The organism is Sphingobium abikonense NBRC 16140 (assembly GCF_001598335.1).
Classification (GTDB): domain Bacteria; phylum Pseudomonadota; class Alphaproteobacteria; order Sphingomonadales; family Sphingomonadaceae; genus Sphingobium; species Sphingobium abikonense.
In genome coordinates this window covers 219,320-273,944 of sequence record NZ_BCYT01000003.1, presented here as the reverse complement: position 1 = coordinate 273,944, position 54,625 = coordinate 219,320, and the positions used below count along the sequence as shown (strand labels likewise).

The 54,625-nt window shown below is 63.7% G+C and carries 55 protein-coding genes, 2 tRNA genes and 1 pseudogene (2 of these 58 cut by a window edge); 30 read left to right on the top strand and 28 right to left on the bottom strand.

Going from position 1 to position 54,625, the window contains the following annotated elements; all coding sequences use genetic code 11:
* On the bottom strand, nt 1-979 hold the 5' portion of the coding sequence (locus SAB01S_RS05190) for an aspartate carbamoyltransferase catalytic subunit (RefSeq protein WP_062732025.1). 17 nt of this gene lie to the left of the window's left edge; the window shows 979 of its 996 coding nt (coding positions 1-979); its start codon is at nt 977-979; its stop codon lies beyond the left edge, outside the window.
* A 127-nt stretch (nt 980-1,106) separates the two neighbouring features.
* On the opposite strand from SAB01S_RS05190, the gene SAB01S_RS05185 reads away from it, so the two are divergent.
* Nucleotides 1,107-2,453, top strand: a complete 1,347-nt coding sequence (locus tag SAB01S_RS05185; protein WP_062732024.1) for a carboxylesterase/lipase family protein — start codon at nt 1,107-1,109, stop codon at nt 2,451-2,453.
* 1 nt (nt 2,454) lies between these two features.
* On the opposite strand, the gene SAB01S_RS05180 is transcribed toward SAB01S_RS05185, so the two are convergent.
* From SAB01S_RS05180 to SAB01S_RS05165, 4 genes are all read right to left on the bottom strand, one after another.
* Complete coding sequence (locus tag SAB01S_RS05180; RefSeq protein WP_062732023.1) at nt 2,455-5,505, bottom strand: galactose-binding domain-containing protein; 3,051 nt, start codon at nt 5,503-5,505, stop codon at nt 2,455-2,457.
* The gene (locus SAB01S_RS05175) at nt 5,502-6,956 is read right to left on the bottom strand and encodes a glucoamylase family protein (protein ID WP_245646411.1); all 1,455 of its coding nucleotides are present in this window, start codon (nt 6,954-6,956) and stop codon (nt 5,502-5,504) included. Before SAB01S_RS05175 ends, SAB01S_RS05180 begins: the two co-directional genes overlap by 4 nt.
* A gap of 96 nt (nt 6,957-7,052) precedes the next feature.
* On the bottom strand, nt 7,053-10,031 hold the full coding sequence (locus tag SAB01S_RS05170; protein WP_062732021.1) for a TonB-dependent receptor: 2,979 nt from the start codon (nt 10,029-10,031) through the stop codon (nt 7,053-7,055).
* Nucleotides 10,032-10,079: 48 nt separating this feature from the next.
* Nucleotides 10,080-11,090, bottom strand: coding sequence for a LacI family DNA-binding transcriptional regulator (locus SAB01S_RS05165; protein WP_174525619.1), 1,011 nt, complete (start codon nt 11,088-11,090; stop codon nt 10,080-10,082).
* Nucleotides 11,091-11,238: 148 nt separating this feature from the next.
* On the opposite strand from SAB01S_RS05165, the gene bglX reads away from it, so the two are divergent.
* Nucleotides 11,239-13,536 (top strand): beta-glucosidase BglX, encoded by a 2,298-nt coding sequence (gene bglX, locus SAB01S_RS05160; protein WP_062732020.1) that lies wholly within the window; start codon nt 11,239-11,241, stop codon nt 13,534-13,536.
* Here the strand turns inward: bglX and SAB01S_RS05155 are convergent.
* From SAB01S_RS05155 to SAB01S_RS05135, 5 genes are read right to left on the bottom strand one after another with little or no spacing between them, the layout of a single operon-like run.
* The gene (locus tag SAB01S_RS05155) at nt 13,497-14,810 is read right to left on the bottom strand and encodes an MFS transporter (protein ID WP_062732019.1); all 1,314 of its coding nucleotides are present in this window, start codon (nt 14,808-14,810) and stop codon (nt 13,497-13,499) included. The genes bglX and SAB01S_RS05155 overlap by 40 nt on opposite strands.
* 9 nt (nt 14,811-14,819) lie before the next feature.
* Complete coding sequence (locus tag SAB01S_RS05150) at nt 14,820-15,578, bottom strand: TIGR02186 family protein (RefSeq protein ID WP_021227146.1); 759 nt, start codon at nt 15,576-15,578, stop codon at nt 14,820-14,822.
* Complete coding sequence (locus SAB01S_RS05145; protein WP_009822618.1) at nt 15,578-16,492, bottom strand: sulfite exporter TauE/SafE family protein; 915 nt, start codon at nt 16,490-16,492, stop codon at nt 15,578-15,580. Before SAB01S_RS05145 ends, SAB01S_RS05150 begins: the two co-directional genes overlap by 1 nt.
* Before the next feature lie 59 nt (nt 16,493-16,551).
* Complete coding sequence (locus SAB01S_RS18590; protein ID WP_169802547.1) at nt 16,552-17,622, bottom strand: hypothetical protein; 1,071 nt, start codon at nt 17,620-17,622, stop codon at nt 16,552-16,554.
* Complete coding sequence (locus tag SAB01S_RS05135) at nt 17,619-19,031, bottom strand: glycosyl transferase family protein (RefSeq protein ID WP_062732018.1); 1,413 nt, start codon at nt 19,029-19,031, stop codon at nt 17,619-17,621. The genes SAB01S_RS18590 and SAB01S_RS05135 overlap by 4 nt, the downstream gene beginning before the upstream one ends.
* A gap of 78 nt (nt 19,032-19,109) precedes the next feature.
* On the opposite strand from SAB01S_RS05135, the gene nhaA reads away from it, so the two are divergent.
* Both nhaA and SAB01S_RS05125 read left to right on the top strand, forming a co-directional pair.
* The gene (nhaA, locus tag SAB01S_RS05130) at nt 19,110-20,324 is read left to right on the top strand and encodes a Na+/H+ antiporter NhaA (protein WP_062732017.1); all 1,215 of its coding nucleotides are present in this window, start codon (nt 19,110-19,112) and stop codon (nt 20,322-20,324) included.
* A gap of 98 nt (nt 20,325-20,422) precedes the next feature.
* The gene (locus SAB01S_RS05125; RefSeq protein WP_021227456.1) at nt 20,423-20,602 is read left to right on the top strand and encodes a hypothetical protein; all 180 of its coding nucleotides are present in this window, start codon (nt 20,423-20,425) and stop codon (nt 20,600-20,602) included.
* A gap of 26 nt (nt 20,603-20,628) precedes the next feature.
* Here SAB01S_RS05125 and SAB01S_RS05120 read toward each other — a convergent pair whose 3' ends face one another.
* A complete protein-coding gene (locus tag SAB01S_RS05120) occupies nt 20,629-21,027 on the bottom strand; it encodes a low affinity iron permease family protein (protein WP_062732016.1) in 399 nt (132 codons plus the stop codon).
* Between the two features lie 65 nt (nt 21,028-21,092).
* Here SAB01S_RS05120 and SAB01S_RS05115 point away from each other — a divergent pair, with 65 nt between their 5' ends.
* The 4 genes from SAB01S_RS05115 to SAB01S_RS05100 all read left to right on the top strand — a co-directional run bounded on the left by SAB01S_RS05115 (nt 21,093) and on the right by SAB01S_RS05100 (nt 24,540).
* The gene (locus tag SAB01S_RS05115) at nt 21,093-21,419 is read left to right on the top strand and encodes a P-loop NTPase family protein (protein WP_062732015.1); all 327 of its coding nucleotides are present in this window, start codon (nt 21,093-21,095) and stop codon (nt 21,417-21,419) included.
* A gap of 144 nt (nt 21,420-21,563) precedes the next feature.
* Nucleotides 21,564-22,763 (top strand): ADP-forming succinate--CoA ligase subunit beta, encoded by a 1,200-nt coding sequence (sucC, locus tag SAB01S_RS05110; RefSeq protein ID WP_062732118.1) that lies wholly within the window; start codon nt 21,564-21,566, stop codon nt 22,761-22,763.
* 101 nt (nt 22,764-22,864) lie between these two features.
* Nucleotides 22,865-23,614 carry an electron transfer flavoprotein subunit beta/FixA family protein gene (locus tag SAB01S_RS05105; RefSeq protein ID WP_062732014.1) on the top strand — a complete coding sequence of 250 codons (750 nt, stop codon included), beginning with the start codon at nt 22,865-22,867 and terminating at the stop codon, nt 23,612-23,614.
* A complete protein-coding gene (locus SAB01S_RS05100; protein ID WP_062732013.1) occupies nt 23,611-24,540 on the top strand; it encodes an electron transfer flavoprotein subunit alpha/FixB family protein in 930 nt (309 codons plus the stop codon). Before SAB01S_RS05105 ends, SAB01S_RS05100 begins: the two co-directional genes overlap by 4 nt.
* 75 nt (nt 24,541-24,615) lie before the next feature.
* Here SAB01S_RS05100 and SAB01S_RS05095 read toward each other — a convergent pair whose 3' ends face one another.
* Nucleotides 24,616-24,972 carry a glycine zipper 2TM domain-containing protein gene (locus SAB01S_RS05095; RefSeq protein ID WP_062732012.1) on the bottom strand — a complete coding sequence of 119 codons (357 nt, stop codon included), beginning with the start codon at nt 24,970-24,972 and terminating at the stop codon, nt 24,616-24,618.
* Between the two features lie 215 nt (nt 24,973-25,187).
* Complete coding sequence (locus tag SAB01S_RS05090; RefSeq protein WP_062732011.1) at nt 25,188-25,403, bottom strand: hypothetical protein; 216 nt, start codon at nt 25,401-25,403, stop codon at nt 25,188-25,190.
* A gap of 132 nt (nt 25,404-25,535) precedes the next feature.
* On the opposite strand from SAB01S_RS05090, the gene SAB01S_RS05085 reads away from it, so the two are divergent.
* Complete coding sequence (locus tag SAB01S_RS05085; RefSeq protein ID WP_062732010.1) at nt 25,536-26,138, top strand: hypothetical protein; 603 nt, start codon at nt 25,536-25,538, stop codon at nt 26,136-26,138.
* A 113-nt stretch (nt 26,139-26,251) separates the two neighbouring features.
* Here the strand turns inward: SAB01S_RS05085 and SAB01S_RS05080 are convergent, their stop codons facing one another.
* The gene (locus SAB01S_RS05080) at nt 26,252-27,304 is read right to left on the bottom strand and encodes a ribonucleotide-diphosphate reductase subunit beta (protein WP_021227466.1); all 1,053 of its coding nucleotides are present in this window, start codon (nt 27,302-27,304) and stop codon (nt 26,252-26,254) included.
* Between the two features lie 103 nt (nt 27,305-27,407).
* Between SAB01S_RS05080 and SAB01S_RS05075 the strand changes: the two genes are divergently transcribed.
* On the top strand, nt 27,408-27,671 hold the full coding sequence (locus SAB01S_RS05075; protein ID WP_062732117.1) for a DUF2171 domain-containing protein: 264 nt from the start codon (nt 27,408-27,410) through the stop codon (nt 27,669-27,671).
* A 46-nt stretch (nt 27,672-27,717) separates the two neighbouring features.
* Here SAB01S_RS05075 and SAB01S_RS05070 read toward each other — a convergent pair whose 3' ends face one another.
* Nucleotides 27,718-29,649, bottom strand: a complete 1,932-nt coding sequence (locus tag SAB01S_RS05070; RefSeq protein WP_439646658.1) for a ribonucleoside-diphosphate reductase subunit alpha — start codon at nt 29,647-29,649, stop codon at nt 27,718-27,720.
* A 518-nt stretch (nt 29,650-30,167) separates the two neighbouring features.
* Here SAB01S_RS05070 and SAB01S_RS05065 point away from each other — a divergent pair.
* From SAB01S_RS05065 to SAB01S_RS05055, 3 genes are all read left to right on the top strand, one after another.
* A complete protein-coding gene (locus tag SAB01S_RS05065) occupies nt 30,168-30,527 on the top strand; it encodes a DUF4440 domain-containing protein (RefSeq protein ID WP_062732009.1) in 360 nt (119 codons plus the stop codon).
* Between the two features lie 80 nt (nt 30,528-30,607).
* Nucleotides 30,608-32,128: a fumarate hydratase gene (locus SAB01S_RS05060; RefSeq protein ID WP_062732008.1), complete on the top strand. Its 1,521-nt coding sequence runs from the start codon at nt 30,608-30,610 to the stop codon at nt 32,126-32,128.
* 118 nt (nt 32,129-32,246) lie between these two features.
* Nucleotides 32,247-32,498: a hypothetical protein gene (locus SAB01S_RS05055; protein WP_062732007.1), complete on the top strand. Its 252-nt coding sequence runs from the start codon at nt 32,247-32,249 to the stop codon at nt 32,496-32,498.
* Nucleotides 32,499-32,505: 7 nt separating this feature from the next.
* Here SAB01S_RS05055 and SAB01S_RS05050 read toward each other — a convergent pair whose 3' ends face one another.
* The gene (locus SAB01S_RS05050; protein ID WP_062732006.1) at nt 32,506-35,124 is read right to left on the bottom strand and encodes an EAL domain-containing protein; all 2,619 of its coding nucleotides are present in this window, start codon (nt 35,122-35,124) and stop codon (nt 32,506-32,508) included.
* Between the two features lie 85 nt (nt 35,125-35,209).
* Nucleotides 35,210-36,322: a DNA polymerase III subunit beta gene (gene dnaN, locus SAB01S_RS05045; RefSeq protein ID WP_021227474.1), complete on the bottom strand. Its 1,113-nt coding sequence runs from the start codon at nt 36,320-36,322 to the stop codon at nt 35,210-35,212.
* Between the two features lie 170 nt (nt 36,323-36,492).
* Here dnaN and SAB01S_RS05040 point away from each other — a divergent pair, with 170 nt between their 5' ends.
* Entirely contained in the window at nt 36,493-36,993 is a 501-nt protein-coding gene (locus SAB01S_RS05040) for a hypothetical protein (protein ID WP_062732005.1), read from the top strand.
* A gap of 49 nt (nt 36,994-37,042) precedes the next feature.
* The gene (rlmN, locus tag SAB01S_RS05035) at nt 37,043-38,305 is read left to right on the top strand and encodes a dual-specificity RNA methyltransferase RlmN (protein WP_062732115.1); all 1,263 of its coding nucleotides are present in this window, start codon (nt 37,043-37,045) and stop codon (nt 38,303-38,305) included.
* A 127-nt stretch (nt 38,306-38,432) separates the two neighbouring features.
* On the opposite strand, the gene SAB01S_RS05030 is transcribed toward rlmN, so the two are convergent.
* Nucleotides 38,433-38,942 (bottom strand): outer membrane protein, encoded by a 510-nt coding sequence (locus tag SAB01S_RS05030; RefSeq protein WP_062732004.1) that lies wholly within the window; start codon nt 38,940-38,942, stop codon nt 38,433-38,435.
* A gap of 303 nt (nt 38,943-39,245) precedes the next feature.
* Between SAB01S_RS05030 and SAB01S_RS05025 the strand changes: the two genes are divergently transcribed.
* From SAB01S_RS05025 to SAB01S_RS04995, 7 genes are all read left to right on the top strand, one after another.
* Complete coding sequence (locus SAB01S_RS05025; protein ID WP_174525618.1) at nt 39,246-39,974, top strand: cytochrome b/b6 domain-containing protein; 729 nt, start codon at nt 39,246-39,248, stop codon at nt 39,972-39,974.
* Entirely contained in the window at nt 39,971-40,717 is a 747-nt protein-coding gene (locus SAB01S_RS05020; RefSeq protein ID WP_062732003.1) for a molybdopterin-binding protein, read from the top strand. Before SAB01S_RS05025 ends, SAB01S_RS05020 begins: the two co-directional genes overlap by 4 nt.
* A 31-nt stretch (nt 40,718-40,748) precedes the next feature.
* Nucleotides 40,749-41,990, top strand: coding sequence for an SAM-dependent methyltransferase (locus tag SAB01S_RS05015; RefSeq protein ID WP_062732002.1), 1,242 nt, complete (start codon nt 40,749-40,751; stop codon nt 41,988-41,990).
* 99 nt (nt 41,991-42,089) lie between these two features.
* Nucleotides 42,090-42,398, top strand: coding sequence for a hypothetical protein (locus SAB01S_RS05010; protein WP_062732001.1), 309 nt, complete (start codon nt 42,090-42,092; stop codon nt 42,396-42,398).
* Between the two features lie 64 nt (nt 42,399-42,462).
* The gene (locus tag SAB01S_RS05005; protein ID WP_062732113.1) at nt 42,463-42,885 is read left to right on the top strand and encodes a DUF350 domain-containing protein; all 423 of its coding nucleotides are present in this window, start codon (nt 42,463-42,465) and stop codon (nt 42,883-42,885) included.
* A 6-nt stretch (nt 42,886-42,891) separates the two neighbouring features.
* Nucleotides 42,892-43,731: a S1 family peptidase gene (locus tag SAB01S_RS05000; RefSeq protein WP_062732000.1), complete on the top strand. Its 840-nt coding sequence runs from the start codon at nt 42,892-42,894 to the stop codon at nt 43,729-43,731.
* Between the two features lie 53 nt (nt 43,732-43,784).
* Nucleotides 43,785-44,063 (top strand): DUF3297 family protein, encoded by a 279-nt coding sequence (locus SAB01S_RS04995; RefSeq protein WP_062731999.1) that lies wholly within the window; start codon nt 43,785-43,787, stop codon nt 44,061-44,063.
* Nucleotides 44,064-44,100: 37 nt separating this feature from the next.
* Here the strand turns inward: SAB01S_RS04995 and SAB01S_RS04990 are convergent, their stop codons facing one another.
* The 4 genes from SAB01S_RS04990 to SAB01S_RS04975 all read right to left on the bottom strand — a co-directional run bounded on the left by SAB01S_RS04990 (nt 44,101) and on the right by SAB01S_RS04975 (nt 47,169).
* A complete protein-coding gene (locus tag SAB01S_RS04990; RefSeq protein ID WP_062731998.1) occupies nt 44,101-44,817 on the bottom strand; it encodes a CHAP domain-containing protein in 717 nt (238 codons plus the stop codon).
* Nucleotides 44,818-44,894: 77 nt separating this feature from the next.
* Nucleotides 44,895-45,425, bottom strand: coding sequence for a CHAP domain-containing protein (locus tag SAB01S_RS04985; RefSeq protein ID WP_062731997.1), 531 nt, complete (start codon nt 45,423-45,425; stop codon nt 44,895-44,897).
* A 109-nt stretch (nt 45,426-45,534) separates the two neighbouring features.
* Nucleotides 45,535-46,608, bottom strand: coding sequence for a DNA replication/repair protein RecF (gene recF / locus SAB01S_RS04980; RefSeq protein ID WP_062731996.1), 1,074 nt, complete (start codon nt 46,606-46,608; stop codon nt 45,535-45,537).
* Nucleotides 46,609-46,653: 45 nt separating this feature from the next.
* A complete protein-coding gene (locus tag SAB01S_RS04975) occupies nt 46,654-47,169 on the bottom strand; it encodes a hypothetical protein (protein WP_062731995.1) in 516 nt (171 codons plus the stop codon).
* Nucleotides 47,170-47,327: 158 nt separating this feature from the next.
* Here SAB01S_RS04975 and SAB01S_RS04970 point away from each other — a divergent pair.
* A pseudogene (locus SAB01S_RS04970) lies at nt 47,328-47,450 on the top strand (VOC family protein); the annotation flags it as partial.
* Nucleotides 47,451-47,480: 30 nt separating this feature from the next.
* Nucleotides 47,481-48,014, top strand: a complete 534-nt coding sequence (locus SAB01S_RS04965) for a peroxiredoxin (protein WP_062731994.1) — start codon at nt 47,481-47,483, stop codon at nt 48,012-48,014.
* A gap of 15 nt (nt 48,015-48,029) precedes the next feature.
* Here the strand turns inward: SAB01S_RS04965 and SAB01S_RS04960 are convergent, their stop codons facing one another.
* The gene (locus SAB01S_RS04960; RefSeq protein WP_062732112.1) at nt 48,030-48,791 is read right to left on the bottom strand and encodes a ZIP family metal transporter; all 762 of its coding nucleotides are present in this window, start codon (nt 48,789-48,791) and stop codon (nt 48,030-48,032) included.
* 83 nt (nt 48,792-48,874) lie between these two features.
* The gene (locus tag SAB01S_RS04955; RefSeq protein ID WP_062731993.1) at nt 48,875-49,261 is read right to left on the bottom strand and encodes a gamma-glutamylcyclotransferase family protein; all 387 of its coding nucleotides are present in this window, start codon (nt 49,259-49,261) and stop codon (nt 48,875-48,877) included.
* A gap of 347 nt (nt 49,262-49,608) precedes the next feature.
* Between SAB01S_RS04955 and SAB01S_RS04950 the strand changes: the two genes are divergently transcribed.
* The gene (locus tag SAB01S_RS04950; RefSeq protein ID WP_062732111.1) at nt 49,609-49,794 is read left to right on the top strand and encodes a PspC domain-containing protein; all 186 of its coding nucleotides are present in this window, start codon (nt 49,609-49,611) and stop codon (nt 49,792-49,794) included.
* Between the two features lie 123 nt (nt 49,795-49,917).
* Here the strand turns inward: SAB01S_RS04950 and SAB01S_RS04945 are convergent.
* Nucleotides 49,918-49,993 (bottom strand) — tRNA-Lys (locus SAB01S_RS04945).
* Between the two features lie 62 nt (nt 49,994-50,055).
* Nucleotides 50,056-50,142 (bottom strand) — tRNA-Tyr (locus tag SAB01S_RS04940).
* A gap of 103 nt (nt 50,143-50,245) precedes the next feature.
* Between SAB01S_RS04940 and rlmB the strand changes: the two genes are divergently transcribed.
* Both rlmB and SAB01S_RS04930 read left to right on the top strand, forming a co-directional pair.
* On the top strand, nt 50,246-50,995 hold the full coding sequence (gene rlmB / locus SAB01S_RS04935; protein WP_062731992.1) for a 23S rRNA (guanosine(2251)-2'-O)-methyltransferase RlmB: 750 nt from the start codon (nt 50,246-50,248) through the stop codon (nt 50,993-50,995).
* 11 nt (nt 50,996-51,006) lie between these two features.
* Nucleotides 51,007-51,738, top strand: coding sequence for a hypothetical protein (locus SAB01S_RS04930; protein WP_062731991.1), 732 nt, complete (start codon nt 51,007-51,009; stop codon nt 51,736-51,738).
* Nucleotides 51,739-51,745: 7 nt separating this feature from the next.
* Here the strand turns inward: SAB01S_RS04930 and SAB01S_RS04925 are convergent, their stop codons facing one another.
* A complete protein-coding gene (locus SAB01S_RS04925) occupies nt 51,746-52,063 on the bottom strand; it encodes a 2Fe-2S iron-sulfur cluster-binding protein (RefSeq protein WP_062731990.1) in 318 nt (105 codons plus the stop codon).
* 77 nt (nt 52,064-52,140) lie between these two features.
* On the opposite strand from SAB01S_RS04925, the gene SAB01S_RS04920 reads away from it, so the two are divergent.
* The 3 genes from SAB01S_RS04920 (at nt 52,141) to SAB01S_RS04910 (ending at nt 53,513) form a co-directional block, all read left to right on the top strand.
* On the top strand, nt 52,141-52,758 hold the full coding sequence (locus SAB01S_RS04920; protein WP_062732110.1) for a DNA-3-methyladenine glycosylase family protein: 618 nt from the start codon (nt 52,141-52,143) through the stop codon (nt 52,756-52,758).
* Between the two features lie 4 nt (nt 52,759-52,762).
* Nucleotides 52,763-52,981 (top strand): hypothetical protein, encoded by a 219-nt coding sequence (locus tag SAB01S_RS04915; RefSeq protein ID WP_062731989.1) that lies wholly within the window; start codon nt 52,763-52,765, stop codon nt 52,979-52,981.
* 97 nt (nt 52,982-53,078) lie between these two features.
* Nucleotides 53,079-53,513, top strand: coding sequence for a response regulator (locus SAB01S_RS04910; RefSeq protein ID WP_062731988.1), 435 nt, complete (start codon nt 53,079-53,081; stop codon nt 53,511-53,513).
* Here the strand turns inward: SAB01S_RS04910 and SAB01S_RS04905 are convergent.
* Nucleotides 53,461-54,625: the 3' portion of a PAS domain-containing protein gene (locus tag SAB01S_RS04905; RefSeq protein WP_062731987.1), read on the bottom strand. Its footprint extends 362 nt past the window's final position; the window shows 1,165 of its 1,527 coding nt (coding positions 363-1,527); its start codon lies beyond the right edge, outside the window; the stop codon is at nt 53,461-53,463. The two genes, SAB01S_RS04910 and SAB01S_RS04905, sit on opposite strands and share 53 nt — an antisense overlap.

The following is a 54,625-nucleotide window of genomic DNA, read 5'->3' as shown; positions in this document are numbered from 1 at the left end:
CACCACGCGCGCTGCGGGTCAGCACGTCGAGGCAGGCCATGCGGACAGCGACACCCATGGCGACCTGTTCGGTGATGGCCGACCGTTGCGGGTGATCGGCAACGCTACTGGTGATTTCCACGCCCCGGTTCATCGGGCCGGGGTGCATGACCAGCGCATCGGGCTTGGCGATCGCCAGCCGTTCGGGCGTCAGGCCATAAAGCGCATGATATTCGCGGGCCGAAGGAATGAAGGCACCGTCCATCCGTTCATTCTGAAGCCGCAGCATCATCACCACGTCCGCGCCATCCAGCCCTTCGTCCATGCGGCTATAGGGGGTGGCGCCCAGCATCTCCACCTCCGGCGGCAGCAATGTGGGCGGCGCGATGGCGCGGACCTGCGCCCCCAGCGCCGCCAAGCAGAGCATGTTGGAGCGGGCGACGCGGCTGTGCAGCACATCGCCGCAGATCGCGACCACGAGGCCTTCAAACCCGCCCTTGCGCCGGCGGATGGTGAGCGCGTCCAGCAGGGCCTGGGTGGGATGCTGGTGCCAGCCGTCCCCGGCATTGAGAACGGGACAATCGACCTTGTCCGCGATCAGGGCGACCGCGCCCGAACTGGCATGGCGGATGACGATGACGTCGGCGGCCATGGCGTTGAGCGTCATTGCCGTGTCGATCAGCGTTTCGCCCTTCTTCACGCTGGAGGTCGCGGCGTGCATGTTGACGACATCCGCGCCCAGCCGCTTGCCCGCGATTTCGAACGACAGCAGGGTGCGGGTGCTGTTTTCGAAAAAGGCGTTGATCTGCGTCATGCCGGCCAGCCGGTCGTCATGTTTGCGCGCCTGGCCCTTGTTCGCCTGCGCCCAATATTCCGCTTCGTCCAGCAGGAAGCGGATTTCCCAGGGTTTGAGGTCCGCGATCGACAGAAGATGCCGATGCGGGAACAGCGCGCGACCGGTAAGGTCGGACGAGACGGACGCGGCGGGCATGGGAGGCATGAGCGCCCCTTTAGGCGAGCGCCGGGATCAGGGCAAGAGAGGCAGCCCGACCTACGACCGCTGCGCCATTGGCAACGCTGTCCGGGGCGGGCATAGTGTGCCGCAGGGGAGCAGGACAGGACGATATATGACGCGGACCAAAGGATTTTTTGCCGCCATGCTGGGCTTGGCGATGGTGATGCCAGCCCATGCGGGCGCCGCTGCTCCGGTAGCGACGACCGAATATGGCAAGGTGCAGGGCAGTGTCGCGGACGGTGTCGAAAGCTGGAAGGGCATCCCCTTTGCCGCGCCGCCGGTCGATGCGCTGCGCTGGCAGCCGCCCAAGCCCGCCGCGCGCTGGAGCGGGGTGCGCGAAACGACGGCCTATCGCAATGACTGCATGCAGGAACCCTTCCCCAGCGATGCGGCGCCGCTCGGCACCACGCCGTCGGAAGATTGCCTGTACCTCAATATCTGGAAGCCGGCCGACGCCAAGGGAAAGCTGCCGGTCATGGTGTGGATCTATGGCGGCGGTTTCGTGAATGGCGGATCGTCGCCGCCCACCTATAGCGGTGCGCCCATCGCCAGCCAAGGCGTGATGGTGGTGAGCTTCAACTACAGGCTGGGGCGCTTTGGCACGTTCCGCCACCCGGCGCTGGGCAAGGATCAGGGCGTCAATTACGGCCTGCTGGACCAGATCGCGGCGCTCAAATGGGTACAGCGGAACATCGCGGGCTTTGGCGGCGACCCGGATCAGGTAACGATCGTTGGCGAAAGTGCGGGCGGCCGGTCAGTCCATGCGCTGATGACGACGCCGCTGGCCAAGGGGCTGTTCGACCGGGCCGTCATCATGTCCGGCGGGAATGGCAAGCCGGGCGCACTATCGACACCTGCCGATGCGGAATGGCTGGCGGTGGCGTTCGGGGAAAGCCAGGGGATTGCGCCCGATGCGCCGGACGCCGCGGCCAGGCTGCGCGCCCTGCCCGCCCGCGCGGTGGTGGGCGACCTCAACCTGGCGAAGATGGAGAATTTCTTCAGTCCGGTGACCGACGGCCGCAGCGCGGTCGATGTCATCGCCGCGCATGAAAGCGGCCAAGCGCCAGCAATCCCGGTCATGATCGGTGCGACGAGCGCGGACATTGGCGGGCCGGACGGGCCGATGGTCGCCGGCGCGCGCGACCTGGCGGCGCTGTTCGCCGGGCGCGGCATGCCAACCTACGCCTACCGCTTTTCCTATGTGGCGACATCGGTGGGCGGCACCAACGCCTATCACGCGACCGACATCCCGTTTTTCTTCGATACGCAGGCCATCAAATATGGCGCGGCCACCACGCCGCGCGACAATCGCATGGGCGGCATCATGAGCGGCTATCTGGCCAATTTCGTGAAGAGCGGCGATCCCAATGGCGCGGGCCTGCCGCAATGGCCGCGCTATAGCGCCGATGGTGGCGAGCAGATGGACTTTGCCACCAGCGGCGAGGCTGTCGTCGAATAGGTCAGCGGCCGATGACGATGCGCTGTGGCTTACCGGTGGCGGGCAGGCGCAGCGCATCGCCCTGCCACTGCGCCGATCGACCGTTGACCCGCGTGGCTGGCGGCGCACCGGCGAAGGGCCAGCGCAGGACGAAACCGCCGGTCGGGCGCGCGCCGCCGCCGATCGTCACCGCCATCCGCTTGGCGTTGCCCGCCATCGCCAGATCCAGGGCGCCATAGGGCGTGCGCAGCCCGTCGATGCGAACCCCCTGCCCCGTCAGCCAGTCGCCGGTCATGCCCGCGCCCAGCACCAGCGTCTCACTCGCCTTGTCCTCATAAGCAAAGAGGTCGAGCGCGGCGCGGATATAGTCGGACGCGACCCAGGCATGGGGCAGATCGCCCAGAAAGCGGATGGCGCGCGGCTCTCGACCTACGACTTCCGCCCAGGCGTTCCAGCCGGCCGGGCGGCGATCGCGCATATAGATGGCGAGCAGATCATTCGCGCGTTGCGGCTGGCCCAGGCGCAGCATGGCCGACACGTTGCGCAGTTCATAAGGGGTGTAATCGTCCCAGTCGGCCGATGTGGCGCGACTGGTCACGCGCCGCCACTGGCGATCGAATGTATTGTGGAGCAGCCGCTGGTCGAGCCGGGGTTGCAGCGCCGTGATCTCCAGCGCCATGGTGGTGGAGGTGGCGTCGAAATCCCCCAGGCTGGTTGCGCCCGGGATGAAATCGATCGACCAATGCTGTGCCGCCGCGTCGATAGCGTTCACGATGTCGCCGGCAAACTGGTCGCGCTGCGCGGCGATGGCGGATGCTTGCGGCTTGCCCAGCACCTGCGCGGCGTAAAGCGCGCCGTCATAGCCGGCCAGCCCCCAGAAATCGTCCCAGAGGCTATATTGCGCCTTGGACGAATAGGCTTCGTGGCTGATCGAAGGCGGCAAAAGGCCGTAAAGCATCTGACGGTCGGGCGTCTGGTTGGCGGCGGTGCGTTCGGACAGGCGCAGTCCGTCCATATAGCGGCGCGCGGCGTCCAGCCGGTCCCAATGGCGCGCCAGCAGGGCAGTGTCGCCAGTGTAGCGGTGCAGTTGCGCCAGCAGGTGGATATATTCGCCATGCGAGTCATTTTCCGGCACCGGATCCGCACCCCGGAAATCGACACAGCATGGCACCTTGCCATTGGCGAAGAGGTGGCCGCCATACCAGTCGGCAAAGGCGATCGCCGGATCATTGACGCCAAGGCGCAGCAGCGCGTCCGACATCATCGCGCCGTCGCGTATCCAGCTGCGATTATAGGAACGGGTGCCGGGCTTGAGCGCTGGACCGTCGCGGCTGATCAGAATATCGGCGAGCGCTGTGCGCAGCGTGTCGACCAGCTCCTGCTTGGCGGGCGGCACCTGAATGGTGACGCTGCCGAGGCGTTGCCGCCACTGGTCGGCGGTCTGCGCCAGCGCCATCTCGACATCGGTAGGCGCCGAACCGGCAAAGGCCACCGGCATGTCCAGCGTTTCGCCCGGCGGCAGGCGCATCGTCCAGCTGAGGCGCGCCTGCGCCATATGGGCCTCATCCTCCACATGGGTGGCCGATGGCAAGCTTTCGGGCGTGGCCAGCGCGCCCTGGTCAAAGCCGCCCATGCCGACCGATTGCGGCGTTACCATGGGGGTGAGCAAGCGATCGACCGGCGGGTCGCCCGCGACCGGGCCGGGCTGGCGAATATGGAGGCGCGACCCGTCCCAGCGGATCGTGGAAATCGGACTGACGCCGCCGCGCTGCGCCAGAAATTGCGCGGGCGGGTTCACCTGAAACGGACGGACCGCCAGCGTGAGGGTGACGGTGCGCGGCTGATCGCTTGTGTTACGGACGCGCCAGCGGCCCAGCAGGCGCGGCTCGTCCGGTTCCGTCTGCGCGAAGGCGGTACTTTCCAGCGTCCAGCCCTGCCCCTGCCAGCTGGTGGTGGCGATGGGAAGATAGCCGTTGACCAGGCTCTGGCTGGTGGTGACGCCCGCCCAGTCGACCGGGGCGCCGTTGACGGTGAGGAAGGGTTCGACCGAATAGCTGCCCTTGGCCGGCTCGATCGCGCCATCTTCGCCGATCAGGCCTGCGATCGCGCCGCCATCCGTGCCAACGAGCGTCCAATAGGGTTGTTCTGTAAAGCCGCGCGGATAGCGGCCGCGCGGCGCCTGGCTCGCCAGGCGACTGATGAAATCATTGGGCGTGGGCGCCCAGTCGATATCCTTGACCGCGACTTCGGCGAGGGCGCCTTCGCCGATCATCCGGATGCGCAGATAGCGCGGCTCCGCGCCATGCAGCGCAATCGGATCATGGCCGCCATCGCCGGCATCCACGGCGCGCAGCGTCTGCCAGGCGCGCTTGTCCTGCGATCCTTCGACCCGATAGGCCGCCGCGCCCTGCCAGTCGAGCAACAGCGCCGACAGCCGCTGCGGCGCGCCCAGATCGAGCGTCAGCGATTGTCCGGCCCGTCCATGCCAGGCAGTCGATTTGTCGCCATCCAGCACGGCCGGGTCGCTGGCTTTGGGGGATGAGGGCGGCGGCGCTGGCGGCAGCGGTTCCAGCGTCAAATCGTCGATCTCGACATGCCCCTTGCCCCCGTCGCGGCCGCGCACCAACACGATTTCCATGCGATCGGTGCGGCGCAGGCTCTTGTCCTTGGTCGGCCCCCAGGCAAATTCCAGGTCGCGCGGGCGAATACGCAGTTCCTGCCATTGGGCCGAGGGGCGGAAATTGAGTTTCTGTACCCACCAGACATTGTCGCCCGACGCATCGGTGAATTTGAGCTGGAGGTCGTTGACGTCACCCCTCCCCCGCAGCTTGAGCCGCAGGACATAATTGTCCGGCCAGTCGATCGGCAGCGTCCGCGCGGCAAAGGCATAGCCCGATACCGAGCCGAAGTCATAATCGAGCCGGAGCGCCTGGCCATCGTCTCCCGGCACGGCCGACACTTTTGACGCGACGCCATCGGACGCGGCGGCGGTCCAGCGGTCGGGCTGTTCGAACCCCTCGGCCGCGACCGGCTGCGCGGCAGCGAGCAGGAAGGCGAGCGTCGCCAGCGTCATCCCAGCCAGCCGCCGGTAAAGCCCGACCGTTGCAGGCCCCGCCGGATATGCGGATTTTTCTTCATCGTGTTCCAGATGAGGCCGGTGCGGTGATTTTCGATCATCGCGACGATCGGCCCCTGGTCGATGCCCAGATAATCCTTGTCGACCCAGCCGACGCCCAGGCGGAATTCGCCATGGCGGAAAGGCTGTGGCGGGCGACGGACGATGGTGGGATTGAAACTGTCGAGGAAACCATATTTGTCGTAAAGCTGCTCGCCATAGCGGAAATACATGGCCTGCACGGTCGGCTCGACGATTTCGGGCGCGAAGGGCAGCGACCCCAGCAGCGCGGTAGGGGCCAGCGTGCCATCATCGCGTTCGCCCGGTCCGCGCGCGGAATAGCTGTAGAATTCGCGTTCCTTGCCGCCCAGCATCATCTTGAAATCGCCCGGCCCGTCGCAGGCGGTCAGACCCCAACAGTCCGGCCCATATCCTGCCCAGTTGCCCGGATTTTCGATCGCATAATTGCGTTGGCAATAGGTGGCGCGGCGGCTGTTTTCGAAATAGTCGATGCCCTTCTGCGTCATGAACCGGTCCTGGATGCCGCGGAAGTCGACCCAGACATGGCTATATTGGTGGCCGAACATTGGCGCGAAATGCAGATGCGGTTCGCCCCAGCGCGACGACCAACTGCTTTCGAACTGGGTGCTCCACACATTCCATGTGTCATCCCGCAATGGATGCGTCGGCGACCCCATGCCTAATATATAGAGGATCATCCCTTCATTATAGATTTCCCAGTCGGAGCGGATGAACCCGCTTTCGGGATGCCAGCCCATCGACACGAAGGGTGCGCGCGGGGTGATCCAGTTCCATTCGACGGCGCGATAGAGTTGTTCGGCAAGATCGCGGATGCGCGCTTCGTCGGCATCGACCGGGTCGTCGAACCAGCTTTGCGCGAACAGGACGCCCGCCATCAACAGGGCGGTGTCGATGGTCGAGAGTTCCGACAGCGAGAAGCGATAGCCCTTGGTCGACCCCAGGAAGTGATAGAAGAAGCCGCGATAGCCGCTGACGCCCGATCGCTGGTTGCCCATCGGCGCGGCGGCGAGGAATTGCAGCGTGGTGAGCGTGCGCTCGCGCGCTTCGGCGCGGCTGATCCAGCCATGGGTGACGCCGATCGGATAGGCGGTCAGCGCAAAACCCATCGCGGCGATGGACACGAAGGAGGGCGTGGGCCAGCGGTCGGGGGCCATGCCCGTCTTTTCGTCGGTGACTTCCCAGAAATAGCGAAAGGCGAGTTTCTGGATGTCGTCGATCAACGGACTGACTTCCACGTCCAGCGCCGGGCGCTGGTCGAGCCGGGTCCAGCCATCGACCGCAACCGGCGCGGTCGAGACGGGCGCCTGGGGCGTGCGCGTGGCGCATCCCGACACAAGCCCGGCCAGCCCTACCCCGGCCGAGCCCATGAATGTCCGTCTATCCAGCAATCATCACCTCCAGAAATGTAAAAGGGGGGACGGCCCGCGTCATGCGACGAGCGGCCGTCCCGAAACGGGACGCCGTCAGAAGCGATAACCCACCCGGAACTGGATACGCCGGGGCAGCGTGAGCAGGTTCGCCGCATTCGCGCCATTGGCGGGCAGCAGCGGATCGGTCACTTCGCCGGTGTCGGGATTGATCGTGTTGTTGAAGAAGCCATCGAAATCGCGGAAATTCTTGTTGTTGAAGAGGTTGAGGACATCGACCGCGAAGCTGACCTGATCGTCCCGGCCGAACAGCGGGAAATTCTTGGCCAAAGTCACATTGACTTCGCAGAAGGCGAACAGCCCCTTGATGCAGTTCTTTTCCGGATAGCGAGCGGTGAAGTCGTTGAAACCCGACGACGCGCCGTTGGTGCCGTCCGTCACTTGATAAGCCTGGCCCGACCCCAGCGTGGTCAGCGTCGAGAACTGGAAGCCCAGCGGCAGGTCGACGATGCCGGAGAAGACGATACGGTGGCGCTCGTCACCCGGCGAATTGCGCCAGCCATAGGCGTCGGGCGTCGGCGCATCCAGGCTGAAGAGATCGCCGCCATTCTTTTCCGCCTTGCCCAGCGTATAGGCGATATTGAGGCCCCAGCCCGATGCCTTGGTGTAATTTTTGTCGAGCGTGAAATAGAGCGCCTTGTAGCGGGTATCGAGCCCGTCATAGCCGATCAGCACGTTGGAATAGCCCGCCGCGCGCACTGCCGCCAGCAGATCGCCATCGCAGCAGGTGCCGAAGCCGCCGTCATTGCGGGTCGCAAACAGGTTGGTGTAACCATTCTTGCCCCGCTGGTAGGAGGCGGTCAGCGAGGCTTCGAAAATGCCGACCTTCTGCCGCACGCCCAGCGAAAACTGGTCGTTGACCGGCGGCTTGGCATTATTCTTGACCGCAAAGAGTTCGGGCAGGCCGACTTCGGGGTTGCTGTTGATCAGCGCCAGCAGCCCGTCGCGGGTCAGGTAGGACGGGTCCCAGGCGACCGTCGGCTGGCCATCGCGCGGCAGGCCGTCGGCGGAGAAGCGGAACAGACCGATGGGGTTTATGGTACGCGAGAGTTCATCGACCGTGTTGTTGAAATTATTGCGGTCATAATAGCGGCCCGCGCCGCCGAAGATGACGGTGCTGCGATCCCCCTTCACGTCCCAGGAAAAGCCGAAGCGCGGCGCGAAGGCGCCCTTGAACGGGCTGCGGTCATTGCCGTCGGTGATATAGTCTTCGGGGTCGAAATAGGATGTGGTGGGCAATGCGCGCAACGCCGTCGCGGCGGCGGCCGGCGTCGTGTAGCGGTTGTTGAACCCGTTGCTTTCATAATCCCAGCGCAGACCAAGATTGAGCTGCAACCGGTCGGTAATGTCCCAGTCGTCCTGAATATAGAGGCCAAGCTGGGTGTTGGACGACTGGATGAGGCCCGAGCCAAGGCCGAGGCGCGCTTCGGCCGGGAAAGCGAAGTTGAGGTTATTGTTGGGTTCGCGGCGGAAATAATAGCGCGGCTGAATGAAGGCCTGATTGTCGAAGCTGATGTCGGTGAATTCGATGCGCGCGCCGAACTTGATCGCGTGACCGGTAAAGCCGGTATAGGTGATGTCGTTGCGGAAATTATAGCTTTGCTGCACTTCGCGCCGGGTCGAATCCTTGCCCCCGAACAGGATCACGCCCTGATAGTCAAAGGCGGGAAGGTCGGGATTGAGCGCCGTCGGGTTGAATTTGTAGTTCAGATAGCTGGCATTGAATTCGTTGAGGACCGTGTCGTCGTCATAGGTCCATTTGAACTGGTAGGTGTCGACGACATTGATCTTGTTTTCGGCATAGGAATAGGCGGTGTTGCCGCCAAAGCCCTGGATATCGGTTTCCTCGCGCCGGCTGAACGACACGTCGAACGTCTGATAGTCGTCGGGGGTCAGCGTCAGCTTGCCGAAATAGAAATCGCTGCGGAACGGGCTGACGAAGGAGCCTTCGAAATCGGTGATATCGCGGCCGGAAAAGCGTTCAAATTCCGCAATCGCATCGGCCGCGCCAGTGGAGCGCACGTTGAAGGCGCGATCCTGGTCATTCCCTTCATAGGCGGCGAAGAAGAACAGCTTGTCCTTGATGATCGGGCCGCCGAGCGACGCGCCATATTGCTTGCGTTCAAAGGCGGGCTTGGGATTGCCGTCACGCTTGTCGATGAAGCTTTTTTCGGTCAGCGACTTGTCGGTATATTGGCCAAAGATTTCACCATGAAAATCATTGGTGCCGGACTTGGTGACGGCGGTGATGACGGCCGCGCCTGCCTGTTCATATTCCGCCTTGTAATTCTGGGTGATGACGCGGAATTCCTGCACGGCGAGCTGGCCAAAGGGGTTGCCGCGGCTGTTCTGCTGACCCGCCACGCCGCCTTCGCGCAGCTTGTTCTTGAGGCTGACGCCGTCGATGAACACATTGACCTGGCTGGCGGGCGATGCGCCCGATGAGAAGCTCTTGTCGGTTTCGGAGTCATTATAGCGCACGCCAGGCGCGAGCGCGGCGAAGCTGAGGAAATTACGGTCCGTCTGCGGCAGGACGCGCAGCTGTTCCTGGCTGATATTGGTCGCAATTTCGCTGGTCTGGACTTCGCGCAGGCGGCTGCCCGTGACGACGATCTGCGCGCCGTCGCCATCGGCCGAGGCCGTGGCGGTGCCTTGCGCCGCGTCGGTCGCGCTGGACAATTGCGCGTCCACCGTGGCGGCTGTGCCGACGCCCACGGCGATATCACGCTGGAACGACCCCTTCGCCGGGTCGGACACTGAAATCCGGTATGTGCCCGCGCGCACACCGTTCAGAATATAGGTGCCGCCGTCATTGGTGGTGGTGGTTTGCGCGCGGCTGGTGCCGGCGCTGGTCAGTGTGACCGTCGCGCCCGCGACGGGCGCGCCCGCGCTGTCGGTCACGCGGCCACGGATCGAGGCGACCGTGGTCTGCGCCACGGCCGGTATGGCGACGGCCAGGCTGCTGAGCGACGTAGCGCCGACAAGCAGCAGACGGATTGCGGACAACTTGCTCATGTGCATCTTCCCCTTGTTTTAACCCTGATTCCCTCGACGGGATTTTCGTTACGCAGCTGAAAGCTGACTACTGTTGCGGATAATGAGGCCGGGTTGCCTTAGTTCCATCTGCGGAACGGCTTCACCGTCGATTAGCGCGACGAGGCGGTTGATGCCGCGCGCTCCCATGTCGGCGATATCGACGGCCATGGTGGTAAGACCCGGGCTGACGAGCCGGGCGAGCGGGATATTGTCGAAGCCCGCGACCGCCACCTGCGTCGGAACATCGACCCCCATGTCGCGCAGCGCGACCATGACGCCGATCGCCGTCATGTCGTTGGCGGCAAAGATGGCGTCGACGTCGATCTGTTCGGCCTGGAGGCGATCGACAGCGCGGCGGCCGGATTCCTCGTCGAAATTGCCGGGGAGGATGACGGGTTTCAGGCCCGCCGCTTCCATCGCCCGAACATAGCCGCGCGCGCGGTCGGCCGCCTCGACATTGCCCGCCGGCCCTTCGACATGGACGATGGCGCGACGGCCGCAATCAATGAGGTGCCGCACCATCGCGCCCGCGCCCGCCACATTGTCGACCCGCAATTCGGGCCGGCCCTGGCCATTGTCCTGACAATTGAGCAGCACGGCCGGGATGCTGGGCGGCAGCTGCGCGAACAGAGCGTCCAAGTTGATGTGCGGGGCCATGACGATCAGGCCATCGACCCGCCCGCGCATGTTGCGCAGCGCATCTATCCCGTAGCCGATATCCAGATGCATGTTGGACAATAACAGATGGCGGTGGTGCAAAGCGGCTTCCCGCTCCATGCCGCGCAGCATTTCGGAGAAATATTCGCCATGAAGGTCCGGCAGGACGACGCCGATTGCCCCGGTACGCGCCATGCTGAGATTGCGCGCGCCGGCATGAGGCACATAGTTGAGCTTGCGCGCGGCCTGCTCCACCCGTTCCTTGAGTTCGGGACGGACGTTGGGCAGACGATTGAACACGCGCGACACGGAGGCAACCGACACATCGGCTTCGCGCGCGACGTCGCGAATGGTCGCCTGCCCGATCTCCTTTCCCGTCATCCTCAATCCATCCAGCGAAGATTTTATCGGCCCCATGACTTGCCGAGCCGTCTTGTAACCGGTTACAAGAAACCATAAGCCACTGCAAGTGGGCGCGCGAAAGGTTCACAAAGGCATCGCACGAGCGCCCGATCTTTAGGAGAATGACATGCGGCCACCCTCTTCCATATCTCGACGCGCATGGCTGATGGGGGCCGGCGCGGTGGCGGCATGGGCAGCCTCGCCCGCGCGCGCACTGATGGCGCAGATGGATCAGGGTGCGGCGCCATCGACCGATCTTGACGCGCTGATCGCGCGGATGACGGTGGAGGAAAAGGCCGGCCAGGTCACGCTGATGGCCGCCGCCTGGGCAGGCGGCGCGGCCAACGCGCTCAATCCCACATCGCCATCGCGCGCCAGCTTTCGCCAGCAGATGGACGATGTGCGGCGCGGCCATGTCGGCGGCGTGTTTAACGGCAATGGCGCGGAAATGGCGCGGCAGATGCAGGCGATGGCGGTGGAAAAAAGCCGCCTCAAAATTCCGCTGATCTTCGCTGCCGACGTGATCCATGGCTTTCGCACCATATTTCCCATGCCGCTCGCCGAAGCGGGCAGCTTTGACCCCGAACTGGCCGAGCGCACCGCGCGGATCGCGGCCATCGAAGCGACGGCGGCGGGCATCGACTGGAATTTCGCGCCGATGGTCGATGTTGCGCGCGACCAACGCTGGGGCCGCGGGATCGAGGGCGCGGGGGAGGATGTGCTGCTGAGCCGCGTCATGGCCGATGCGCGCGTGCGGGGCTTCCAGGGACGCGCCGGCCTGGCCGCGCCCGACGCCATGGCCGCCTGCGCCAAGCATTTCGCCGCCTATGGCGCAGCCGAGGGTGGTTTGGACTATAACAGCGTCGACGTGTCGGAACGGACGCTGCGCGAGGTCTATTTCCCGCCCTTCCAGGCGGCGCTGGATGCGCATGCGGCGACGATCATGGCGTCGTTCAACGAATTGTCGGGCGTGCCGGCCACCGCCAATCACTGGCTGCTGAGCGACGTGCTGCGCGACGAATGGCATTTCGACGGGCTGGTCGTATCCGATTATACCGGCGACATGGAACTCATCGCCCATGGCTTTGCCGCCGATGCGCGGGAGGCGACCAAGCTAGCGTTCCTCGCCGGGGTCGACATGTCGATGCAATCGGGTTTCTACAGGGAGCATCTGCCCGATCTCGTTAAATCGGGCGAAGTGCCGATGGCGCGGCTGGACCAGGCTGTGCGGCGCGTGCTGGCGCTCAAGGCAAAGCTGGGCCTGTTCGACGATCCGTTCCGGCGCATCGACCCCCGCCGGGAAAAGACGCTGGTGCGCACGCCTGCCCATCTGGACGTCGCGCGCGATGCCGCGCGCCGGTCGATCGTTCTGCTGAAGAATGAGGATGACCTGCTGCCCCTGCCCCGCACAGGCAAAACAATCGCGCTGATCGGGCCGTTTGTACAGGGGCAGCGCGATCTGGTCGGGCCGTGGAATGTCTATGGCACCGAGGCGGACGCCATCGACCTGCTGACCGGCATGCGCGCGGTCGCCGCCGACCCGGATGGAATCGTCGCGGTCGACGGATCGGGCGTGGACAAACCGATCAAGGGCGGCATCGAGGCGGCGGTTGCTGCGGCGCAGGCCGCCGACATCGTCGTGCTGGCGGTGGGCGAAAGCCAGACTATGTCGGGGGAGGCGCAGTCGCGCACCGATATCGTGATACCCGCGCCGCAAATGGCGCTGGCGGAGGCTGTCGCCGCCACAGGCAAGCCGATGGTCGTGCTGCTACGTCATGGCCGCGCGCTGGCGCTGCATGGCGCGGTCAAGGATGCGCAAGCGATCCTGGCGACCTGGTTTCTGGGGTCCATGTCGGGCATGGCGACCGCCGACATCCTGTTCGGTCTGGCCAGCCCGTCAGCGCGCCTGCCGTGCAGCTTTCCCTATGAAAGCGGGCAGGAACCGCTTTATTATGCGCACAAGAATACCGGCCGCCCCAACCCGCCCGGCCCGCGCGTCGCCTACAAGGCCCATTATCGCGAGGCGCCCAATGCCGCGCTCTATCCCTTCGGCCACGGCCTGACCTATGGCGAGATCGTCTACAGCGCGATCGACATGGGGACGGGCCGGTTGAGCGCGGGCGGCGAATTGACCGTCACCGCCACGCTGCGCAACAGCGGACGGCGTGAAGCGACCGAGGTGGCGCAGCTCTATGTGCAGGACATCACTGCCAGCATCACCCGGCCAGTGCGCGAATTGAAGGCATTTCAGCGCGTGACGATCAAACCCGGCGAATCGCGGGAGGTGCGTTTTACGATCAGGCGCGAGGAGCTGCTGTTCCTGGGGCAGGACATGCAACCGACGGTGGAGCCGGGCAAATTTCGCCTGTGGATCGCGCCGTCCGCTCAGGCCGAGGGCGTATCGGACATATTCACGCTCGCCTGATCGACCGGGCCGCGCAGCGGCGCCAGCATCATGATCGCGCCCCCCGCCGCGATCATGACCGCTGGTCCCGCGATCATGACCCAGGCGATGACATCCCTGCCCGCCGCATCGGGCACGCCGCCGGCATAGCCGCCCATCGCATAGGCCAGACCCAGCAACAGGGCGGCAAGGCCAAGGCCGATTTTCTGCACCAGCATGAACAGGCTGAAGGCGGTCGCCTCCACCCGTACGCCTGTGTGCGCGACGCCATGATCGACCGCCATGGGCAGCATGGCCCAGGCCGCCAGGTGAAAGCCGCTGAGCGCGACCTGCACCAGCGCCAGCACGGTGATGGAAACGGGCACGTCGGGCGCTCCCGGCCAGAGCGGCAGCGCCGCCAGCGCGACCAGCGCGAGGCAGGCTGCGGCCAGCCAGCTGGCCTGCGCGCTCCACCGCAGGGCGATCAGCGTCCAGAGCGGCACGGCGAGCGTGCCGATGACCGCCATCACCGCCAGCGCCCGCTTGCCCGCGACAGCGTCGAGCAGGACATGGGCGAAATAATATAGCACTGAATGACCGATGATCGCGGCCGCCATCGTGGCGCAGAAGGTGGCAGCGCACAGCATCAGGAAGGCGCGGTTATGTGCGATGGCGGCCAGATCCCGCATCAGCGAATGCCCGGCCGATAGTGAGGAGGCGGTCGGGATGGTTTCGGGAATGCGCCAGACGACAAGCCACAGGATCATGGCCGCAACGCCGGCAAGCAGCATCGCCACAGCCGCATAATCACCCCCGCCAGCTGGCATCGCCCAGGCAATCGTAACCGCGCCCAGCGCGCCGAAGGTCATACGCGATCCCGACATCAAGGTGCGGTCGCGCGCATGGATGCTGACGCGCGTCGACCATGCCGCATAGGGCAGGTTCACCAGCGCATAGAGGATGCGGAAGGCGACATGGGTCGCCATCACTGTCGCCAGCAGCCATTCCGCGCCGCCCGCCGGCCGCTGGAACAACAGCGCGAAGGACAGCGCAAGTGGGGCGGCCCACCAGGCAATGATCCGGCGATATCGCAGACGCCAACGATCCGCAGTGATGCCGATGGCCAAGTCCGTCAGTCCGTCGGCAATGGCGCCGACCATCATCACCAACCCCGCCGCTTCGGGCGTCAGGCCAAGGGCATCTGTGTAGAAGAACAGCAGATAGAGAGTGATCGTCTGCCAGAAGAGATTGAAGGCATAGTCGCCCGCGCCAAAACCGATGGCGCGCGCGGGATGCGGGCCGGACGGGTCCCTCATCCCGCGAAATCAAATGCGCCGGGCGATAGCGCCGGCCGCCCAGCCCATTGCTACGGCAATTGCGATCGCGGTCAGGCCATAGAGGAACGGCCAGTCTTCGGCGGCGACCGCCATAAACTGTTCGAACCCGGATTTGCGCACGGTGATGTCGCGCACCGCGGCGGCGACGACGCGGCCATCCTGCACCAGAAACGTCTCGGCCGTATAGTCGCCGACGATGACGCGGGCAGAGAGCGGCAGGCGCGCGCGATAGAGAACGCCATCCGTGATTTCGACCGTGCCCTGCCGCTCGACGAACAGGCCAGCCCGGTCGCGCAGGTCGACCAGGCCGGCCTGAAAACGGTTCAGTTCGGCGCTGTCGTTGAGCGAAGAGGGCGACAATTGCAGCTTGTCCACGCCCAGTTCGTAAATGGCGGCGGTGCGTTCATCGACGATTTGGCTGATCGGGCGCGAAGAGGCCATGGCGTAGAAGCTGGGCGCGGATTCAAAGCGCGCGCTGTCGGCATTCACCCAGATGCCCGCAACCTTCTGTTTCTCACGCATCTGGATCGACTGTTCGGGGCCTTTGAGCACCACGACGATGTCCGCCGGCTTGTCGGGGCGCACGCCGCCGGGATAGACGATCGCGCCGAACAGCAACAGGTCAGCGCCGGTGAAGCTGTAGAGAATCTTGACTTCGCGCTGCGACACGTCGGGCACCAGTTGCGGTTCGTCCGCGCCGGTCAGCAGCAGCAGGGCCGCGATCAGGGCGCTGGCGCGACGCAGCATCACCGCACCTCGATCGTGAAGATTTCGTCCGGCCGCCAGCCTAGGCCCAGCGCCATGCGCGCGGCCACCAGCAACACGATGGCGGCCAGAAGGACGCGCAGATATTCGGGCCGCAGCTTCATCGACAGGCGCGTGCCGATCTGCGCACCCGTGACGCTGCCGATCAGCAGCAGCATGGCCAGCACCAGGTCCACCGCCTTGGTGGTCATGGCGTGCATCATTGTCGTCGCCATGGTGACGAACAGGATCTGGAACAACGATGTGCCGACGACCGACTGCGTCGTCATGCCCAGAAGATAGAGCATCGCGGGCACCAGGATGAAGCCGCCGCCCACCCCGAGCAGCATGGTCAATATGCCCGTCGCCATGCCCAGCAGGAAGGGCGCGAGCGGCGAGATATAAAGGCCCGAGCGATAGAAGCGCCAGCGCATGGGCAGGGCCGCGACCAGCGGATGATGCCGCCTTTTGCTGGCCTGCGGCTTGCGGCCGGTCTTGAGCGCGATCAGCGCCTGGATCGATTCCTTGGCCATCAGGCCGCCGATCCCGCCCAGCATCAGCACATAGAGAATGCCGATGACGGTATCGATCTGGCCCAGGCTTTGCAGCAGGCGGAAGATGAACACGCCCATCCCCGCGCCGACGATGCCGCCTGCGATCAGCACCCCGCCCATGCGAAAGTCGACCGTGCCGCGCGACATATGGGTGACGACGCCCGACACGCTGGCCCCCGTAACCTGAGAAGCCGCCGACGCCGCCGCGACCGTGGGCGGGATGCCGTAGAAAATCAGGAGAGGCGTGGTCAGGAACCCGCCACCCACGCCGAACATGCCGGACAGCAGGCCGACCAGCCCGCCAAGGCCGATGATGACCAGCGCGTTCACGGACAGATTGGCGATGGGCAGGTAAAGATCCATGACGGTTCAGGGCCTAATCGCAAAGCCATCCGATAGAAAGGAGAGTTGCGCCGCCCCGATCAAAAATCCGTGGCCAGCGTTATAGCAAGGCCCGACGGCGGCGCGGCATCGCCGGCAATGCGTTCGCGCCATTCGATCGACAGACGCGCATTCGTGCCGGGCAGCGGCAATCGGAGCTGTACTTCCGGACCGATGTCGAGCCGGCTGACGCCCGGCTGCGCGCCGCCAGACACGGCGCCGCCGATCCGCAGCGCCCCGCCCTTCACGGGCGCGAGCAGGGCGATGCGCCCGTCGACAAATGCATCACCTTTGCGGAAGCCCACGATGCCCGCCTGGCCATAGCCTTCAGCCTCAAGTCCCGGCGCGATGGCCACGGGGCCAAAGCCGCCCGCCCCCACGATCGCCATGGCGTTACGCCCGCCCGATCCAAGCGCCACGCGCCGTTCGATGCCGATGCTCATCGGCAGGGCGGGCAGCGGGCGGATGGCAAGGCCAATCGCGGCTTCCGGCGCTGCGGGATCCTGCAACGCGGCTGTCGCCCTGGCGTAGAGTGAGGGGCGATAAGGCGAAGCCGGCGCGAGGGCATAATCGATGCGCAAACCGGCCTGCGATCCGCCAAGGCGCCCGACCGGTGCGGTCTGGACCGCCGGCGCCTTGCCCGGCCGCACCAGCAGCCAGCCGCTCGCCTGCCAGCGGTCAGGCGCGGATGCTGTCCTGGCCGGAGGGGCGAGCGGGGTTGCGAAGGGAATGGGCGACGGGCGCGCGCCCATATCCTGGCTGGCATAATGTCGATTGGAAAAGGCGACCATGTGCCGGATGAAATCCAGCATGTCGGTAGGGGCGCCGAAATTTCCCGGGCGCGTCGATGCGAGGGCCACGGGCTGCGCGATGACAAGGGAACCGCCGTCCGACAGATTGGCGGGCCACGAGGCGCGTAACGGCGGGCGATCGACAGGCCATGGCGGCAATGCTGTCGCCACGACACTGCGGGGCAGGCTTTGGCCGGTGACGGCGACCAGTCCGGTCGGTTCCCCGGCAAAATCCATCTGTGCCATGACGCGCAGGCCCACCCAGCCCAGCATCAGACCGGCGAGGAAACGCAGCGGGCGGCCGGAGCGGGCGCGGATCATGGATCGGTCTTGAGGTCGGGGAAGCGATGCTGGGTCTTGTCCCAGCGCAGCGGTTGGCCCGCGAGCGATCGCAGATACAGGAATATGGCGCGGCGCGCGGCCAGGATGCCGATATAATTGGCGATCAGCGTGCGCGGCACGGCGCCCAGCCCCGCCCGCAATCCATAGGCGCGGGTGACAAAGAGAAAGCGCATCGCCATGCGCCAGAGCATCAAAAACAGGTTGAACCAGAGCAGCGTGGTCATCAGCGGCGACAAGGGCCGGTCGGGCACGGGCATGACCAGCGCCAGCAGCGCAAGGGCCGCCCAGAGCAGCAGCGTCAGATAGGCGGCGAACAGCACCAGCGCCGCCAGCACCGCCCGCCGATCGCGCAGGCGCATCCAGAATTCGGCCGGCCCGCCGCGCCAGCCCAGCCTGTCCCACCCGGCCAGCGCGATGCCGATCGTCCAGCGCGCCTTTTGCCGGACCGCCGCGTCGATACTGTCGGGAAAAAATTCCCGCGTCGCGATCACATCGCCCCGTGCGTCGCGCATCCGCACGAAAGCACTGCGGCCGCCCATGTCGCGAATGCGAAGCCCGGCCTCATAATCTTCCGTCAGCGAACCGGGATCGAATGGCCCGGCCGCTTCGTCCAACGCCAGCGCGGCCAGCATGTCCCGTTCAAAGGCGCAGGCGACTCCGGCCGATGGCACCGATGCGCCCAAGGCCTCGCGCACGCTAAGCAATTTGCCGTGGCTCTCGGCAAATTCGTCGCCATAATGATCGGCGATCGCGCGCCGCCACCAGCCGCCCCGCCCGCGCAGTGGCAATACCGGCAACTGGACCAGATCGAACCGGTCGATCATGAAGTCGAACAGACGGATTTCATCGGCATGCACGACATCCTCCGCATCGTGCAGCAGGATCGCCTTGTAGCGGAAACCCTCCTGTTCCTCCTCCGCCCGCATCGCGCGCCAGAGCAGGTTGAGGCAGTCAGCCTTGGTCGTCGGACCCGGACGGTCATTGATGCACAGCATCATGCGGGCGTCGTCACAGGCGAGGTCCGCGACCGCGTCGATGGTGGCCGCGTCATTGGGATAGGCGCCGATAAAAATGCGATAGGGTTCGTTAACCCAGCTGGCGCGCGCATGGCCCAGCATCGCGGCGATGACGTCGGATTCCTGCCACGCCGGAACGAAGACTGCGATTTTGCCGGGGCGCGCCGACTGTGGAAGGCCCGGTGCCGTCATGCGCTCATGCCGGCCATAGATGACCAGATCGCGCCAGGCCCTGCGCCCGAAATAAAGAAGGTCGATCAACAGGTCGTCAAGGCCGCCGATCGCCAGCCCGACCGCCGCAAAGAGCAGGATTTCATGATGCACCGCGACAAGAAGCGCGGCCGTCCCTGCCCCCAAAGGCTTGACCCCCATGCCTAATCAGGGGAGAGGATGCCATCAGCCTTCCCGCTATCCAACCCCCTGCATGGCAAACAGAGGAAATATTCGCGCATGATCCAACGCCCATCATCGGCCCTGAGGGATTTTCTGACCGGAGAAGCCGGTGGCGCGGTCCTGCTCATCATGGCCGCGGCGCTCGCCATGCTGCTCGCGAACCTGCCCGCAGCGGGGCATTTCTATCATGATCTGGTCCATGCGCAGGTCGGCCCCATGCTGACGCCCAAGCTGGGGGCGATGACGGTCCATCTGTGGATCAATGACGGGCTGATGGCGATTTTCTTCCTGGTCGTCGGCTTGGAAATCAAACGCGAGTTTTTGGACGGCGGGCTTTCCACCTGGGAACGGCGGCGCTTGCCCGTTTTGGCGGCAGTTGCCGGCATGGTGTTTCCCGCCATCGTCTATCTGCTCGTCACCGGCGGCGAGCCGGGGCTCACCAACGGATGGGCGATTCCGGCCGCGACCGACATCGCCTTCGCCATCGGCGTGCTGGCGCTGCTGGGCGACCGCGCGCCCGCATCGCTCAAACTGTTCCTGACCGCTGTCGCCATCGTCGATGACATGGGCGCGGTGGCGATCATCGCGCTCGTCTATACGCAAGGGCTGGATATCACCGCGCTGGCGGGCGCGGCCGGAGTGCTGGCGGTGATGTACGGCATGAACCGCGCCGGGGTGAAGGCGCTGACGCCCTATATGATCGGCTTCGCCTTGCTGTGGTATTTCACCCTGTTGTCGGGCGTACATGCGACGGTCGCGGGCGTGCTGGCGGCGCTCACCATTCCGATCCGCTGCACGCCGGGCGCGCCCGATGCGGTCGACAGCCCGCTCCATCGGCTTGAGCATGCGGTCCATCCCTGGACCGCCTACCTCATCATCCCCCTGTTCGGGTTCGTGAATGCCGGTCTCGCGCTCAACGCGCAGATGTTTGCGCTGCTGCTGGAGCCGCTTCCGCTGGGCGTGGCGCTGGGCCTGTTCGTGGGCAAGCAGCTTGGCATTTTCGGCGCGATCTGGGCCGCCGTGCGCCTGAATATCGCCGATTGCCCGTCCGGCGCCAACTGGACGCAGATTTACGGCATGTCGCTGCTGTGCGGCATCGGCTTTACCATGAGCCTGTTCATCGGCGGGCTTGCCTTTCCCGGACAGGCCATTTTGGTGGAAGAGGCCAAGGGCGGCATATTGATGGGATCGCTGCTTTCGGCGCTGGTCGGCTTCGCTGTCCTGCGCTGGGCCGCGCCGGGCGAGCGACGGGCCGCGACGGCAGCTTTATAATCGGTTCGCACGGCGACCCCATCATGCTATGATCGTGACGCCGTTTCGATAAGGGGCGGCCTTTTCGACCAGACTCACTCACACGGAGGAAGGCGATCATGATCAGGGAGACGGATGTCAATTATCTGCTGCTGCGCCAGCAGATATCCATGGCGCGGGCGCAGTCCAGCCCGTCTAGACAGGGCCGTGCCGCCTATGAAGGGCTTGCCCGCGGCTATAGCGAGCAAATCGACGCCTATCGCCGCGCGAACGTAGAGATGGTCGACCGCGCGCATTGACGCAAACGGCGAGCGGATGGCTCGCGCTAGCGCCGTTGGATCAGCCGTTCGATCGCCAGCTTATGCGTGGCATCGTCCCCGCAGTCCTGTTCCAGCACCTTCTTGATACGCTCCAGCTGCGCTTCGGTCAGATGCTCGATCCCGATGAAGTCATTGCGCGCCCCATCGATTGCTCGGATCAGTTCGTCGAGCTTCGCCTGAATGGCCGCGCCATCGCGATTTTGCGCATTCTGGATCAGGAACACCATCAGGAAGGTGACGATGGTCGTGCCGGTGTTGATCACCAGTTGCCACGTATCGGAATAACCGAAGACCGGGCCGGTCACGAGCCAGACGAGAACGGTCAGCGCCGCGAGGATGAAGGCGGCCGGCTGCCCCGCCCAGCTGGCAATGCGGTGGGAAAGCGCGGCAAAAATCCTGTCCATGGCGTCATGTCCTTTTCGACGGACCGTTTAGGCTCCGTTCAACCCGCCGTTGCCATGATCGCGTGATGACCGCCACTGTCTTTCGCACCACGCGTTTCGCCTTCGCCCTCCTCCCCCTGCTCGCGGCCTGCACGAGCCTGTCGCCCGAATCACGCTTGGCGGCGGGGCTGGAGGATGCCGGATTATCGAAGCATATGGCCCAGTGCATGGCCGAGCGGATGGCGTCCCGATTGAGCCTTGCGCAACTGCGCAAGCTCCAGTCGCTTGGCACACTCCGCAAACCGCAAGGCGAAGCGCAAAGCGTAGAGGAATTGGTGCACAAGCTGCGCGCCCTGGGTGATCCGGAGATCGTTGCCATATCAGGAAAAGCGGCTTTTTCCTGCGCATTCTAGTATGCGTTTCGCATTCCCGGACTGAATCTGCCCGCTCGGGTTTTGCAATTTTGCAAAGTGATTTTGCAAAATTTTCTGGCGTCGGGCCGGGGCTATGCCTATGCCCGGCGCAACAGATTGAAACGCAAAAGGACGGGCGAGCCCATGAATATCCATGAATATCAGGCCAAGGAATTGCTGGCGAAATATGGCGCGCCCATCGCTGCCGGCTACCCCGCCTTCTCCGTGGAAGAAGCGGTCGAGGCCGCCAAGAAGCTGCCCGGGCCGCTCTATGTCGTGAAGTCGCAGATCCACGCTGGCGGCCGCGGCAAGGGCAAGTTCAAGGAACTCGGCCCCGACGCGAAGGGCGGCGTGCGCCTCGCCTTTAACCTGGACGAAGTAAAGGCCCACGCGACCGACATGCTGGGCAACACGCTGGTCACGATCCAGACCGGCGAAGCGGGCAAGCAGGTCAACCGCCTTTACATCACCGACGGCGCGGACATCGCCAAGGAATTCTACCTCGCCCTGCTGGTTGATCGCGCCACCAGCCGTATCGCTTTCGTCGTGTCGACCGAAGGCGGCATGGACATTGAGGAAGTCGCCCATTCGACGCCGGAAAAGATTCACAGCTTCTCGGTCGATCCCGCTTCGGGCTTCCAGCCGCACCATGGCCGCGCCGTCGCCGCCGCGTTGGGCCTGACCGGCGATCAGGCGAAGCAGGCCGCCAAGGTCGCGTCGTCGCTCTACGCCGCGTTCCTCGACACTGATGCCGAGCAGATCGAAGTCAATCCGCTGGCGCTGACCGAGCAGGGCAACCTGCTGGTGCTCGACGCCAAGGTCGGCTTCGACGGCAACGCCATGTTCCGCCACAAGGACATCGCTGAACTGCGCGACCTGACCGAGGAAGACGCCGCTGAAGTCGAGGCGTCGAAGTACGACCTCGCCTACATCAAGCTCGACGGCAATATCGGCTGCATGGTTAACGGCGCGGGCCTTGCCATGGCGACCATGGACATCATCAAGCTGAACGGCGAATTCCCCGCCAACTTCCTAGACGTGGGCGGCGGCGCCACCACGGAAAAGGTGACGGCTGCCTTCAAGATCATCCTGAAGGACCCGGCGGTCAAGGGCATCCTGGTCAACATCTTCGGCGGCATCATGAAGTGCGACATCATCGCCAATGGCATCGTCGCTGCCGCCAAGGAAGTGAACCTGTCGGTTCCGCTTGTCGTTCGCCTGGAAGGCACCAACGTCCAGCAGGGCAAGGACATTTTGGCCAATTCGGGTCTGCCGATCGTCCCGGCCGACGATCTGGGCGACGCGGCCAAGAAGATCGTGGCGGAAGTGAGGAAGGCGGCCTGATCGCGCTCCCCGCCTAGACGCAAACATCCAACAGGGTGCGGGTGGTCCGGAAACGGACTGCCCGCGCCCGCGTTGGCGTTTTTCATAAGGAGGATGTTGAAATGAAGATCCTTGTGCCCGTGAAACGGGTCATCGACTATAATGTGAAGCCTCGGGTCAAGGCAGACGGAACGGGCGTGGACTTGGCCAACGTCAAGATGAGCATGAACCCATTTGACGAGATCGCGGTCGAGGAAGCCATCCGCCTGAAGGAAAAGGGCGCGGCGACCGAGGTCGTGGCGGTGTCGATCGGCGTCGCCAAGGCGCAGGAAACGCTGCGCACCGCGCTCGCCATGGGGGCCGACCGCGCGATCCTGATCCAGACCGACGACGAGGTGGAACCGCTGGGCGTCGCCAAACTGCTCGCCAAGGTGCAGGAAGAAGAAGCCGCCGGCCTCATCATCCTCGGCAAGCAGGCGATCGACGATGACAGCAACCAGACCGGCCAGATGCTCGCCGCATTGCTTGGTCGGCCGCAGGGCACGTTCGCCAGCAAGGTCGAGGTGGAAGGTGATGCAGTCAGCGTCACGCGCGAAGTCGATGGCGGGCTGGAGACGGTAAAGCTCACCACGCCTGCGATCATCACCACCGACCTGCGCCTCAACGAACCGCGCTATGCCTCGCTGCCCAACATAATGAAGGCAAAGTCCAAGCCGCTCGCGACCAAGACGCCCGCCGATTACGGGGTCGACATCAGCCCCCGCTTGGAAACGGTGTCGGTCGCAGAGCCGGCCAAGCGGTCGGCCGGCGTCAAGGTTGCCGATGTCGATGAACTGGTCACCAAGCTCCAGTCCATGGGAGTTGCCGCATGAAGACGCTGGTATGGGTTGAACATGAGGGCGGCGCGGTCAAGGACGCCACCCTCTCCGCCGTCACCGCCGCTGCGAAGCTGGGCGAAGTCCACCTGCTGGTAGCTGGCGAAAATGTCAGCGGCGTTGCGGATGCCGCTGCTAAGATCGCCGGCGTGGACAAGGTGCATGTTGCCGATGACGCGGCCCTGGGTCATGCGCTGGCCGAAAATGTCGCGCCGCTGGTGGTGCAGCTAATGGCCGATCATGACGCCTTCGTCGCCCCGGCGACGAGCAATGGCAAGAATCTCGCGCCCCGCGTCGCCGCCTTGCTGGACGTCATGCAGATCAGCGACATTTTGTCGGTTGAAAGCGAAGACACGTTCACACGCCCGATCTATGCCGGCAATGCGATCGCAACGGTCAAGTCCAAGGATGCGAAGAAGGTCATCACCGTCCGTGGCACCGCCTTTGAAAAGGCTGCGTCCGAGGGCGGTTCGGGCACCGTCGAAGCCGTCGCGTCAACCGGCGACGCGGGCCTGTCGTCCTTCGTCGGCGCCGAGATCGCCAAGCTGGAGCGGCCGGAACTGACCAGCGCCAAGGTGATCGTGTCGGGTGGCCGCGCGCTCAAGGATGGTGAGACGTTCGAACAGCTGATCTTCCCATTGGCCGACAAGCTGGGCGCCGCCGTTGGCGCCAGCCGCGCGGCCGTGGACGCCGGCTATGTGCCCAATGATTATCAGGTCGGGCAGACCGGCAAGATCGTCGCGCCGGAAGTCTATATCGCGATCGGCATTTCCGGCGCGATCCAGCATCTGGCGGGGATGAAGGACAGCAAGACGATCATCGCGATCAACAAGGACGAGGATGCACCGATTTTCCAGGTGGCGGACATCGGCCTTGTCGGCGACCTGTTCAAGGTCGTGCCGGAGCTGACCGAAAAGCTCTGAACAAAACACGGACAAGGAAAAGGGCGCGGAGAATGATCTCCGCGCCCTTTTTCACGTCATGAGCGAATGATGTAGTTATTCGCAGTTGATGTCATTCTTGTCGATGGCGCGGCCAGCCAGCGCGCCGCCACCGGCACCCAGGATGGTGCCCAGCGTCTTTGATCCGCCCGGAGCGATGACGTTGCCCAGTACGCCGCCGGCAAGCGCGCCAACGATCGTCCCTGTGGTGCCATCGTCGCGCTTGCAATAATAGCGGCCGTCGCGGTCGCGATAGATTTGGTCATTGTCGCCCAGACGGCGGCGATGGTGACGGGGACCACCATTATAATTTCCCGGACGGTCATAACCATAGCCACGGCCATAATTGTCCGAGGCGCACGCGCCGAGCGGAAGCATGGCAAGCATCGCCACGGCGAGAATGGGTTTGCGCATGATGGTCTCCTTCTACCTAAAAGCTGTGACCGACCAACCCCGCGCCATCGATATGGTTGCTTGTCGAACAGGATTGCGGGGGACGGACGTAAAAAGAAGCCGCCCGCTCGCTGCCGTGAGAGGGGGGGGGAGTGCGGCAGCGAGCGGGCGGCGGCCGGCTGCGTCGTCGGGGGCAAAGACGCGGCCGGAAACTACAATATGTTACTGGACGGCGCTTAATTGGGGAGCGGCCGCGCCGTGCTGGTCGTGGGGCTGACGATCGGGTTCGTATCGGTCGTGACGCCATTCTGCGCGCGCTGTTCGTCCAGCTTGACCTTCGCTTCGTTAAAGCGGGTGCTGAGGTCGTTCTTGAACTCGGTCAGCTTGCCTTCGTCATACAGCTTTTTGCCGACATAGCCGGCGATGGCGCCGAAAATCAGGGTACGGATCATATTCTTTCTCCTTCGCAACGCCGATGAAAGGCGTTTGACCCAATAACCTGTTGACCGCAGCCCGGTTCCAATCCGATGTGGAGAAACGACGGCCCTTGGCGGACGTGCGACGGACGGAGGGGCAAGGGGCAGATGTCGGCTTTCGATCTGGTATTCGCGGTATTCGGCCTGCTGCTGGGACTGGCGGTCTGCGAAGTACTGGCTGGATTTGCGCGCGTTCTGAAACTGAAGCGCGGCGCGCGGCCGGTGCGGATCGGATGGCTCACGCCGCTACTGGGCCTATTCGTCATGCTGGACCTCACCAGTTTTTGGGGCCTGGCCTTCATGGCGCGCGACCAGATGGACGCCAGCTATCTCACGCTCGCCATCGTGCTGGCGATCACCGGCGGCTATTATCTGGTGGCGTCGCTGATCTTTCCCGACGAACCGGAGGACTGGCCAGACTTCGATCTATGGTATGAGCGCCAGAAGCAAATGGTGATCGGCGGGCTGCTCAGCATCAATATCGTCACGATGATCGCCACGAGCATCCTCGACGCGGTGCGACCTGTGCCCGAAGCGCCGCCGGGGCCGGCGGGCGACGTCGGCTTTCTGATCTATGCCCTAGGGGCGATGGCGCTGTTCGCCCTGCTGATCGCGCTGCTGTTCGTCAGAAACCGCCGCTGGAATGTGGCGATGCTGGTGGCGCTGAACCTCATTTTGCTGGGGACCAGCATATTGGAGGATTTCATCTGAGGAGGGGCGGGCGAAGGACCTTCGCCGCATCCCCATTGCGCGCTTGTCCATGACGGCGATGGGCCGCCACCCCGGATGGGATAGCGGCCCCGTGCTTTGCGCCAATACAGGGCTTATTCGGCCGCGATTCCTGCGGCCTTGAACATATCGGGGCCTTCCTCGTCGGCATTGGCGGCAGCGCCGCCCTTGATCTTCTGGCGACGGTCGAACGCATCCCACACGTCGTTCCATTGGCCGCGCGTCGCAGCCTTTGAATATTCGGTCGCGCGGGTTTCGAAGAAATTGGCATGTTCCACGCCGTTCAGCAGCGGCGTGAGCCAAGGGAGCGGATGCTCGTCGATCATGTAGATGGGCTTCAAGCCCAGCTGCCCCAGTCGCCAGTCGGCGATGTAGCGGACATATTTCTTGATGTCTTTGGGCGTCATGCCGGGCACTGGTCCCATCTCGAACACCAAGTCGACGAAGGCGTCCTCGATGCGGACCGTCTTCTGGCACATGTCCATGATGTCGTCCTTGACGCTGGCGGTCAGGCAGTCGCGTTCCTTCACGAAGGCGTGGAACAGCCGCACGATCCCTTCGCAATGCAGCGTTTCGTCGCGCACCGACCAGCTGACGATCTGCCCCATGCCCTTCATCTTGTTGAAGCGCGGGAAGTTCATCAGCATCGCGAAGGAGGCGAAAAGCTGCAGCCCTTCGGTAAAGCCGCCGAACATCGCCAGCGTCTTGGCGATGTCCTCGTCTGTGTCGACGCCGAACTGTTGCAGATAGTCGTGTTTGTCCTTCATCTCCTTATACTGCATGAAGGCGCTATATTCGCTTTCGGGCATGCCGATCGTGTCGAGCAGGTGCGAATAGGCAGCGATATGGACCGTTTCCATGTTGCTGAACGCTGTCAGCATCATCTTCACTTCGGTCGGCTTGAACACGCGGCCATATTTTTCGTGGTAGCAATCCTGCACCTCCACGTCCGCCTGGGTGAAAAAGCGGAAGATTTGCGTCAGCAGGTTGCGCTCATGGTCGCTGAGCTTCTGCGCCCAGTCGCGGCAATCCTCGCCCAACGGCACTTCCTCGGGCAGCCAGTGCAGCTGCTGCTGGCGCTTCCAAAACTCATAGGCCCAGGGATATTCGAATGGCTTGTAGACCTTGGAGGCTTGGAGAAGGGGCATTTGGGGTAACTCCGGGGCGAATGCGTTATCAGGAAAGGATCGTTGCAACCGGGCCAAGGGAAGAACGTTGATGCGCCGTCCCCTCAGCAACAGGAGAGCAATGGTGGTCGATTTGAACCAGATCAAGGAACATGCAGAAGTCATCGGCGCCGACGGCGTCCATGTGGGCACCGTCGACCATGTCGAGGGCGACCGCATTAAGCTGACCAAGAAGGACAGTGGGGCGCAGGTCGAAGGTGCTACCGGAAGCCATGAAGGGCATCATCATTATATTTCAAAGGGCCTGATCGCGGAGGTCGAGAGCGACGGACGGGTGCGCCTGTCTGCCAATGCCGACGTCGCGGTGACGTTCGAAGAAGAAAAATGAGACAGCGGGCGCGGCGGAGACATCCGCCGCGCCGCTTGCGCCCATATTATTGACAGGCGAGACATTCGTCATAATCCGTTGTCTCGGCGATTTCGAACCGGGGCGCATCGATCGTATTGTCCGCTTCCACCCCACCAGCAAAGCCCGCGCGCTGCACCGATTTCGACCGCAGATAATAAAGCGACTTGATGCCCAGTTCCCAGGCGCGGAAATGGAGCATCAGCAGATCCCATTTCTCCACATCCGCCGGGATGAACAGATTGAGTGACTGCGCCTGGTCGATATAGGGCGTGCGATCGGCCGCGAGTTCGAGCAGCCAGCGCTGGTCGATCTCGAAACTGGTCTTGAACACATCCTTTTCTTCCTGGGTCAGGAAGTCGAGATGCTGGACCGAGCCGCCCTTTTCCAGGATCGAATTCCACACCGCGCTGCTGTCCTTCGCCTTGGCGACGAGCAGCTTTTCGAGATAGGGATTCTTGACGGCAAAGCTGCCCGACAGCGTTTTGTGCGTGTAGATGTTGGCCGGGATCGGCTCGATACAGGCCGACGCACCGCCACAGATGATGCTGATCGACGCGGTCGGCGCAATTGCCATCTTGCAGGAAAAACGCTCCATCACGCCCTGGTCGGCCGCATCGGGGCACGGCCCGCGCTCCTGCGCGAGCAGCATCGACGCCTCATTCACCTTGGCATTGATATGCTTGAAGATGCGCAGGTTCCAGCTCTTGGCCATTGCCCCTTCGAACGGGATGTTGCGCGCCTGCAGGAAGCTGTGGAAGCCCATGACGCCCAGCCCGACCGAGCGTTCGCGCATCGCGCTATATTTGGCGCGCGCCATTTCCGCCGGCGCGCGGTCGATATAGTCCTGAAGGACGTTATCGAGGAAGCGCATGATGTCTTCCGCGAAGGTCGGATGATCCTTCCACTCGTCCCAGGTTTCCAGGTTCATCGACGACAGGCAGCAGACCGCCGTGCGATCATTGCCGAGATGGTCGCGACCCGTCGGCAAAGTGATTTCCGAGCAGAGGTTGGAGGTCGACACCTTCAGCCCCAGTTCGCGGTGATGCTTGGGCATCATCCGGTTCACGGTATCGTTGAAGACGATATAAGGCTCGCCGGTGGCGAGGCGCACTTCGACCAGCTTCTGGAACAAAGCGCGGGCGTTGACCGTGCCGCGCACCGACTGGTCCTTGGGACTGCGCAGGTTGAAGTCAGCGCCATCGCGCACCGCCTCCATGAACTCATCGGTCAGCAATACGCCGTGATGAAGGTTGAGCGCCTTGCGGTTGAAGTCGCCGCTCGTCTTGCGGATTTCGAGGAACTCTTCGATCTCCGGATGGGAGATGTCGAGATAGCAGGCGGCCGAGCCGCGACGCAGGCTGCCCTGGCTGATCGCAAGGGTCAGCGAGTCCATCACGCGCACGAACGGGATGATGCCGCTGGTCTTGCCGTTGAGACCCACCGGCTCTCCAATACCGCGCACATTGCCCCAATAGGTGCCGATGCCGCCGCCGCGCGAGGCGAGCCAGACATTCTCGTTCCAGGTGTTAACGATGCCTTCCAGGCTGTCGTCGACGCTGTTGAGATAGCAGCTAATCGGCAGGCCGCGCCCGGTGCCGCCGTTCGAGAGAACCGGGGTGGCGGGCATGAACCAGAGCCTGGAGATATAGTCGTAGACCCGCTGCGCATGATCGGCATCGTCGGCATAGGCGGCGGCGACACGCGCGAAGAGGTCCTGATAGGATTCGCCGGGCAGGAGATAGCGATCGTTCAGCGTTTCCTTGCCAAATTCGGTCAGCAGCGCATCGCGCGACGCGTCGGTCACGACAGGAAAACGGCGCGCCAACACCGTGGAGGACGTCACCGGCTCGGCCGCCTCGCCCTGCGTCGTTGCCGCTTCGCTCATCTTTTCGAGCACTTCGTCCATCACCGTCGCCACGTCACCCGTCCCTGCCTGTCCACTGTCGCGAAAATCCATCTGCGAGTCCCCGATGTTCCTGTTTCGTTCGATTCGGTCAAGCGCGATTGCGGCAAAGCGCATCTTCGCATCGACCGGTCCACAGGGGCACGGAAATGGGCCAACCTACCGGATCGCCGGGCCGGGAATCGGCCCCTCCCCCAGATAGGTATCCAGGAGGGCAATCACAATCTGTTGGGTAACCCCCGTTAACCCGATACAAGGGATAGTGCCACAGCGTCTCCATGGCGCAAGGGGGTAAATGACGATTTGAGGACTCGCACGAGCCAAGGCCGGTGCCTACTGCCTATGTCGCGCAGCAGCGACGCGCGCTCCTCCCTTGCTCTCAAAAAAGGCAAGGGGGTGATGAGGGAAAGAAAAATAAATTTGCCTTGCCACGAAAATGCGTGAGCCGGTGCCGACCCCATAGCACCGAACACAGATCGTACGACAGGAAGCTCTTTCGCGAAGATAAGCAGACGGAGCCTTTCGGTCCGGCAAGCGCTTGATGTGTATCCCTCGGACAGGAAAGGCTATTCATGGAAGACGCACGCATCTGGCAGTTCGAAGAAAGCCTGTGGACCGGCGACCCGGCCCATTATGCACAAGCCATAGATGATGAAGCGCTTATGGTCGTGCCAGCCCCGCCCTATGTCCTCAAAGGGCGCGATGCCGCAGACGCAATGGCCGATACGCCGCGCTGGGACAGCGTGGATTTTGCCGAGCGCCAAGTGATGCGGCCGCAGGAGGGATTGATCGTCATCGCATACAAGGCGACGGCCAGACGTGGCGAGCAGGATGGCTATGAAGCGCATTGCACATCCACCTATCGCCGCCTCGCCCACGAAGAATGGCGCGTCGTCCAGCACCAGCAGACGCCCCCGCTGACGGCAAGTTGACCCTATCGGCCAAAACCCTATAGCCGCCGATGCGAAGACCCGCCGTGCAGGGCGGGCGGCAGATATAGGGATTTGGGTAGATGACGCTCATCAAGACCGCCGACCTCATCGAGAGCGTCGCCGACGCGCTCCAGTTCATCAGCTATTATCACCCGATGGATTATATCCGGGCGCTGGGCACCGCCTATGAGGCGGAAGCCAATCCGGCGGCGAAGGACGCCATTGCGCAAATCCTGACCAACAGCCGCATGTGCGCCGAAGGGCATCGCCCGATCTGCCAAGATACGGGTATCGTCAATGTCTTCATCAAATGGGGCATGGACTGCCGGTTGGACGACAATAGCCGATCGATGCAGGAGGTCGTGGATGAGGGCGTGCGCCGCGCCTACCTGAACCCCGAAAATCGCCTGCGCGCCTCGATCCTGCGCGATCCCGCCTTCAGCCGCCAGAACACGAAGGACAACACCCCCTGCGTGCTGAATGTCGAGATGGTGCCGGGGAACAAGGTGATCGTCGATGTCGCGGCGAAGGGCGGCGGGTCGGAGAACAAGACCAAGTTCAAGATGATGAACCCCAGCGATTCGATCGTCGACTGGGTACTCGAAATGCTCCCGCAGATGGGTGCGGGCTGGTGCCCGCCCGGCATGCTGGGCATCGGCATCGGCGGCACGGCGGAAAAGGCGGTCGCGCTCGCCAAGGAAAGCCTGATGGACCCGATCGACATGGGCGAATTGAAGGCGCGCGGGCCGCAGAACAAGATCGAGGAACTGCGCATCGAGCTGTATGACAAGGTCAATGCGCTCGGCATCGGGGCGCAGGGCCTTGGCGGGCTCTCGACCGTGCTCGACGTCAAGATCCACGACTATCCCTGCCATGCCGCGGGCAAGCCAGTCGCAATGATCCCCAATTGCGCCGCGACGCGCCACGCGCATTTCACGCTCGATGGGTCGGGGCCGGCCTATCTGGAAGCACCCAAGCTTTCCGAATGGCCACAGGTCGACTGGAAGCCAAGCAAGGAAGCGATCCGCGTCGACCTCGACACGCTGACGCCGGAGGTCGTTCAAAGCTGGAAGCATGGCGACCGGCTGCTCTTGAATGGCAAGATGCTGACCGGCCGTGACGCCGCGCATAAGCGGATCGCCGACATGCTGGACAAGGGCGAGGACCTGCCCGTCGATTTCAAGGGCCGGGTCATCTATTATGTCGGACCGGTCGATCCGGTGCGCGACGAAGTGGTCGGTCCTGCGGGCCCCACGACCGCGACGCGCATGGACAAGTTCATGGACATAATGCTGGAACAGGGCCTGGCCGCCTGCGTGGGCAAGGCCGAGCGCGGTCCCGCCGCGACCGACAGCATCGCCAAGCACAAGAGCGCTTATCTGATGGCCGTCGGCGGCGCGGCCTACTTGGTCGCGCGGGCGATCAAGGAGGCCAAGGTCGTGGGCTTCGAAGACTTGGGCATGGAGGCGATCTACGAATTCACGGTCGAGGACATGCCAGTCACCGTCGCAGTCGACAGCGAGGGGCAGAATGTCCACCGCCTCGCACCGCTGGTATGGCAGGAAAAGATCAAACGCGAAGGGTTGCTGGAACAGGCCTGACCCGTCCCCCTCCCCGCGCGAGGCGTGGGGAGGGGATTAAGTGACTGATCCTTGTTAATCGCAGGAACCAGCGCCCCTGACCGGCATTGATTGCGGCACCCCCCAGCCGGAGTCTGCCATGTCCTTCACGCAACTCGACCCGCCCCTTCCCGTCGATGTCCAGGGCAAGGGGAAGGGCTTTGCCTTTGCCGTCATCGACTATGGCCAAGAGCATAATCTTATCTGGGTAACGGGGCTAAGCGATTCGGGCGAAATCTGGTGCGCGCCCAATCCCATGGTCCGTTTGCAGACCAACTGGACGATGGGGCGGGAAGCTCATCCCGGTGGCGACTGGCAGGGCGTGACGCTCGCCCCGCTCAAGCCCAGCTAAAGGGACCTCAGGAGGCCAGCGCGCGCGGCTGGGCCCGAAGGGATGCGAGATCGATCGAACGATCGAAAACGACGCCCATCCGGTCATCCTTGGACCAGCGCGCGGTCGCCTGCACCACCAGCCGGTCGGACAATTCGACCGAGAAACTCGTGCCGACGGGCACATTCCATAGCCCTTCGATCAGCGCGCCCGTCTCGGAAATATTGCGCACCCGGCCAGTGTAGCTGTGCCCGTCATGATGCACCGCAACCGTCCGCAACATCGTTTTGCGCTCGGGCCGACTGGACCGATAGCCCTTGGGCACAGCCGCAGTTGTGACGCCGCCCCGATGCGCAATCAGCACATCCTCCATCGGCATCGGCCGTCCATAGATATAGCCCTGAATATGGCTGCATCCCAATTGCCGGATCAGCACCAGCTCGTCCTGCGTTTCCGCGCCTTCGGCCGTCGTGTCCATGTCCAGCGCTTCGGCCAGGCTGACAATCGCCTTGATGATGGCGCTGTTGCGGCTGCCCTTGATCGCGGCGCCACGCACGAAACTCTGGTCGATCTTGATCTTGTCGAACGGCGCTTTCTTGAGATAGCCGAGTGATGAATAGCCGGTGCCGAAGTCATCGAGCGCCAGCCGCACGCCCAGGGATTTCAGGCGCGCGAACATCGAGTCGGTGTCCGAATCGTCGTTCAGGAACACGCTTTCGGTGATTTCCAGTTCCAGCCGCTCCGGCGTGAGTTGCGCGGCCGCCAGCGCATTCATCACGGTCGAGGGGAAGCCGGGATTGGCGAATTGCGTGGGAGAGACATTCACCGCGACGCGAATACCCTCTGGCCATTGCGCCGCATCCAGACACGCGGTGCGCAGCACCCATTCGCCGAGCGGCCCGATCAGCCCGGTATCCTCGGCGATCGGGATGAACAAAGCAGGCGAAATTGGCCCGCGGGTTTGATGGTTCCAGCGCAGAAGCGCTTCATACCCCGTAATCCGTTCGGTGCGTGAAGACACGACCGGCTGATAGACCAGGTGCAACCCGTCGGCGGCCAGCGCGTGGCGCAGATCCTCCTCCAGCTTGCGCCGGTCTTCGGCATCGGCGTGCATTTCGGGCGCGTAAAAGCGATGCACCCCGCGTCCATCGCCCTTGGCGGCGTACAGTGCCAGGTCCGCATTGCGGATCAACGCTTCGGCCGTCACGCCGTCCTGCGGAGACATCGACATGCCGATCGACACACCTATGACCACCGACGTCCCTTCAATATTATAGGGTTCGGCCACCGTCGCGATGATTGCTTTGGCCAGCAGTTCCAGGCTGTTTTTGTCATGGTGACGCGGCAACAATATCTTGAACTCGTCGCCGCCCTGTCGCCCGACCAGCCCCTTGTCCCCCACCACGCGCTGCAAGCGCTGGCTGACCTGACGCAACAGCGCATCGCCAGCCGGATGGCCCAGCGAATCGTTGACGCTCTTGAACCGGTCAAGGTCCAGCATCATCAGCGTGCATTCGCCCGGCCGGCCATGGCGTGCGGCCACCGCCTGCTCAAGCGAACGGAGCATCTGGATGCGGTTGGCTAGGCCGGTCAGCGAATCATATTGCGCCAGTCGCGTCACTTCCGCCTGGCTGCGGCGCATTTCGGTAAGGTCGGTACCCGACCCACGAAAACCGTGGAACTGGCCATATTCGTTAAACACCGGTTGGCCGGAAATCGACCACCAGCGCTCTTCCTTTGACAGGGCCGCGCACACGGGAATTTCCGAAAAACCAGTGCGGGCCGACAGGTGAAAGCCGAGCGTGCGTTCGCCATCGCCCGCCTGCCGGTCGCCTGGCCGCAATATGTCGGTAAAGGCCCGCCCGATGAGGCTGCCGCACGGCAATTTCAGCGTTTCGCACAACGTATCGGAAATATAGGTCAGGTTCCCCTGCCGGTCAGTTTCCCAGAACCAGCCGCGCCCGCTGCGCTCATGTTCCTGCAACAGCCGGTCCGATCGCTGGGCGCGCAAATCCTGGCGATGCATCGCCATGGCGCGATCGCGATCGACCGAGGCCTGCCTGACGGTGGCGACCGCCATGACCAGCAAGCCGCTGGACAACAGGCCGATCGGGATCAGCCCGGCGCTGCCGATAAGGGCCGCCACCAGCACGCCGAGAAAATAGCTCATCCCCAGCAGGCGTCGGTCCCCCACGATACAGGCCACCAGCAGCGCCACCACCAGTTGGGATAAGGCCGTCAGTGCTGGCGAGGCGTTTTGGGTCCATCCCAACGCACCGGCGATCCAAGCGCTGTAGCTCAGCCCGGACAGAAACAGCATGGGCAGCATGGCCCAGGTCTGGATATGGGGCCGCAAGCGGCGGAACCGGTCCTTGCGCGGCACTATCATCAACGCGCCGTCGACCAGGAACATCAGGCCAAACAACAAAAATTGCGTCCAGTCCTGCGGGCGGAAGACGAGCAGGCCCAGCATCAGCATCACGCAGATTTTGGACAGCAAGATCAGCGGCCACAGCCGCGCAATGTGAAGGAAACTGCCACAAATCCAGGTCGCCGCGACATCGGTGCCGCTTCGCGTCAGGCCAAGCGCCATCAACAAAGTCGCAGGCCGTGACAACTCCGGGGAAGACGCGCGTTTCAGAGACATGCCTCTCTTCTACGCGCGATCTATTGACAGAGACTTACTTTCAAACAGTAAATCCACGAAGCGATAGACTATGTCGTCCCTGCCATCACACCCGCATGGGCATCAGAACATATAGCGCCGGACTGGCGTCATTTTCCCGGATCAGCGTCGGCGCAGCGGCATCGGCCAGGTGCAGTTCGACAAGGTCGCTGTCGATCTGGCCCAATATGTCGAGCAGATAGCGGGCGTTGAACCCGATATCGAAGCCTTCGCCCTGAAATGCGCCGGGGACTTCCTCGGCCGCCGTGCCATTTTCGGGGCTGGTGACCGACAGGGTGATACGGTCCTTGTCCAGGCTCATCTTGACCGCCCGCGTCTTTTCCGTGGCGATCGTCGCGACGCGATCGACGCCATCTTCGAAACTGCGCGGGTCGATCTTGAGCAGCTTGTCGTTGCCGGTCGGAATGACGCGGCTGTAATCGGGGAAAGTGCCGTCGATCAGCTTGCTGGTCAGGATCGCACTGCCCAGCCCAAAGCGGATCTTGCTCGCCGACAGGCTGATCTGCACCGATCCCTCCACTTCATCGAGCAGCTTGCGCAATTCGCCGATGCATTTGCGCGGCACGATGATGCCGGGCATGCCATCGGCGCCGTCGGGGCGCGGCACGGTGACGCGGGCCAGGCGGTGGCCGTCGGTCGCGGCGGCCTTCAGCACCGGCTGCCCCTCATCCGACACATGGAAATAAATGCCGTTCAGATAATAGCGCGTTTCCTCAGTCGAAATCGCAAAGCGCGTCTTGTCGATGATCTGCTTCAGCGTCTCAGCGGGCAGTTCGAACTGCGTCGGCAGGTCGCCCTCGGCAATCACCGGAAAATCGTCACGCGGCAGCGTCGACAGGTTGAAGCGCGCGCGGCCCGCCTGGATCAGCATCTTGCCGTCGGCCGCCTGCAACGACACCTGGCTGCCTTCGGGCAGCTTGCGGGCGATGTCGAACAGGGTGTGGGCGGAAATGGTCGTCGCGCCGGGCTGTTCCACCTGGGCGGAAATGCTTTCCACCACCTGAAGGTCAAGGTCGGTCGCCATCAGCTTGATCGCGCCATCGGCCGATGCTTCGATCAGCACGTTGGACAGGATCGGAATGGTATTGCGCCGCTCGACCACCGACTGGACGTGGCTCAGGCTCTTGAGGAGCGTTGCGCGTTCGATGGTGGCCTTCATGTCCCTGTTCTGTCCGTTCTTTTTAAGCCGAGAGCCGGGGGTTCGGTCGAATCCCGGCGACACTGATGGATGCTTCTTCATAACCGCTGTTGCCGTCCCTGCAAGCGCGGCATCGCCCTTTCATTACGGATGGGGTTGCAAATGGGGACGGCTTGCGCTTTGCCGTCGCAATGCGCCGCGCCTTCGCCTGCCTCGTTCCGCTGCTGTTCGCGCCGCTGCCTGCCATTGCACGCGATTCTCTTGGCATTTTCGAAAGCTGGGGGGCGTTTCGCGATCCTCCGACAGGACGATCAGCGCCGCGCTGCTATGCCATTGCCCAGCCTCAGGTCCGGCGCGGCCGCACGCCGCAGGGCTTTGCGTCGGTTGGCACCTGGCCCCGCGCGCATGTGCGCGGGCAGGTTCATCTCCGCCTCAGCCGCGCCCGCTCCCCCGATGCGCCGGTTCGCCTGAGCGTCGGAGAACGTCGCTTCACCCTGGTGGCGGGACAGGTCGACGCCTGGGCCCCCGACGCGCGCACCGACGCCCAGATCATCGCCGCCATGCGCTCGGCCACCAGCATGAGCGTGTCCAGCATCGGCGCGGACGGCCGCGCCTTTGCCGACAGCTACGCCCTGCGCGGCGCGGCCACCGCGATCGACGCCGCCGCCTTGGGCTGCGCACGCCTGCGCTAGGCGTCTGCGCGCCTTACATTTGCCCGAAAATTGGGCTATGGGCGCGATCATGCAGACATCCGCCAGCCCCCTGATGCCGATTCCCGGCGCTATCGATCCTGTGCCCGTGCGGCGTGCGGTGACGCCGCGGGAGGATGGGCGCGTCGACCTGATGGGCTTGTCCCGCATGCAAATCAAAAGCGTGTTCGAGGAAGCCGGGCTGGACGCCAAGGCGGCCAAGCTGCGCTCCAAGCAGATTTTCCACTGGCTCTATCATCGCGGCGAAACCGATTTCGACGCGATGACCGACCTTGCAAAGCCCATGCGCGGCTGGATGGCGGAGCGCTTCGTCGTTGGCCGCCCGCAAGTGGTGGAGGCGCAGGTATCGAGCGACGGCACCCGCAAATGGCTGCTGCGTTCGGACGACGGGCAGGATTATGAAATGGTCTTCATCCCCGACGCGGATCGGGGAACGCTATGCGTGTCCAGTCAGGTCGGCTGCACCTTGAACTGCTCCTTCTGCCACACCGGCACGATGCGGCTGGTGCGCAACCTGACGCCGGGCGAGATCGTCGGCCAGGTCATGCTGGCGCGCGATGCGCTGGGCGAATGGCCCAAGGGCAGCATGGCATCGGCCAATGATGACGAGGAAAGCGACGAAGCGTCGCACTATACGTCCGATGGGCGGATGCTGACCAACATTGTGATGATGGGCATGGGCGAACCGCTCTATAATTTCGACCATGTCCGCGATGCGCTCAAGGTCGTGATGGATGGCGATGGCCTTGCCCTCAGCAAGCGGCGCATCACCCTGTCGACCAGCGGCGTCATCCCGATGATGGCGCGCGCTGGCGAGGAAATCGGCGTCAACCTTGCCGTCTCGCTTCATGGCGTGACCAAGGATGTGCGTGACGAACTGGTGCCGCTGAACCGGAAATTCGGGATCGAGGAGTTGCTCGCCGCCTGCGCCGCCTATCCCGGTGCGAACAATGCCCGCCGCATCACCTTCGAATATGTGATGATCAAGGACAAGAATGACAGCGACGCGGACGCCCGCGAACTTGTGCGACTGCTGCGGCACTATAAGCTGCCGGCGAAGGTCAACCTGATCCCGTTCAATCCTTGGCCGGGCACCGATTATGAATGTTCCACGCCCGAACGGATCAGGCGCTTTTCCGACATCGTGTTCGAAGGTGGCATCAGCGCGCCCGTCCGCACCCCGCGCGGGCGCGACATCATGGCGGCGTGCGGCCAGTTGAAAAGCGCCAGCGAAAAGAAGAGCAAGGCGGAGATGCGTCGCCTGGCCGAGGAAAAGCAAGCCGCGCTGGGGTGAAGCGAACCTTCTGCGACAGGCGGCGCCATACTTTTGGCGGGAGCGTGGATAAAAAAAGGGCGGCCCCCTAAGGGACCGCCCTTCGCTTGATCTGACCTGTTGAGAGGAGGGTCAGAAAAGGCGTGGATCAGAAGCGGTAGCCGACGCCAACCATGGCGGCATCGCGCCCACCGACATTCTGTTCATATTCGGTGCGCTGATATTCGGCCGAGATATAGGTGTTCGGCGTCGCGGCGAACTCCAGGCCGCCGCCATAGCGCACGCCTTCCAGGCCAGCGCCGTCGCCATCGACTTCGAAGCGGGTCGAGGCATAGCCGACCTTGCCGAAGGCGAGGACGCGCGGGGTCACGACATAGCCGGCGCGCAGCGACGCGGCGATGTCGCGGCTGACGTCGAGGCCGCTGTCATCGACCGTGGTGTCGCCCAGGCTCACTTCCACGCCGCCCGTGATGCGGGGAGCAAGCGCGAGATCGTAGCCGGCGGTCACGCCGTAAGCGAAGCCATCTTCGCCACCGATCTTGTCATAGCCCATGGTGACGCCGGCGCGCGGCCCAGTGAAGGGCGCAGCGTCCTGAGCGAAGGCAGGTGCAGAAACGGCGGTGGCAGCAGCAATCGCTGCGAAAATCACAGTCTTCATAAAGTCCTCATTTTTATTCTGGTCGCCGTGACTTAGATATTCATCCGGCGTTCAGGTTCGATGCAAAGAGATCATGGCATTTTGCCTATGGTCACTCCTGCTTCTATTCTCCCCATCTAAAGAGAGAATGGAGCGCGTTGTGCATCATCATCGCGCAACGCCCATCTAGGATCGCAAAAATCAGTTGCAAAGAGGGTCTGAATTTATTTCAATCAATTTCAGGCCTTGTGTTGCAAAACGGTGACATCCTTCCGGACACAACCCTGTGCGACCCCTGTCGACCTGTCATGAAAGTGCGCTAGAATGACCGCCATGAAGTTGATGCCAGACAGCGCCGACCCAATCGTCAAGCGTCACCGCCTGTCTACCCGCATGTGGCACTGGCTGAACGCGCTGCTGCTCTACATCCTGTTCACCAGCGGCCTTGGCATCTTCAACGCTCACCCGCGCCTTTATTGGGGGGCTTATGGCGCGAATTTCGATCCGGCCTGGCTGGAGCTGGACCGGTTCGGCAGCTGGTGGACATTGCCGGCCACCTATAATCTGGCGCTGTCACGCCATTGGCACCTGACTGCCGCGCCGATTTTTGCCTTTGCGCTGCTCGCCTATATGCTCTGGAGCGTGGTCAACCGGCATGTCGGCCGCGACCTTGCCTTTCGCCGCGACGATCTGGCCCCGCGCCATATCTGGCAGGACATCAAGGACCATGCCCGTCTGCGCTTTCCCACGGGGGCTGCGGCGCTGCGCTACAATGTCCTGCAAAAGGCCAGCTATATCGGCGTCATCTTCATCGCCCTGCCGCTCATCATCCTGACCGGCCTCACCATGTCGCCCGGCATGAACGCGGCCTGGCCATGGCTTGCGGAGTTGTTCGGCGGACGGCAATCGGCGCGCTCGATCCATTTCATTACCGCCTTCGCGCTCGTAGCTTTCTTCCTGGTCCATATCCTGATGGTCCTCCTGGCCGGACCGGTGAACGAAGTGCGATCGATGATCACCGGACGCTACAAGGTGCCGGAGGAACGTCCATGATCGTCGCCCGCCGCGCGCTGCTGCTGGGCGCGACCGCCGCGCTCACCGGCTGCGATCGCCTCGCCCGGAACGAGACTGTCCGAAACGCGCTTTTTTCAGCCGAGAATTTTCACAGATGGGCGCAGCGCAGCCTGATGGCGCGCGAAGCCCTGGCGCAGGAATTCCGGCCCGACCAGATTTCGCCCGTCTTTCGCGCCAATGGCACGGCGAATCCGAACACGCCCGATTACAAGGCGATCTGGCGCACGGGCTTTGCCGACTGGCGATTGCGCGTCGATGGCAAGGTTTCCCGGCCGCTGTCGCTTTCACTGTCGCAACTGCGCACCCTGCCCCATCGCGAACAAATTACCCGCCACGATTGCGTGGAAGGGTGGAGTGCGATCGGCAAATGGCGCGGCGTGCCGCTGCGCACGATTTTGGATGCAGCCGGCCTGCGGCAGGATGCGCGCTATATCGTCTTTCATTGCGCCGACGATATGGGGGGCGGCCGGCCTTATTATGAAAGCATCGACCTCAACGACGCCTTTCATCCCCAGACCATCCTTGCCTTCGCACTCAACGACCGGCCGCTTTCGGTCGCCAATGGCGCGCCGTTGCGCCTGCGGGTCGAGCGGCAATTGGGCTATAAGCAGGCGAAATATCTGATGCGGATCGAGGCGGTCGACAGCATCGCACAGATTGGGCGCGGCAAGGGCGGCTTCTGGGAAGACTATGCCGGCTATGACTGGTATGCGGGCATTTGACGCCTGCGTAACGACGTGACAGTGGAGCCATATGAAGATATTCGAGCGCGTTCTCAAACGGTTGGTCACGCGTGGGCAACTGACGGTTCATTATGCCAAGGGCGGCAGCTTCACCGCGGGTCGCCCCGACCCCGACTTCCCCGACCTGGCGCTACGCTTTCACGACAGCCGCGTTCCCTTCGACATCGTCAAAGATCCGCGCCTTGGCATGGCCGAAGCCTGGATCGACGGCCGCGTGGGTATAGAAGGCGGAGGCATCATGGAATTCATCTCCATGATCCGCGCCAATAACCCTTGGGAAGCCGGGCGATCCATCGACGCGAAAAGCCGCCTTTCCCGCAGCTTCAAAACGGTGCGGCAGAAAGTGTGGCGAGCCAATCACAAATCGCGGTCGAAGGCGAATGTCGCCCATCATTATGACCTTTCGGGCGCGCTTTACGCGCTGTTTCTCGACCGCGACCAGCAATATAGCTGCGCCTACTTCCCCGATGCGGACAATGATGCCGGGATCAGTCTGGAACAGGCGCAGGAAGACAAGAAAGCGCATATCGCCGCCAAGCTGCACCTGAAGCCCGGCATGAAAGTGCTGGACATCGGGTGCGGCTGGGGCGGCATGGCCCTGTATCTGCATCGCACCTGCGGCGTCGACGTGACGGGCATCACCCTGTCGGAAGAACAGCTCAAGGTCGCGCGCCAACGGGCGCAGGACGCCGGCGTCGCCGATCATGTCCGCTTCGAACTGATCGATTATCGCGACATGACCGGCCCGTTCGACCGCATCGTGTCGGTCGGCATGTTCGAGCATGTCGGCACCGCCCATTTCCGCACATTCTATAACAAGTGCCGGGATTTGCTGGCGCCTGACGGCGTGATGCTGATCCACACGATCGGCCGGGTCGACGGCCCCGGCATCACCGACGCCTTCACCCAGAAATATATCTTTCCCGGCGGTTACATTCCTGCTTTGTCGGAGATGATCCAAGGCAGCGAAGGCACGCGGCTGATGGTGACGGACGTGGAGGTGTTGCGCCTGCATTATGGCCTGACCATCCGCGAATGGTATAAGCGCACCATGGCGCACAAGGCGGAGATCGTCGCACTGTATGACGAACGATTCTTTCGCCTGTGGACCTTCTATCTGGCGGGTGCGGCAACCGTCTTCGAACATGGCGGCATGGTGAATTATCAGGTTCAATATGTGCGCGACCGCCGCGCACTGCCGATCACACGCGATTATATGCAGGAGGCCGAAAGCGCCCTGCGCGGACGCTGAACCTGCGCTGACAGCGTCATTCCCGCCCGGTTCAGTCGCCCTCAGCCACTGTGCCTTGCATGGCCCGCCCCGACAGGCGGGTCGTGAGAGGAGAGACATATGACCCTGATCTGGAAAGCGGCGGCGGCGTTGAGCCTGGCCGTCGCTGGCCTCGGCGCGGCGGCGACGCCGGCGCAGGCCCAATATCACCATGCTGGCTGGCGCGATGGACGCGATCATCGATGGGATAATCGGCGCTGGGACAACCGCCGCTGGAATGATCGCCGGCATTGGCGCGGCGATCGGCGCGACTGGCGGCGGCATGGCGGCTATTATCGGTCCCATTACCGCTATCGCCCGCGCTGCTGGACGGAATGGCGCTATGATCGCTGGCGGCATCGTGACGTGCGGGTGCGCATCTGTCGTTGATGCAATGAGGCTGGGCCGCAACCTGCCGGTTGATCGATCGGGCAGGTTGCGGCATGGCTGGGGGATGAGCGATCCCATGCCCGTCATCCAGAGCCTGCTCGCGGGCCTGCCGATCCTGCTGCTGCATCTGGGCAGCGCAACCATGGTGTGGCTGGCCGCGCTTACGCTCTATCTTTGGATCACACCGCATGACGAATTTGCCCTGATCCGTGCGGGCAATGAAGCCGCCGCCATCTCGCTGGGCGGCGCGGCGATCGGTTTGGCCGTGCCACTGGGCTTTTGCCTGGCCGGGTCGGTCAATGTCTGGGATGTGGTCATCTGGGGCAGCGTGACGCTGGTCCTGCAACTGATCGCGTTTCGTCTGGTCGATTTCCTGATCGGCACCCTGTCCGCCCGGATCGAGGCGAACGAGCGATCGGCGGCGATCTTTCTGGCCATGATGAAGACTGCCGTCGCCTGCCTGACCGCTGCCGCGGTCGCGGGCTAAGGGCGCATGGCGCGCAAGCAGGGCTGCGGCTGCCTGCCCTTCGTGCTGGGCGCATTGCTTCTGGCTGTCGCCTGGGGCACCCAGGATGCCGTCATCCCGCCGCTGCAGGTCGAACAATTCGATCCGCGCAGCCCGCGCCGGCCCATGCCGCAATGGGGCGATGAGCAATTCGTGATCGAGGATCGTCCCGGCGGGCCGGCTGATTCGATGGGCACCGCTTTTGCTGTTGATCGGGATGGCGCATGGCTGACCGCCGAGCATGTCACCCATGGCTGCACCCGCGTCGGGCTGGAGGATGGCCGCTTCGCACGGCCGGTCGCGCGGGTGCTGGAAAGCCGGGAGGGGGACGCGGCCATCGTGCAGGCCAACCTCGCCAGTCCGGACGCGCTGCCGCTGGCCGATCATGTGCCGCAGCCGGGGACGCCGGGCTATCATTTGGGCTTCCCAGCCGGCGAACCTACCCTGGTCGTGTCGGAACTGATCGGATCGGCCAGCGCGCGGCGTGGACGCAGCGACAGCGCGCAACCCATCCTCGCCTGGGCGGAACGCGCCCGCCTGCCCGCTGGCGATGGCACGCTGTCGGGCATCAGCGGCGGCCCTGTCCTGTCCGAAGACGGCCATGTCATCGGCGTCAACAGCGCCGCCACCGATCGGCGCGGCCGGATATTAACGACAGCGCCCGATGCTGTCGTCCGGCTCGCCATCGCCAGCCGGATGATCGACGAACGGCCCGTCGCCTATCCGATCGAAAATATCGCCGACGCCAGTCGCCGCTTCGTTGGCTGGCTGGATCAGGGGGTGATTCGCCGCATCTTCTGCAATGTCGACGCGCCGCCGGGCGGTTGACGAGCGCGTTGGCCAGGCGCTAGGCGCTGCGCAACTTTGCAAGGATTTCCATCATGAGCGACATGCCCCCCGACCATCTGTCTACCAATCCCAAAAGCCCCCATTTCGACATGGATGTGCTCCAGCGCGGCATCGGCATCCGCTTCAAGGGCCGTGAGCGCAAGGATGTGGAAGAATATTGCATATCGGAAGGCTGGATCCGCGTGGCCGCCGGCAAAACCCGCGACCGCCATGGCAACCCGCTGACGATCAAGCTGAATGGCGAGGTCGAGGCCTGGTTCGAAAATCCGGCCGAGGGCGCTGCCGACGACAAGGCACCAGACAGCGAATAAGAACAATGGGGCGCCGCGATGGGCGCCCCTTTCGCTATCAGTTCACCATCGTTTCGCGCTTCACGTCCGCGATGATGGCGCTCAGGCTCCGCTCCACCGGCGCATTGTCGGCAAAGTGCAGGATCGCCGGATCGGTGCGCAGATGCGGCGCGCGACCGCGCCGTTCCGGCTTGACTTCGATCGCCGCCTGCGCGGTTCGCACCGGGCGGACGGACGCGCCCTCGCGATCCCAGCGGTCCATGTCCATCTTGGCGAAGCGAATGCTCGCGCCCAGCGCGGGGTCGGGCGTGAAGTCGTGCAGCTTCGCTTTGGCCGGATAGATGAAGCCGAAGGTCGGATTGGTGCGCGCGCCCATTTGCCCGGTCGGGCTGTGCCATACCCGCACCTGGCTCCAGTCGCCCTGGTCCGACACGTCGATCGCCAGCACATCCTCCTCGATCGCGCCGGGCACCGACCAATTGGCATGGCGAATGAGAATACGACGATCGTCGAGCACGCGGCTCACCACCGCGACATGCCCCAGCGCCATTGGCCCGAACGCCCGGAACGCCAGCACCGCGCCCTTTTTCGGCGCGTGGCCGCGCTTGAACCGGCCATCGGCCTGGTCCCACCAGTTGAGCGCATCGCCATAAAGGTCGACGCCCGACACGGTGCGCGCATAAGGCACGCATTGCAGCACCGACGCGCCCCAAGCCTGCGCGCCCGTCATCCCGGACAGCATCAGCGCCGCTGCCCAGACCAGATTTCGAATCATTTGCGATCCTGAAACGTCTAGAATCGCCCCACCGGGATCGACCCTATGCGTCAGTCGGTTGGCAAAAGGTTAAAGGATCAGAAAGCAGAACGGACCGCAGCGCCGCCGTCCATGTCGGCCGAGGCGATCTGCACCGGCTGGTCGATCTTGGCAGGCGCATCGGCGTAAATGAAGCCACGCGCCGGGTTCGACCGCGTGCCGAGCCCGCCGATCGGACCATACCAGACGCGCACGTCAGTCCAGTCATTATTGGGCGACACGTCCACGGCGCGGACGTCGCGTTCGATGCCGCCACGATAGGACCAGTTGGCATGGGTCAGCAGCACTTCACGATCGCTGACCACCTTGCTGACCATCGCCACATGGCCGACCGGCATCGAACGGCTGGAAGAGAAGGCCAGCACCGCGCCGACACGCGGTTCATGCCCGCGATCGTAGCGGCCTTCCGCCTGCCCCCACCAGGTGTTGGCATTGCCATGAATGTCGATGCCGGAAATCTGCCGAGCGAAGGGCGCGCATTGCAGCGTGCCAGCGACGGCGGGAACGGAAGCCAATGTCGAAAGCGCAAGAATAGACGCCGCGAAAAACGCGCGAAAACCAGCCAACATGCGATTGCGACCCCGACTTTTTTGGTAAGGCTTGAACCCCGATGGCCGCTTTAGGGCAGACGACGCGCGGCTTGAAAAGTCGCTGGCGACGAATCGTTTTGTCGATGCGTTATGTTGTGGAACGAAAGATATGGCCGGCGGTTACAGTCAATCGCGTAGCCGCCGCCAAATCACTGAACAGGCTTGGTTCCGTGCCCGTCATCCATGTCTGCCCCCCCGTGTCCGCCAGCCGGTCAAACAAAGCGGCGCGGCGCAGGGGATCGAGGTGCGCCGCCACTTCATCCAGCAAGAGCACCGGCGGCTGTCCGCGTTCGGCGGCGACCAGGGCGGCATGGGCGAGCAGGATCGACAGCAGCAGCGCCTTCTGCTCCCCAGTCGAACAAAGCGCCGCCGCCTGCCCCTTCGCCACATGCGTCACCACGAGGTCCTGGCGATGCGGCCCGGTCAGGCTTCGCCCGGCCGCCGCATCGCGTCGGCGTTGCCTCCCCAGGCGGATAGCGAGCGGTTCATCGCCTTGCGGTTCGGCTTCCTCGATCTCGATCATGGGCCGGGCGAAAGGCGCATCGGGCTGATGCGCCAACAGCTGATTGAGGCGCGCAACAAGGTCAGCCCGCGCCGCGCCAATGGCCACGCCATGTTCTTCCATCTGCGTTTCCAGCGCGGAGAGCCAAGTCGGATCGGCAGTGCGCAGGTCGCTCAATAGCCGATTGCGCGCGCGCATCGCGGCATCGTAACGCGCGCTGTGCGCGGCATGGCCCGGATGCAGCGCCAGCGTCAGCCGGTCCAGAAAACGCCGCCTCCCGCCTGGACTGTCGAGGAACAAGCGGTCCATCGCCGGGGTCAGCCATACGATTGCCAGATGATCGGCGAGCGCGTTGGCGGAAGAAGCGACACCGCCGATCCGCACCTGCCGCCGTTCCGGCGCGTTCGCGTTGACGCCGGTTCCCAGCGTGACGCCATCGACCTCCGCCGCGATGCCGAAGCCACCAGGCCCATCCTGTCGCGCCATCGCGCCGAGCGAAGCGCCACGCAGGCCCCGGCCCGGCGCCAGCATCGAAACCGCTTCCAGAATATTGGTCTTACCCGCGCCATTGTCGCCGGTCAGCAATATGAAAGCATGATCGGGCAGGATCAGCGCATCCGCATGATTGCGGAAGTCGCTCAGAGTCAGGCGGCCGATCATCGCGTCGCTGTAGCGGGGACTGAACCGGGAAGGAAGCGCGCTTCGTCAGCAACGCTTGCGAGTAACCGCCGTCCCGTCATTGACGATGGTCAGTCGCGCGCCATCGGCCGATGGCTTGAGGCTGAGCGTGCGCATCCAGCTTTCGCCCTCGCCGGTGAAGGCGGCCTGCACTCGTATATGTCCGCCCTCCTCCGCATCGACGGACTGCACCGTGCCGACGCTTTCGTGAAAAATGAGCTGGTCCGGCTTGATCGTCAGTTCCAAAGCATCGGATCGGTCGTCACACCGCGACTGCATACCCGCCCAGCGTCCTTGGAGGCTCTTAGGGACCATGCCGGCTTGCGACGCTGGCGGCTTGGGGGTTTCAATGGTGGGGATCGGCTCGACCGGCACGATCGCGTTTGCAGGCGGTGCGGGTTCGTCCGTGTCGGGCAGCGCCTCGTCCCTGATGTTGGTGACGACATCAGGCTGCGCAGCGTCATTGCCACTTTGCTGCCCACAGCCACCCAGCAGGATCATCGATGTCAGGATGAGCGGCATGAAGGGCGATAGCAGGCGCATGGACGAAAAAACACGGCCCCCACCGCCTTGTTCCCGGGGGCAATGCCGGCGAGGTACAGAGCTTGCGCTTAAGCGCGGGGAGCAGATGCGAGGCGGCATGGCTGCGCCTGGCAGTTTTTGGGCACCCCATGATCTTCGCGCCTGTCCCGCAGAACAGCTTGCGCGCGGCCGGAATCGCGATCATCACCGATCCGCATTGGGATGACCCCGCCGTCGCTCGTTTTGCCCGCATTCACGATCCGGAGGGCAATGCCATCGAATTGTGGGAACCGCCCGCCTGAACCCAAGGTCGCACTGAAAGGAATCTGTCGATGAAGCGCCTGTCCCTGATCCTCGCCGCCACTGCCATGCTGCTCCCCGCCGGACAGGCCATGGCAGCGCTTGCGGTGGGCGCCAAAGCGCCGGACTTCACGACGCGCGGCGCGCTTGCCGGCAAGACCTTTACGCTCACCCTTTCGCATCAGCTCAAGCGCGGGCCGGTGGTGCTCTATTTCTTCCCCAAGGCCTTCACCCCCGGCTGTTCGGCCGAGGCGCGCGAATTCGCCGAGAATATCGACAAGTTCAAGGCGGCGGGCGCGACCGTCATCGGCATGTCGGCCGATCCGGTCGACGATCTCGTGTCCTTTTCGACCAAGGAGTGCGCCGGGAAATTTCCGGTTGCTTCGGCCGGATCGACGATCATTTCAGGCTATGATGTGGGCCTCAAGATGCGGCCGGGCATGACCGACCGGACATCCTATGTCATTGCCCCGTCAGGACGGATCGCCTTCGTCCACAGCGAAATGAACTATGCCAATCATGTGAAGAGCACGCTGGAAGCCGTCGAGTCGATGAAGGCCAAATGACGCTACCCCTGGCCTTCATCCCTCCAGCTTGCTGAGGATGAAGGCCAGCAGGAAACCGGCGACGGCGATGAGCCCGGAAAATTCATGCGCCTCCTCGGTTGCTTCCGGGATCATCGTGTCGACCAGCATCGCCAGGATCGCGCCGGCCGCGACAGCCGTGGTCGCGGCGATAATGTCCGCGCTGGCCCCGGCCATGACGGCATAGCCAATCGCTGCGGCCAGTCCCGACGCCATCGCGATCCCGCCCCAGACGCCGAAGATATAGGTCGCGCTGCGGCCCGCCTTCTTCATGCCCGCCGCGCTCGACAGACCTTCGGGCACGTTGGACAGAAATACGGCTGCCACCGTCACCAGGCTGACGCCCGCGCCCTCCAGCAAGCTGACGCCGATCACGACCGATTCGGGAATACCATCGAGCAGCGCGCCTATGGCAATCGACAGGCCCGACCCTTGCTGCGCCGGCGCTTGGCTTTGGTGCGGATTTGACCCGGAGCGCTTACGATGCCTGGCGCCTGCGCGCGACACCAGGATATTGGCGATTGTATAAACCAGAGCGCCACCGAAAAAGCCGATCGCGGTCGCGTCAAACCCGCCGCGCAGATAGGCCTCATCCATCAGGTCGAAGGCGACAGCGGAAATGAGCACACCTGACCCTGCCGCCATGATTGCGGCGATCAACCGCTGGGGCAAGCGCACGAAATAGGCGATGCCGGCGCCTACCAGCAGGGCTGATCCGCCGACCAGCCCCCATAGTCCCGCTGTCACAGCTTCGTTCATATGCATTTCCCGAAATGGGCGCCCCGAAGAGGAAAAGCGCCCGCGCCAGGGCCAGTTCCTCTCAAAGCGTCGCTGGCTTAGTGTCAGGCAAGAAAATCGCCGCCTTCAATCCGTTCGAATGTCGCGACGTTGCGCGCATATAGATAGGTCCATGCATCGACCATGCCCTCCCGCGTGGCAACCGCGATGAGAACGCGGCGAAATTCCCAGGGTTGGGGAAAGGCCGGGCCGCATTCCTCATAATCGTCGAGCCATGCCAGCGTACGGACGGGATCGGAAAGCCTGTAGAGGTCTCCTGCGACCTTGGCGTTGCCGCCAGGAACCAGACCCGGATAATCTGCGATCCGATACAAAAGACCGTCAACGCTCGCAGGACCGACCAGCGTGGCTTCGCGCTCAAGTCGACGCGCGACCATCCCTCCATGGTCGGGTCGCAGCGTTCCATAGACGAATAACCACGCCTCACTCATGACGTATCCCTTTGCGAAATTTACCAATCATGAGGATGTTTCACCAATGGTCAGCACTCACGGATTAGACTGACTTTTGTTGACATCCTGAAAACGGCCGATTCCCTGACGAATCTGCATTTGGCACGCCCCCTGCAATGCTGTGGGGCATGAAGGCCGGATAATCCGGTCAGCCAATCAGGGAATTATCATCATGTTCGTTGCCAAGATCCAGAACGCCGCCTTCTCTCTCTTCGGCGCCGTTGTCGTCGCCAGCCTGTTCGTCAGCGCGGCGGTTCCAGTGGCGCCGATCGCCTGATCGCCGCTCCCCTTTTTCGACACCCGTACATATGCAGAAGGCCAATATCATGAACAGCAATTTCACCCTCGACCGCCGCCATGGCAAGATCATGGGCGTCTGCGCGGGGCTTTCCAATCGCACCGGCCTGGACGTCACGCTGATCCGGGTCGCGCTGGTGCTGCTGACCCTGTGCGCCCTGGGCCCGATCGGCATCGCTGCCTATCTGCTGGCGGGTTGGCTCGCCGAAGGGTGACGTTGTCCGCCCAGTGGCCGATCAAACGCCAGCCGTCCGTAGAACGCCGATTTTCGAGAGATATTTGCGTACCCGGTAGCATCCGATCGTAGATGTTACGTAGGACTAAACGCTTGGTAAATATGGTGGACGCACTAGGGCTCGAACCTAGGACCCGCTGATTAAGAGTCAGCTGCTCTACCAACTGAGCTATGCGTCCACACTGGCCTGTCTGTTTTCCACCCCAGCCGTGAGGAAGGATGGCTGCACCGGCCGATGCAGTGGTGGACAGGGCTGGATTCGAACCAGCGTACGGGAAACCCGGGCAGATTTACAGTCTGCTGCCTTTAACCACTCGGCCACCTGTCCAGTGCCCTACGCGTCGAAGAAAGCCTTCCTCGCCGCGCTGGAGGCGGCCTAATGGCGAATGGAGGCTTGCCTGTCAATGGCCTGATGTGAAAAGAGCGGAGCCATGAAAAAGACGCATCGTTCCGCCAAGCCCAAGGGCGCCTTCCCTCGATTCTATGGCCGCCACGCCGTGACGGCGGCGCTCGCCAACCCCAACCGCACCGTGCGCAAGATATGGGGCACGCGCGAGGCGCTGGGCGCGCTCGACCTGCCGCCGGTACTGCCCATCGTCTATTCCGACGTCGCCGACATGGGCCGGATGGTGCCGTCCGACGCGCCGCATCAGGGGATCGTGGCGGAGGTCGAGCCGCTGGACGATGTCTGGCTGGGCGATGTGCTGGAACTGGGGCAGGACGACAAAAGGCCGATCCTGGTGCTGGATCAGGTGACGGACCCTCATAATGTGGGGGCGATCTTGCGGTCGGCGGCCGCGTTCGACGCGCTGTGCATCGTGACGCAGGACCGGCATGCGCCACCCGAATCCGGCGTGCTGGCGCGGGCGGCGTCGGGTGCTCTGGAAATCGTGCCCTGGGTGCGGGTGGTGAACCTGGCCCGCGCGCTGGATGAGATCGCCGAAGCGGGCTATTGGCGCATCGGTCTGGACGGCGAGGCGGACACGACAATCGGCGAGGCGATCGGCCAGTCGCGCGTGGCGCTGGTGCTGGGGGCCGAGGGCGAAGGGCTGCGCCACAACAGCATCGCCCATTGCGACATCATCGCCAAGCTGCCGATCAGCCCGCGCATGGAGAGCCTGAACGTATCCAATGCGGCGGCGATCGCGCTTTATGCGACGACCAACCGTCAGGACGGGTAGAGGGGAAAGAGATGCGGGGGCTGGTGCGGATCGCCGGAGCGTTGGCGGGACTGTTGACGCTGTCGGCATGCCTGGTGACGCCGGGGCAATTTGAATCCAGCCTCGACATCCGCGCCGACCGCCGCTTCGCCTTTGCCTATAAAGGCGAGATATTGGCGTCGGACGTGAGCCCGGCGGGATGGACCGGCGTCGATCCGGACGAGGATACGCAGGATGGCGAGGCCTCTGAGCCGACATTCTTGCCCGTAGCGGCGCAGGCGGAAGAGGATTTCAGCGCGAACGGCGCAGACGATGACGATGCGCAAATGCAGGCGATTGCCGCAGCCTTGTCACGCGAGAAGGGATTTCGCTGTGCCCGCTATCTGGGCGATCACAAGTTCGCGATTGACTATGCGATGAGCGGCCGGCTGGACCATGCCTTCCTCTTCCCGTTCAACATCGACGCGCAGATCATATTACCCTTCGTCGCGGTGGAATTGCGCGGTGACGACAAGGTGCGGGTGAAAGCGCCGGGCTTTGCCGCCGGCTTTGACAAGAGCCAGGGGCCAGGCGGCCTGGGCGGCGCGGGTGACAAGGCGGCCAAGGCGCTGAACGGACGCTTCACGCTGACCACCGATGCGCAGATCATCAGCCAGAATCAGGAAGAGGGCGTGCAGGACACGCCAGAGGGCCAGCGCATCGTCTGGACGGTCACGCCGCTGACCAGTGACGCGCCAATGGCGACGCTGCGCCTGGCCCCCTGAGATCCGATCAGTCTTCCGGCGCGATGGTGACGCGCAGGCCGTCCAGTTCGTCGCTCAATATGACCTGGCAGGACAGGCGGCTGGCATCGGTGCGATGGTCGGAACTGTCGAGCAGGTCATTTTCGTCCTCGCTCATCGCCGGCAGCGCGTCGGCAAAGGCGGGATCGACATAGACATGGCAGGTCGCGCAGGAACAGCAACCGCCGCACAGCGCCAGTAATTCATCAAAGCCATTGTCGCGGATGACCTCCATCACCGACAGGCCCTTGTCGCCCTCGACAGCCTGTTCCTCGCCCGCACGGTTGACCACGATCAGTTTCGGCATCTATTCAGTCCCCTAGAATTTTCTTCGCCGCTGTGGCGGAGGGACGCCGCGAAATCAAGGGCTGGCTGGACGCAGAGATGGTGACGACGGCAGAACAGATGCGCGAAAGCCTGAACGCGATTGCGGCGCTGGAGCCCGGCTTTGCGGCGGCGATCGCGCGGGTGGGCTATCCGGCGCCCCGCGTCCGGGCGCCAGGCTATGAGACATTGCTGCGCACGATCGTGGGGCAGCAGGTGAGCGTGGCGTCGGCGGCTGCCGTCTGGCGCAAGCTGGAGGCGGAGCTGGGCGAAGGCTGTGCGCCCCACGCGCTGCTGGCGCGCGACTTCGACGCGCTACGGGCCTGCGGCCTGTCGCGGCAGAAGCAGGGCTATGCCCGCAGCCTGGCCGAATTGGTGGTGTCGGGCGGCATCGACCTGCATGCCCTGCCAGCCGATGACGAAGAAGCGATCGCGCAGCTGGTTCAGATCAAGGGCATCGGCCGCTGGTCTGCAGAAATCTATTTGCTGTTCGCCGAAGGCCGCCCCGACATCTGGCCGGCGGGCGACCTCGCCGTGCAGATCGAGATCGGGCGCATCCTGGGCCTGCCCGATCGGCCGAGCGAAGCGTTGACCCGACAGGTGGCCGAGGCGTGGCGCCCGCATCGCGGCGCGGCAGCCATCATGGCCTGGCACCATTATAACACCGAGGTATTGTAAACCCATGACCCTGCTCCACGCCCGTTACATCGTCCTGCAGCATGAGGGCGTCTGGAAGATCAATCTCGACAATAAATATTATGGCCCCTTCCCCAGCCGGGCGCAGGCTGTCGACAGCGCAAGCGGGACCGCGCGCAAGGCGGCAGACGCGGGTTATCCCGCATCGGTGCTGGTGATGACGGGCACGGATTTCGAAACAGTATGGACCAACGTGGAATCGTGAACGGAATATTCAGCCTGTTCGTCGAAACTTGAGAAGCCAGCGGAACCTTCCATAAAGTCGCGCTGTTTTCTCGCTCCAAGAGGGCCGGGTTGGAAAGATGGACAAGAAAGTTCTCATTGTCGAAGACGAGATATTCGTCGCGCTGGAGATCGAGCAGATCGTGGAAGATGCCGGCTTTGGCGTGGGCGCTATCGCAGCCGACCGCGCAGCTGCTCTAGCCGCTGCGCAGGATTGCGACATCGCGCTTGTCGACCTTAATTTGCGCGACGGGCCGACCGGCCCACAGATCGGCATGGAACTGGCGAGCCAACATAGCATCCGTGTGATCTACGTGACGGCAAACCCCGCACAGATCGGCGAGGCGGCCGTGGCGGCGCTGGGCGTCATCACGAAACCGTTTCGGCCGCAGAGCATCGCTGCGGCGCTGGAACTTGCGGCAGCCGAACAACCTGAAATCATGGCAGCGGAAATTGCCGGATTTACGCCGTTTCCGCCGCCCGGCTCATGGAACGGGATGGAATCCAGAGGGTAAGGCAAAGGCCATCCGAGCGCCAGTCGCGTTCAAGCCGCCCGCCCAGCTGGCGTTCGACGCTGAGCGCCATCAAGCGACTGCCAAATCCCTCCGCTTTTGCAGGTGCCGTGACCGGACCACCCTGCTCGCGCCATTCGAGCCGAACATCATCCCCTTCCCGACTGATGTGCAGATGCACGCGCCCGTCGGCGACCGACAAGGCGCCATATTTGGCGGCGTTCGTCGCCAGTTCGTGGAACAGGAGAGCGAGCGGCGTCGCCGAACGGTCGTCGATCGCCGGATTATCGCCCGACAGCAGGATGCGCGACCCATCGATGTTGCGATAGGGCGCGAAAATCTGATCCAGCACGCCCCAGAGATGGCCCTGCCCCTGCCCCACGCGCGGCGCGGAATCCGCGCTGTGCGGGCGCACGAAATCATGCGCGCGTCCGAGCGCCAGGATGCGATCGCGCAGATCATCGGCAACGGGCCGGATGGCCGGGTGTTCGCGCGCCGACAGACCGACAAGGCCGGCAATCACCGAAAAGATATTCTTGATCCGATGGGACAATTCATGCGCGATCAGTTCGCGCTCTTCCATCATCAACCTTTGTTCGTGGATATCGGTGCAGGTGCCGATCCAGCGAATGATCTGACCTTTGGAGCCGCGGATCGGCAAAGCGCGGCCCAGGGTCCAGCGATATTGGCCGCTATGATGCCGCAGCCGATATTCGATCTCATAGGGCTGGCCGGTTTCCAGGCTGTTGCGCCACCGGGCCCACGCCGCCTCCTGATCGTCAGGGTGGAACATGCCGTTCCAGGCGGCACCGTCCGTCGACCCGACAGGAACGCCGGTATATTCATACCAGCGCGCGTTGTAATAATCATGATAGCCGTCAGGGAGCGTCGACCAGACCATTTGCGGCATGGTGTCCGCGAGCGTCCGGAACATGCGGTCGCTGTCGGCAACGGCGGCGGCGTCCAGACGCTGCTTGGCGATCATGTCGCGATCGCGTCGGCGCCCCTCCAGTTCCATCATCACCTGACGCGCCAGCAGTTCCAGCCCCTCGCGCTGAAGCGGCGTCAGATCCACCCGCGGCGCCGTATCAATGACGCACAGGGCACCCAGCGGT

Bases quoted from the DNA above. Each gene is read 5' to 3' on its own strand.
- SAB01S_RS05060 (WP_062732008.1), top strand. From the start codon at position 30,608: ATGACGCTCATCAAGACCGCCGACCTCATCGAGAGCGTCGCCGACGCG.
- SAB01S_RS04930 (WP_062731991.1), top strand. From the start codon at position 51,007: ATGCGGGGGCTGGTGCGGATCGCCGGAGCGTTGGCGGGACTGTTGACG.
- SAB01S_RS05125 (WP_021227456.1), top strand. From the start codon at position 20,423: ATGATCAGGGAGACGGATGTCAATTATCTGCTGCTGCGCCAGCAGATA.
- SAB01S_RS04910 (WP_062731988.1), top strand. From the start codon at position 53,079: ATGGACAAGAAAGTTCTCATTGTCGAAGACGAGATATTCGTCGCGCTG.
- SAB01S_RS05150 (WP_021227146.1), bottom strand. From the start codon at position 15,578: ATGCTGCGTCGCGCCAGCGCCCTGATCGCGGCCCTGCTGCTGCTGACC.
- SAB01S_RS05120 (WP_062732016.1), bottom strand. From the start codon at position 21,027: ATGGACAGGATTTTTGCCGCGCTTTCCCACCGCATTGCCAGCTGGGCG.
- SAB01S_RS05080 (WP_021227466.1), bottom strand. From the start codon at position 27,304: ATGCCCCTTCTCCAAGCCTCCAAGGTCTACAAGCCATTCGAATATCCC.
- SAB01S_RS05010 (WP_062732001.1), top strand. From the start codon at position 42,090: ATGACCCTGATCTGGAAAGCGGCGGCGGCGTTGAGCCTGGCCGTCGCT.
- SAB01S_RS05155 (WP_062732019.1), bottom strand. From the start codon at position 14,810: ATGAGGGACCCGTCCGGCCCGCATCCCGCGCGCGCCATCGGTTTTGGC.
- SAB01S_RS04955 (WP_062731993.1), bottom strand. From the start codon at position 49,261: ATGAGTGAGGCGTGGTTATTCGTCTATGGAACGCTGCGACCCGACCAT.
- nhaA (WP_062732017.1), top strand. From the start codon at position 19,110: ATGATCCAACGCCCATCATCGGCCCTGAGGGATTTTCTGACCGGAGAA.
- SAB01S_RS05005 (WP_062732113.1), top strand. From the start codon at position 42,463: ATGAGCGATCCCATGCCCGTCATCCAGAGCCTGCTCGCGGGCCTGCCG.
- SAB01S_RS05025 (WP_174525618.1), top strand. From the start codon at position 39,246: ATGACCGCCATGAAGTTGATGCCAGACAGCGCCGACCCAATCGTCAAG.
- SAB01S_RS05015 (WP_062732002.1), top strand. From the start codon at position 40,749: ATGAAGATATTCGAGCGCGTTCTCAAACGGTTGGTCACGCGTGGGCAA.
- SAB01S_RS04975 (WP_062731995.1), bottom strand. From the start codon at position 47,169: ATGCGCCTGCTATCGCCCTTCATGCCGCTCATCCTGACATCGATGATC.
- SAB01S_RS05055 (WP_062732007.1), top strand. From the start codon at position 32,247: ATGTCCTTCACGCAACTCGACCCGCCCCTTCCCGTCGATGTCCAGGGC.
- SAB01S_RS05090 (WP_062732011.1), bottom strand. From the start codon at position 25,403: ATGATCCGTACCCTGATTTTCGGCGCCATCGCCGGCTATGTCGGCAAA.
- SAB01S_RS04925 (WP_062731990.1), bottom strand. From the start codon at position 52,063: ATGCCGAAACTGATCGTGGTCAACCGTGCGGGCGAGGAACAGGCTGTC.
- SAB01S_RS05065 (WP_062732009.1), top strand. From the start codon at position 30,168: ATGGAAGACGCACGCATCTGGCAGTTCGAAGAAAGCCTGTGGACCGGC.
- SAB01S_RS05050 (WP_062732006.1), bottom strand. From the start codon at position 35,124: ATGTCTCTGAAACGCGCGTCTTCCCCGGAGTTGTCACGGCCTGCGACT.
- SAB01S_RS05030 (WP_062732004.1), bottom strand. From the start codon at position 38,942: ATGAAGACTGTGATTTTCGCAGCGATTGCTGCTGCCACCGCCGTTTCT.
- SAB01S_RS04920 (WP_062732110.1), top strand. From the start codon at position 52,141: ATGGTGACGACGGCAGAACAGATGCGCGAAAGCCTGAACGCGATTGCG.
- SAB01S_RS05020 (WP_062732003.1), top strand. From the start codon at position 39,971: ATGATCGTCGCCCGCCGCGCGCTGCTGCTGGGCGCGACCGCCGCGCTC.
- SAB01S_RS05095 (WP_062732012.1), bottom strand. From the start codon at position 24,972: ATGCGCAAACCCATTCTCGCCGTGGCGATGCTTGCCATGCTTCCGCTC.
- SAB01S_RS05165 (WP_174525619.1), bottom strand. From the start codon at position 11,090: ATGACGGGAAAGGAGATCGGGCAGGCGACCATTCGCGACGTCGCGCGC.
- recF (WP_062731996.1), bottom strand. From the start codon at position 46,608: ATGATCGGCCGCCTGACTCTGAGCGACTTCCGCAATCATGCGGATGCG.
- SAB01S_RS04960 (WP_062732112.1), bottom strand. From the start codon at position 48,791: ATGAACGAAGCTGTGACAGCGGGACTATGGGGGCTGGTCGGCGGATCA.
- SAB01S_RS05070 (WP_439646658.1), bottom strand. From the start codon at position 29,649: ATGGATTTTCGCGACAGTGGACAGGCAGGGACGGGTGACGTGGCGACG.
- SAB01S_RS04995 (WP_062731999.1), top strand. From the start codon at position 43,785: ATGAGCGACATGCCCCCCGACCATCTGTCTACCAATCCCAAAAGCCCC.
- SAB01S_RS05115 (WP_062732015.1), top strand. From the start codon at position 21,093: ATGACCGCCACTGTCTTTCGCACCACGCGTTTCGCCTTCGCCCTCCTC.
- SAB01S_RS04965 (WP_062731994.1), top strand. From the start codon at position 47,481: ATGAAGCGCCTGTCCCTGATCCTCGCCGCCACTGCCATGCTGCTCCCC.
- SAB01S_RS05135 (WP_062732018.1), bottom strand. From the start codon at position 19,031: ATGGGGGTCAAGCCTTTGGGGGCAGGGACGGCCGCGCTTCTTGTCGCG.
- rlmN (WP_062732115.1), top strand. From the start codon at position 37,043: ATGCAGACATCCGCCAGCCCCCTGATGCCGATTCCCGGCGCTATCGAT.
- rlmB (WP_062731992.1), top strand. From the start codon at position 50,246: ATGAAAAAGACGCATCGTTCCGCCAAGCCCAAGGGCGCCTTCCCTCGA.
- sucC (WP_062732118.1), top strand. From the start codon at position 21,564: ATGAATATCCATGAATATCAGGCCAAGGAATTGCTGGCGAAATATGGC.
- SAB01S_RS05105 (WP_062732014.1), top strand. From the start codon at position 22,865: ATGAAGATCCTTGTGCCCGTGAAACGGGTCATCGACTATAATGTGAAG.
- SAB01S_RS05040 (WP_062732005.1), top strand. From the start codon at position 36,493: ATGCGCCGCGCCTTCGCCTGCCTCGTTCCGCTGCTGTTCGCGCCGCTG.
- SAB01S_RS05170 (WP_062732021.1), bottom strand. From the start codon at position 10,031: ATGAGCAAGTTGTCCGCAATCCGTCTGCTGCTTGTCGGCGCTACGTCG.
- SAB01S_RS04915 (WP_062731989.1), top strand. From the start codon at position 52,763: ATGACCCTGCTCCACGCCCGTTACATCGTCCTGCAGCATGAGGGCGTC.
- SAB01S_RS04990 (WP_062731998.1), bottom strand. From the start codon at position 44,817: ATGATTCGAAATCTGGTCTGGGCAGCGGCGCTGATGCTGTCCGGGATG.
- SAB01S_RS05085 (WP_062732010.1), top strand. From the start codon at position 25,536: ATGTCGGCTTTCGATCTGGTATTCGCGGTATTCGGCCTGCTGCTGGGA.
- SAB01S_RS05180 (WP_062732023.1), bottom strand. From the start codon at position 5,505: ATGACGCTGGCGACGCTCGCCTTCCTGCTCGCTGCCGCGCAGCCGGTC.
- SAB01S_RS05175 (WP_245646411.1), bottom strand. From the start codon at position 6,956: ATGGGCTCGGCCGGGGTAGGGCTGGCCGGGCTTGTGTCGGGATGCGCC.
- SAB01S_RS05145 (WP_009822618.1), bottom strand. From the start codon at position 16,492: ATGGATCTTTACCTGCCCATCGCCAATCTGTCCGTGAACGCGCTGGTC.
- dnaN (WP_021227474.1), bottom strand. From the start codon at position 36,322: ATGAAGGCCACCATCGAACGCGCAACGCTCCTCAAGAGCCTGAGCCAC.
- SAB01S_RS05100 (WP_062732013.1), top strand. From the start codon at position 23,611: ATGAAGACGCTGGTATGGGTTGAACATGAGGGCGGCGCGGTCAAGGAC.
- bglX (WP_062732020.1), top strand. From the start codon at position 11,239: ATGCGGCCACCCTCTTCCATATCTCGACGCGCATGGCTGATGGGGGCC.
- SAB01S_RS05185 (WP_062732024.1), top strand. From the start codon at position 1,107: ATGACGCGGACCAAAGGATTTTTTGCCGCCATGCTGGGCTTGGCGATG.
- SAB01S_RS05000 (WP_062732000.1), top strand. From the start codon at position 42,892: ATGGCGCGCAAGCAGGGCTGCGGCTGCCTGCCCTTCGTGCTGGGCGCA.
- SAB01S_RS18590 (WP_169802547.1), bottom strand. From the start codon at position 17,622: ATGATCCGCGCCCGCTCCGGCCGCCCGCTGCGTTTCCTCGCCGGTCTG.
- SAB01S_RS04950 (WP_062732111.1), top strand. From the start codon at position 49,609: ATGAACAGCAATTTCACCCTCGACCGCCGCCATGGCAAGATCATGGGC.
- SAB01S_RS04985 (WP_062731997.1), bottom strand. From the start codon at position 45,425: ATGTTGGCTGGTTTTCGCGCGTTTTTCGCGGCGTCTATTCTTGCGCTT.